This window comes from Kitasatospora sp. NPDC090308 (assembly GCF_044769485.1).
GTDB lineage: Bacteria > Actinomycetota > Actinomycetes > Streptomycetales > Streptomycetaceae > Kitasatospora > Kitasatospora fiedleri.
Genome location: NZ_JBIVXY010000009.1, coordinates 212,607 through 268,486 on the forward strand (window position 1 = coordinate 212,607; position 55,880 = coordinate 268,486).

The following is a 55,880-nucleotide window of genomic DNA, read 5'->3' on the forward strand; positions in this document are numbered from 1 at the left end:
CGCTGGCCGACTTCGCGGTCCGCGAGCTGGCCGCCGGCCGGGAGCTGCTGCCGAACGCGCCGCTGTACCTGCGGCGGCCGGACGCCCAGGTCCCCGCCGGGTACAAGGCGGTGCTTCCGGCGTGAGGCGCGTGCGCCGCCCGGAGGGCCACGGCTCGCCGTCCGCGGACCCGGCCGGCCGTGCCCTACCGCTCCGCGCGGTTCGCCGCGCTCTCGCCGGGGCGGTCGGCCGGCGTGGCTAGGTACGCGCTGCGGCCGATGCGGTGGTGGGACATCGAGCCCGTCATGGTGCTGGAGCACCGGCTGTTCCCCGAGGACGCCTGGTCGCGCGGGATGTACTGGTCGGAGCTGGCGGAGGCGTTCCCCGGCGGGAGCCGGCACTACGTGGTGGCCGTCGACGGCGGCGGCGCGCCGGTCGGCTACGCCGGGCTGATGGCGGTCGGCCCGGACAGCGACGTGCAGACCATCGCGGTGGACTCCGAGCACCAGGGGGCGGGGCTCGGGGCACTGCTGCTGGCGGAGCTGGTCGAGGAGTCGGTCCGGCGCGGCTGCGCCGAACTGCTGCTGGAGGTGCGGGTGGACAACCTGCGCGCGCAGCGGCTGTACGAGCGGTTCGGGTTCGAGCCGGTCGGCATCCGGCGGGGCTACTACCAGCCGGCCAACGTGGACGCACTGGTGATGCGTCTGGACCACCTGGCAAGCGACGCAAGTGAAGCAAGCGATCTGAAGGATCATCACAATGGCTGACGAACCCCTCGTCCTCGGCATCGAGACCTCCTGCGACGAGACCGGCGTCGGCATCGTCCGCGGCACCACCCTGCTGGCCGACGCGGTCGCCTCCAGCGTCAACGACCACGCCCGGTACGGCGGCGTCGTCCCGGAGATCGCCAGCCGGGCGCACCTGGAGGCGATGGTGCCGACCATCCGGCGGGCGCTGGACACCGCCGGGGTGAAGGCGAGCGACCTGGACGGCATCGCCGTCACCGCCGGGCCGGGCCTGGCGGGCGCGCTGCTGGTCGGCGTGAGCGCGGCCAAGGCGTACGCGTGGGCGCTGGACAAGCCGCTGTACGGCGTCAACCACCTGGCCTCGCACATCTGCGTGGACCAGCTGGAGCACGGCCGGCTGCCGGAGCCGACGATGGCGCTGCTGGTCTCCGGCGGGCACTCCTCGCTGCTGCTCAGCGGCGACATCACCTCCGACGTGCGGCCGCTGGGCGCGACCATCGACGACGCGGCCGGCGAGGCGTTCGACAAGGTGGCGCGGGTGCTCGGGCTGGGCTTCCCGGGCGGGCCGGTGGTGGACCGGATGGCCCGGGAGGGCGACGGCGCGGCGATCGCCTTCCCGCGCGGGCTGAACAACGCGGGCGACCCCGCGTACGACTTCTCGTTCTCCGGGCTGAAGACCGCCGTGGCGCGCTGGGTGGAGGCCCGGCGGCGGGCCGGCGAGCCGGTGCCGGTGGCGGACGTCGCGGCGTCCTTCCAGGAGGCGGTGACCGACGTGCTGACCCGCAAGGCGGTCCGGGCCTGCAAGGACAACGACGTCGACCACCTGATGATCGGCGGCGGCGTGGCCGCCAACTCCCGGCTGCGCGAGATGGCGCAGCAGCGCTGCGACCGGGCGGGCATCGTGCTGCGGGTGCCGCGGCCGGGCCTGTGCACCGACAACGGCGCGATGGTGGCGGCGCTCGGCGCCGAGATGGTGCGGCGCAATCGCACCCCGTCCTCCTTCGACCTGTCGGCGGACTCCTCGCTGCCGGTCACCGAGACGCACGTGCCGGGCGAGCACGGCGGCTTCCACGCGCACGCGCACGAGGCCCTGAAGTGACCCTGGCGGCCATGTGGGAGGCCCGGGCGGCGGCCGGCCGGGGGGCCGAACTGCACGCCTGGGCCCGGGAGTCCGCGCTGCCCGCGGTGCGCGGCGCGGCCGGCCTGGAGCGGGTCGAGCTGTTCACCGCGCCGGGCGAGCGGGTGCTGCTGATCGCGCTGTGGGCGGGCGAGCCGCGGCCGGTGCCGGAACCGCCCGCGCACCTGCTGGCCCGCCCGGTGCACCGCTGGACCTTCACCCGCACGGACGCGGGGTAGCAACCGGGCAGCCAAATCCGATCGTCCTATGATCGACACGCGTGTCGAGGACGAGCGGGGGACAACCGGTGAAGCAGCGGGTACGGGTCGGGTACGGGGCGGGCGCCCTGGCGGTACTGCTGGCGGCGAGCGGGTGCGGCAGCGGCTCCGGGGCGGCCGACCGGCCCCCCGTCCCGGCCGCGCCGGTCGCCGCCCCCGGCACCCCGGCCCCCTCCGGCACCGGCACCCCGTCGGCCCCCGCGCAGGACGCGGTGCCCGAGGCCGCCTGGGCCAAGTGGGGCCTCAAGCCGATGCCCAAGGCGCCCGCGCCGCCCGCCGACCGGCCGATCAAGCTCACCGGGTCCGGCCAGGTGCCGGTGTTCAGCGAAGTCCCGACCACCGACAAGGTCGTCTTCATCACCCTCGACGACGGGGCCGAGAAGGACCCGAAGTTCGTCGAGATGCTCACCGAACTCAAGGTCCCGGTCACGATGTTCCTGACCAAGGACATCGTCAAGAACGACTACGCCTACTTCAAACCGCTCCAGGCGCTCGGCAACAGCATCCAGAACCACACCGTCAGCCACCCGGTGATGAGCAAGCTCGGCCCCGCCCAGCAGAAGGCCCAGGTCTGCGACGACCAGGCCGCCCTCACCGAGCAGTACGGCACCGCCCCCTACCTGTTCCGCCCGCCCTACGGCGACGGCGCGAACACCCCCGCCCTGAACACCGCCGTCCAGGAGTGCGGGCCGCGCGCCGTCGTGCTCTGGCGGGAGTCCATGCAGATCCACGACATGCAGTACCAGGCCGCCGACAAGAAGCTCCGCAACGGCGACATCATCCTGGCCCACTTCCGCGGCCCGTCCGAGCTCAAGGGCGAGACCATGACCGGGATGTTCGGCGAACTGCTCGCCCGGATCCAGGAGCAGGGCTTCGCGGTCGCCCGCCTCGACGACTACCTGGCCGGGCCCACCGGCTGACCCAGCATCATCACCGGCCCGCCCGCCGTCCGGGCCACGATCACCGTCACCGCGTTCGGCCCGGCCGGCCTCACCTGCCGCCGCAGCTCCTCCGGCACCACCGACGCCCCGCGCTTCTTGATCACCACGGTGCCGATCCGGCGCTCCCGCACCAGCGCCCGCAGCCGCTTGACCTGGAACGGCAGCACGTCGGTCAGCTCGTACGCCTGCGCGTACGGCGTCGGGCGCAGCTCGTCCGAGGTGACGTACGCGATCATCGGGTCGATCAGCCGGCCGCCCGTCAGCTCCGCCACCTCCGCGACCATCCGGCCCCGGATCACCGCCCCGTCCGGCTCGTACAGGTAGCGCCCCACCGGGCCCACCGGCGGGTCCGGCAGCGCGCCGCCGGACAGCGAGTGCGGGCCCGGCAGCAGCGTCGCCCGGTACGGCTCGGCGGCGGCCGTGCCGAACCACAGCACCGCCTCCTTGACCTCGCCGCGGTCCGACACCCACTCCGCCTCGGCGCCCGCCGGGACCAGCTCGTGCGGGATGCCCGGCGCCACCTTCAACGCCCCGAACGGGGTGCGCCGGGCCGCCTCCACCGCCCAGGACAGCGGCGGCGAGTACGCCTCCGGGTCGAACACCCGGCCCTTCGAGGTGCGCCGCGCCGGGTCGGTGAACACCGCGTCGAAGCCCGCGGTGTCGACGTCCGCGACGTCCGCGCGGCGCACCTCGACCAGCTCCGCCACGCCCAGCGCCGCCGCGTTCGCCCGCGCCACCTCGCAGGTCAGCTCGTCCCGGTCCACCGCCAGCACCGCGATCCCGGCCCGGGCCAGCGCGATCGCGTCCCCGCCGATCCCGCAGCACAGGTCGGCCAGCCGCCGCACCCCCAGCGCCGCGAACCGCCCCGCCCGCCACTCGGCCACCGACCGCCTGGTCGCCTGCTCCACCCCGTGCCGGGTGAAGTACATCGACGCCGCGTCCGCCCCGAACTTCGCCTCCGCCCGCTGCCGCAACCGGGCCTGCTCGAACGCCGCCCGCACCAGCTCCGCCGGGTACTCCCGCCGCATCCTGGTCGCCAGCGCCAGCTCCCCGGCCGCCGTGAACCCCCGCAACTCGGCCAGCAGCGCCTGCCCCTGCTCGGTCAGCAGCGCCCGGAACGACTCGATCTCCACCGCACCATTGTCGCGGCTCCGGTCAGCGCGCCGGCACCGCGAGCACGGCCGCCGCCAGCGCGGGCCCGGCCAGCCCCACCGCCAGCGGCGCGATCCGGTAGCCCCGCCGGGCGGTCACCACCACCGACGCCACCGGCACCCCCAGCCCCAGCGCCGTCACCGCGCCGCACAGCAGCACCGCCAGGCCCGCCCCGCCCCCGCGCTCCCCGGCCCCGGCCAGCGCGAACACCAGCACCATGACCGCGTAGGGCACCGCGCACAGCAGCGGCACCGCCAGCGCCAGCAACCACACCGCGTGCCACACGTCCCGCCCCGTGGAGGGGCGCTCCTTCGTCATGTCCCGATCGTCGCAAGGGGATTCGCGCGCCGCCTGAGTACCCGTACTCGGAACCGACCGGGTCGAACGGAAACTCGGACGCGACTTCGTTGGCACTCTGGTTGACTGAGTGCTAACGGCGTCCTAAGGTCATACCTGGCACTCCCCCCAGGGAGAGTGCTAACGCGATGAAGCGTGTCCGACCCCCGCGACGGCGGCCGCGCGCAATCGCCACCTACCTGTTAGACAACCCCGTAATCTCCGAAGGGGAGCTCGGACGTGACCACCAGCAGCAAGGTTGCCATCAAGCCGCTCGAGGACCGCATCGTGGTCCAGCCGCTCGACGCCGAGACCACCACCGCCTCCGGCCTGGTGATCCCGGACACCGCCAAGGAGAAGCCCCAGGAGGGCGTCGTCCTGGCCGTCGGCCCGGGCCGCTTCGAGGACGGTCAGCGTCTGCCGCTCGACGTCGCCGTCGGTGACATCGTCCTGTACTCGAAGTACGGCGGCACCGAGGTGAAGTACCAGGGCGAGGAGTACCTCGTCCTCTCGGCCCGCGACGTCCTCGCGATCATCGAGAAGTAAAGACGTCCGACAACTAGACGTCCCAGCCCGCCCCGGATCCGTGTCGCACTGACAGGGGCCCGGGGCGCGGTTGTTGCTCCACGTACGCAGACCTACCCCTGAGGAAACGGGATCATGGCGAAGACCCTGCAGTTCGACGAGGACGCCCGCCGCTCGCTGGAGCGCGGCGTCAACAAGCTGGCCGACACCGTCAAGGTGACCATCGGCCCCAAGGGCCGCAACGTCGTCATCGACAAGAAGTTCGGCGCCCCCACCATCACCAACGACGGTGTGACCATCGCCCGCGAGGTCGAGCTCGACGACCCGTACGAGAACCTCGGCGCGCAGCTGGTCAAGGAGGTCGCCACCAAGACCAACGACGTCGCGGGCGACGGCACCACCACCGCCACCGTGCTCGCCCAGGCCCTGGTCAACGAGGGCCTGCGCAACGTCGCCGCCGGCGCCGGCCCGGCCGCCCTGAAGAAGGGCATCGACAAGGCCGTCGCCGCCGTCTCCGAGCACCTGCTCTCGGTGGCCCGCGAGATCGAGGGCAAGGACGACATCGCCGCCGTCGCCTCCCTCTCCGCCCAGGACACCCAGGTCGGCGAGCTGATCGCCGAGGCGATCGACAAGGTCGGCAAGGACGGTGTGATCACCGTCGAGGAGTCCAACACCTTCGGCGTCGAGCTCGAGTTCACCGAGGGCATGCAGTTCGACAAGGGCTACCTGTCCCCGTACTTCGTCACCGACGCGGAGCGCCAGGAAGCCGTCCTGGAGGACCCGTACGTCCTGATCAACCAGGGCAAGATCTCCTCCATCCAGGAGCTCCTGCCGCTGCTGGAGAAGGTCCTGCAGGCCGGCGGCTCCCGCCCGCTGCTGATCATCGCCGAGGACGTCGACGGCGAGGCGCTCTCCACCCTGGTGGTCAACAAGATCCGCGGCACCTTCAACGCGGTCGCGGTCAAGGCCCCCGGCTTCGGCGACCGCCGCAAGGCCATCCTCGGCGACATCGCCACCCTCACCGGCGGCCAGGTCGTCTCCGAGGAGGTCGGCCTCAAGCTCGACCAGGTCGGCCTGGAGGTGCTCGGCAGCGCCCGCCGGATCACCGTCACCAAGGACGAGACCATCGTCGTCGACGGCGCCGGCGACTCCGCCGAGGTCGCGGGCCGGGTCGCCCAGATCAAGGCCGAGATCGCCAACACCGACTCCGACTGGGACCGCGAGAAGCTCCAGGAGCGCCTCGCCAAGCTGGCCGGCGGCGTCTGCGTGATCAAGGTCGGCGCGGCCACCGAGGTCGAGCTCAAGGAGCGCAAGCACCGCCTGGAGGACGCCATCTCCGCGACCCGCGCCGCGGTCGAGGAGGGCATCGTGGCCGGCGGTGGCGCCTCGCTGGTGCACGCCGCGAAGGTCCTGGAGGACGGCCTCGGCCTGACCGGCGACGAGGCCACCGGTGTCGCCGTGGTCCGCAAGGCGCTCGCCGAGCCGCTGCGCTGGATCGCCCAGAACGCCGGCCTGGAGGGCTACGTCATCACCTCCAAGGTCGCCGACCTGGAGCCCGGCCAGGGCTACAACGCCGCCACCGGCGAGTACGGCGACCTGGTCAAGGCCGGCGTCATCGACCCGGTCAAGGTCACCCGCTCCGCCCTGGAGAACGCCGCTTCCATCGCCTCCCTGCTGCTCACCACCGAGACCCTCGTGGTGGAGAAGAAGGAAGAGGAAGAGGGCGCCGGCCACGGCCACTCGCACGGCGGCCACGGCCACAGCCACTGAAGCACCGAGCGCTAGCCGCTGAGGCGGCGCAGCGAAAGCAGGGGCGCGAGGAACTGCGCGACCGGCCCCGCACCCCCGTGGTGCGCGGCCCGGACCGCCGGGACCTCGCGCCCCTGCTTTCGCGTTCCCGGCGCACTTCGCGCCTCCCCTACAGTTGACGGCGTGATCGAAGCCCGCCACCTCCGCGTCCTGCACGCCGTCGCCCGGACCGGGTCGTTCTCCGCCGCCGCGCGGGAGCTGGGGTGCACGCAGCCCGCGGTGAGCCAGCAGATGAAGGCGCTGGAGAAGGCGGTGGACACCCCGCTGGTGGTGCGGTCGGGGCGGGAGATGCAGCTGAGCGAGGCCGGGCGGGTGCTGCTGCGGCACGCGGACGGCATCCTCGCGGGGCTCTCGGCCGCCGAGGAGGAGGTCGCGGCGATCGCCGGGCTGCGGGCGGGGCGGGTGCGGCTGGTCTCGTTCCCGACGGCCAGTTCGACCCTGGTGCCGCGGTCGGTGGCCCAGGTGCGGGCGGCCCACCCGGGGGTGCGGGTCTCGCTGGTGGAGGCGGAGCCGACCCAGGCGCTGGCGATGCTGCGCGGCGGCGAGTGCGAGGTCGCGCTGGCCTTCCGCTACCCGGACTCGCAGGGCGGGCTGAGCCTGCCGTCCCCGCACGCGACGCTGCGCGAGGCGCGGGCCGAGGCGGCGCTGGAGGCGGCGGCGACGGCGGCCGCGAACGACTGGTCCGAGCTGGTGGTGCGCCCGCTGCTGGACGATCCGCTGGTGGGCCTCGTCCCGGCGGGCCACCCGCTGGGGGGCCGGGGCGAGGGCGACCCGGTGGACCTGGCGGAGCTGGCGGCCGAGCAGTGGATCGCGGGCTGCCCGCAGTGCCGGGGCCACCTGGTGGAGCTGTGCGCGGACGCGGGCTTCGCGCCGGCCATCGAGTTCGCCACGGACGACTACCCGGCGGTGGTGGGCCTGGTCGGCGCGGGCCTGGGGGTGGCGGTGCTGCCGGGGCTGGCGCTGGAGTCGGTGCGGCACCCGGGGGTGGCGGCCGTGCCGGTGCGGGTGGCCTCGGGCGAGCCGGCCCGGCGCGAGGTGGTGGCGCTGACCCTGCCGGACCTGGCGGAGGTCCCGGCGGTGGCGCTGATGCTGGACCAGCTCGCGGCGTCGGCCGCGGCCCGCTGAGCGCGGCGCCGACCGGGGACGGGCGGGCGACGCGTCCGGGTGGCGCGGCCGGGGACGCGGGCCGCGGCGGCGGGGACGGCCGCTGCGGTGCGGGGGACCGGCGGGAGCGGCGGCGGATCAGCGCCGGACGGTCTGCGGCATCGCCAGCGGGACCTCGGCCAGCCGGTTGCGGGAGCGGCCGAGCAGCTCCTCGCGTTCGTCCTCGGTCATGCCGCCCCAGACCCCGTAGGGCTCGCGGACGGCGAGGGCGTGGGCCGCGCACTTGACGCGCACCGGGCAGCGCATGCAGACCTCCTTGGCGCTCGTCTCGCGGGAGGTCCGGGCCGCGCCGCGTTCGCCCTCGGGGTGGAAGAACAGTGAGCTGTCGACGCCGCGGCAGGCGGCGGAGAGCTGCCAGTCCCAGAGGTCTGCGTTGGGGCCGGGGAGGCGGGAGAAATCTGCCATGGCTCATTCCCTTCATGGCTCGGGACCCGGCGGCCGGCCGCGACTGTCGCGGCGAGGCGGCACCGGGCCGGTACGGACACCTGGAAATATGACTTACGCCCACTACACCGACAAGTCACCCACAGTCCGACGAATCAGTCAATGACCTGACAGAAGCTATAAAAACGGACAAAAGGGGCAAGAGGTTTGAACCCGGATGCTGCGTCGATCGGGTGTCCCGCCGGGCGCGGACCGCCTCCGGAGGGCGCGCGCGGCGCGGGCACCGCGCGCGAGCTGCACAAAAGTGCGGCGTGTGCACCGCGAGGTGGCTCTTGCGTGATGGGTTGGCCACGTACAGTGGTGGAGATGGACGTGAAGCCGTAACTCATTCGAGTGACGGTCGTTGGATGTGCGGAGGCGGTCAGAGGGCGCAGGACATCGGGACCGGTCGCGCAGCGAGGCGATCGGAACGGGTCCGTCCCGGGGCCGTGTCGGAGAGGTTCGTACCAGCCAGGAGGCTCAACGTGACGCGGATCTGCTGCGGAGGACGACGGTCATGACATCCGTACTCGTCTGCGACGATTCCCCGCTCGCCCGGGAGGCGCTTCGCCGCGCGGTGGCGACCGTGCCCGGCGTGGACCGGGTGACCACTGCGACGAACGGTGAGGAGGTCCTCCGCCGCTGGGTGGCCGACCGTTCCGATCTCGTTCTGATGGACGTCCGGATGCCCGGCCTCGGCGGGGTGGAGACGGTCCGCCGGCTGCTGTCGGCCGACCCGGGCGCCCGGATCATCATGCTCACCGTCGCCGAGGACCTGGACGGCGTGGCCCTCGCGGTCGCCGCCGGGGCCCGCGGCTACCTGCACAAGGACGCCTCGCGCGCCGAGCTGCGGGCCACCGTCACCCAGGCGCTGGCCGACCCGACCTGGCGCCTGGCGCCGCGCCGGCTCCGCAGCCCGGACATGGGCGCCGCGCCGACCCTGACGGCCCGTGAGATCCAGGTGCTGGAGGGGATGAGCCACGGCCGCTCCAACGCCGAGATCGGCCGCGAGCTGTTCCTGTCCGAGGACACCGTGAAGACGCACGCCAGGCGGCTGTTCAAGAAGTTGGGCGCCTCGGACCGCGCGCACGCGGTGGCGCTGGGCTTCCGTTGGGGCCTGGTCCGCTGAGCGGACGCGCGAACTGCGCTCGCTCGGACGTGTGACGTTGTGGTCCCGAGGCTGCACCATGGAGTAGTGGAGCACCTCGGGGACCAGCGGACAGGCAGGGGAGGCGGCACGGTGCACGCGGCGACGGATAACGTTCCGATGCACAAGTCCGGACGCGGTGCCGCGTTTTCCGGCCCGACCAGGCACCATGGACCGATGCGTGACGACGAGGAGGCCGCCGGGCCCGACCCGGTGCAGCCCGCCCCCGGGGGTGCGGCTGCCGATCCGTCGTCGGCACCGGGCGGTCCGTTGACCGGACCCGACGGCCCGTCGGGAGCGGCGGCCCGCCCGCCCGTGCTCGGCGCGGGGACGTCGCCCGAGGTGGCCGAACTGGTCGCGGCGGCGGTCCGCGGCGACGGCCCGGCGATCGAGGCGCTGCTCGGCTACGTGCTCCCGCTGGCCCTGCGCTACTGCCGCGGCCGGCTGGTCCGGCTGCCCGGCGGGGCCCGGCACCACGTGGACGACGTGGCCCAGGAGGTGTGCGTCGCGGTGCTCTGCGCGCTGCCCCGCTACCGGGACACCGGGCGCCCGTTCGAGGCCTTCGTGTACGGGATCGCCGCGCACAAGATCGCCGACCTCCAGCGGGCCGCGATGCGCGGGCCCGGCTCGACGGTGATCCCGCCGGACGACCTGCCGGAGACGCCGGACGACTCGCTCGGCCCCGAGGAGCGGGCGCTGCTCTCCAGCGACGCCGAGTGGATCAAGGAGCTGCTGTCCTACCTGCCGGCCCGCCAGCGCGAGCTGGTGCTGCTGCGGGTGGCGGACGGGCTGTCGGCGGAGGAGACCGGCGAGGTGCTCGGGATGTCCCCGGGCGCGGTGCGGGTGGCCCAGCACCGGGCGCTGTCCCGGCTGCGGGCGCTGGCGGAGGAGAGCGGCTGAACCCCGGCCGGTCCTTCCGGTCCTCCCCCCCCGGCCCGTCGGCCGGTGTGCCCGTCCGTGCTGCTGGACGCGCGTGGACCGCGCGGAATGAAGCGCGGCCGGGCGGGCGTTGTCAAGAGGGCGCGACGACCTACCCCGCGTCACCAGTACCATGGGGTATCGGCGCCTGGTCGGGTCGCCAAAGTTTCTCCGGTGCGCGCGGGGTCCCTTCGGAGGTTCCTCCAGCGCGCCGGGCGTCTTGGCGGCCGGTGACAGCCGGGCGCCCGTGCGCAGAACGACGGCCCGCCACGGAAGGTTCCCCATGTCTTACAACGCCGCCGGCGTACCCGAGAAGTTCGCGATGCTCGGACTCACGTACGACGACGTCCTGCTGCTGCCCGGGGCCTCCGAGGTGCTGCCCAACCAGGTGGACACCTCCTCGCGGATCTCCCGGAACGTGCGGGTCAACATCCCGCTGCTGTCCGCGGCGATGGACAAGGTCACCGAGTCCCGGATGGCGATCGCGATGGCCCGCCAGGGCGGCGTCGGCGTCCTGCACCGCAACCTCTCGATCGAGGACCAGGTCAACCAGGTCGACCTGGTGAAGCGGTCCGAGTCCGGCATGGTCACCGACCCGATCACGGTCGGCCCGGAGGCGACGCTGGCCGAGGCGGACGCGCTGTGCGCCCGGTTCCGGATCTCCGGCGTGCCGGTGGCCACGGCCGAGGGCAAGCTGCTGGGCATCGTCACCAACCGCGACATGGCCTTCGAGACCGACCGCAGCCGCAAGGTCGCCGACATCATGACGCCGATGCCGCTGATCACCGGCAAGGTCGGCATCTCCGGCGAGGACGCGGTCGGGCTGCTGCGCCGCCACAAGATCGAGAAGCTGCCGCTGGTCGACGACGAGGGCCGGATCAAGGGCCTGATCACCGTCAAGGACTTCGTCAAGGCCGAGAAGTACCCGAACGCCGCCAAGGACGCCGAGGGCCGGCTGCTGGTGGGCGCCGCCGTCGGCGCCTCCGCCGAGGCCTTCGACCGCGCCCAGGCGCTGGTCGGCGCGGGCGTGGACTTCCTGGTCGTCGACACCTCGCACGGGCACTCGCACAACGCGCTGTCCTGGATCTCCAAGATCAAGTCCGCCGTGCCGGTGGACGTGGTCGGCGGCAACGTCGCCACCCGGGACGGCGCGCAGGCGCTGCTGGACGCCGGCGTGGACGGCGTGAAGGTCGGCGTCGGCCCCGGCTCGATCTGCACCACCCGCGTGGTCGCCGGCGTCGGCGTCCCGCAGGTCACCGCGATCTACGAGGCCGCGCAGGCCTGCCAGGACGCGGGCGTCCCGATCATCGGCGACGGCGGCCTCCAGTACTCCGGCGACATCGGCAAGGCGCTGTGCGCCGGCGCCGACACCGTGATGCTCGGCTCGCTGCTGGCCGGCTGCGAGGAGTCGCCCGGCGAGCTGCTCTTCATCAACGGCAAGCAGTTCAAGTCGTACCGCGGCATGGGCTCGCTGGGCGCGATGCAGACCCGCGGCCAGGCGAAGTCCTTCTCCAAGGACCGCTACTTCCAGGCCGAGGTCTCCTCGGACGAGAAGCTGATCGCCGAGGGCATCGAGGGCCAGGTGCCCTACCGCGGCCCGCTCTCCGCGGTGCTGTTCCAGCTGATCGGCGGCCTGCGGCAGACCATGGGGTACGTGGGCGCGGCGAGCATCGAGGAGATGCAGACCAAGGGCCGGTTCGTCCGGATCACCTCGGCGGGCCTCAAGGAGAGCCACCCGCACGACATCCAGATGACCGTCGAGGCGCCGAACTACAACGCGCGCTGAGACGCCTCCGCCGTACGGGACCCGCCCGGGCCGCAGCTGACGCGGCCCGGGCGGGTCCCCGCCGTCCGGGGGAGCGGGTGCGCCCCTGGCGGGGCCGGTGGGGAGGGTGCGGGATACTTGGGGGCGTGGCCGGGGGGACCCGGTCGGGAGATGGAAAGCAGCAGAAGGGCTCGAAGTGACTGAGATCGAGATCGGGCGAGGCAAGCGCGGCCGCCGGGCGTACTCCTTCGACGACATCGCCGTCGTCCCCAGCCGCCGTACGCGTGACCCGAAGGAGGTCTCGATCGCTTGGCAGATCGACGCCTACCGTTTCGAACTGCCGTTCCTGGCCGCGCCGATGGACAGCGTGGTGTCGCCGGAGCAGGCGATCGCGATCGGGCAGCTGGGCGGCCTGGGCGTGCTGAACCTGGAGGGGCTGTGGACGCGGTACGAGGACCCGCGCCCGCTGCTGGCGGAGATCGCCGCCATCCCCGACGAGGCGGTGGCGACCCGGCGCCTGCAGGAGGTGTACGCGGAGCCGATCAAGGCCGAGCTGATCAAGGAGCGGATCAAGGAGGTCCGTGACTCGGGCGTGGTGACCGCCGCGGCGCTCTCGCCGCAGCGCACCGCCGAGTTCTCCAAGGCCGTGGTGGACGCCGGGGTCGACGTGTTCGTGATCCGCGGCACCACGGTGTCGGCCGAGCACGTCTCGGGCGCGGCCGAGCCGCTCAACCTCAAGCAGTTCATCTACGAGCTCGACGTCCCGGTGATCGTCGGCGGCTGCGCCACCTACACCGCCGCGCTGCACCTGATGCGGACCGGCGCGGCCGGCGTGCTGGTCGGCTTCGGCGGCGGCGCCGCGCACACCACCCGGGGCGTGCTGGGCATCCAGGTGCCGATGGCCACCGCCGTCGCCGACGTCGCGGCCGCCCGCCGCGACTACATGGACGAGTCCGGCGGCCGGTACGTGCACGTGATCGCGGACGGCGGCGTCGGCTACAGCGGCGACATCCCCAAGGCCGTGGCCTGCGGCGCGGACGCGGTGATGATCGGCGCCGCGCTGGCCCGCGCCACCGACGCCCCCGGCCAGGGCTACCACTGGGGCATGGAGGCCGTCCACGAGGAGCTGCCGCGCGGCAAGCGGGTGCACCTGGGCACCGTCGGCACCACCGAGCAGATCCTGACCGGTCCGTCGCACACCCCCGACGGCACCATGAACCTGTTCGGCGCGCTGCGCCGGGCGATGGCCACCACCGGCTACACCGAGCTCAAGGAGTTCCAGCGGGTCGAGGTCACGGTCAACCCCGCCCGGTGACACCCCGCTGACGGACCGTCAGCAGACCGGAGGGCCCCCGCCGCAACCGGCGGGGGCCCTCCGCCGTCCTTACGCCACGGGCGCGCCGGGACGGCCGCCGGGGGCCGGGCGCGGGGGCGGGTGGCCGGGCCGGGGCCGGACAGGGGATGATGGGGGCTCCGGCCTGCGACCGCCGCCCTCGGCGGTCCGACACGCCGTCAGGTCACGGCCGGGGCACCCGCCGAGGGCCGCGACACCATGGGGAGAGCGCACCGATGACGCAGCCGCAGGAACCGACCGGCCGACTGCTGGCGGACCGCTACCGGCTCGGCGAGGTGCTCGGGCGCGGCGGCATGGGCACCGTCTGGCGGGCCGAGGACGAGATGCTGGGCCGGATCGTCGCGGTCAAGGAACTCCGGATGACCGGCACCGTCGACGAGATCGAGAAGCACCGGCTGGTCGTCCGCACCCTGCGCGAGGCCAAGGCCACCGCCCGGATCCGGCACACCTCGGCCGTCACCGTCTTCGACGTGGTCGAGGAGGACGACCGGCCGTGGATCGTGATGGAACTCGTCGCCGGCCGCTCGCTGGCCGACGTGGTCGCCGAGGACGGCCCGCTCGCCCCCGAACGGGCCGCGAGGATCGCGCTCGACCTGCTCGGGGTGCTGGGCGCCGCGCACCGCCAGGGCATCCTGCACCGGGACGTGAAGCCGTCCAACGTGCTGATCGGCGAGGACGGGCGCACCGTGCTCACCGACTTCGGCATCGCCAGCGTCGAGGGCGACACCTCCATCACCTCCACCGGCATGCTGGTCGGCGCCCCCTCCTACATCGCCCCCGAGCGGGCCCGCGGCAAGCTGCCCGGTCCGCCCTCCGACCTGTGGTCGCTGGGCGGCACGCTGTACGCGATGGTCGAGGGCGTCCCGCCGTACGACCGGGGCGACGCGCTGGCCACCCTCACCGCCGTGATGACCGAGCCGCTGCCCGAGCCGCGCAACGCCGGGCCGCTGCGGGGCGTCATCGAGGGGCTGCTGGAGAAGGACCCGGCCCGGCGGATGGACGCCGACACCGCCCGGCCGCTGCTCGAACTGATCGCCGCCGGGAAGCCGCTGCCCGAGGCCGAGACGGTGGCCGTCCCGGCGCCCCCGGCCCCCGATCCGTCCGCGGCTCCCTCCTCGTCCCCGGCCGGGTCCGGGTCCGGGTCCGGGCCGACGACGGCGACGGCGACGGCGACGGAACCGCTCCGGACGGGCGGGGCGCCGCCCGCGGGCGGGCCGTTCGGCTCGCGGCGGCGGGCGCTGCTGGCCGGGGCGGCGGTGGTCGCCGCGCTCGCGCTGATCGCGGCGCTGGTGGTGTTCTGGCCCCGGGGCGACGGGGACGGCGGGAGGGACGGCGCCGTCGCCGCCACCGCCGCGGACGGGGCCGCGGCGTCCGCGAGCCCGTCGGCGGCGGCGAGCCCGTCGGCCTCCGCGCAGGCCGCGGACCCGAGCTCCGCGCCGCCCGCCGCGGAGCCGTCGCCGCTGCCGTCGGCCGGGCAGATACCCGCCGGGTACCGGGTGTACAAGGACCCGTCCGGGTTCAGCATCGCGCTGCCCGAGTGGATGGCCGACCAGGGGCCGGACTACCGGGCCACCAGCCGCCGCTTCGAGGGCCGCGGGCTGCGACTGGTCGTCGACTGGCAGAGCCCCGCCGGGGCGAGCGCGCTGAAGGACTGGCAGGAGTCCGACCGCAACGCGAAGATGACCGACTACCGCCGGGTCAGGGTGGAGGCCGTCGCCTACCGGGACTGGACCAACGCTGCCGACTGGGAGTGGACGTACACCGGCAAGTCCGGCACCCTGCTGCACTCGCTCAACCGCGGCTTCGTCACCGGCAACGGCAAGTACGGCTACGCGATCTACTGGACCATGCCCGAGGAGGACTGGTCGGCCCCGGACGGCTCGCTGGCCCGGCGGATCTCCTTCGAGAGCTTCCAGCCCGCGCCGTAGCCGGCGCGGTGGCCGACGCCGCGGCGCGCGGCGCGCCCGGCGGGGGCGGGGTGTTCCGGGCGGGCCGGGGCCGCGGCGGGGGCGGCTCCGGGTGGGCTGACCGGGGGTGCGGCGGTGCGGGGGCGGCTCCCGGCGGGGGCGGAAAGCGCGCACCGGGCGGTGGCGGGGGCGGAGGGGAGCCGTACGCTGGCGGGACGACGGCGTGAGGAACAGACATGCGAGCGGCCCCGGGGCAACTGGTGGCCGGGCGGTACCGGGTGACGGACCGTCCGGAGGGTGAGGTCGGTGTTCTCGCGGTGGACGTCCACAGCGGGGCGCGGGTGCGGCTGTTCGGGCTGGAGCTGCCCGAACTGCTGGTGCCGGGGCACCCGGTGGGGGCGCCCGCCCCGTCGTACGGGCCGCGGCTGACCGCTCGGGTCGCGCAGGTCTCGGCGGCGGCGACGGCGCACCCGCGGCTGCTGCGGGGGCTCGCGGCGGGCCCCGAGGACGAGGTGCTGTGGGTCGCCGAGGAGGCGGTGCCCGGGGTGCCGCTGGAGCGGCTGGCGGGCAACGGCCCGGTCTCGCCGTACCGGGTGGCCGAGATCGGCGCGGACCTGGCGGGCGCGCTGCGGTCCGTGCACGAGGCCGGGCTGACGCACGGGAACCTGACGCTGCGCACGGTGCTGGTCTGCGAGGACGGCGCGGCGATGCTGGGCGGGCTGCTGCTGGGCGCCGCCGAGGAGGAGCTGTGCGCGGCGCTGGGCGGCGAGGTGCCGCGCCGGGTGTACGAGACCCGGGCGCTGATGCTCGGACCGCTCGCCGAGCGCTGGGCGATCGACGCGGGCGCCCCCGCCGACACCTGGGCGCTGGGCGTGCTGCTGTACCGGCTGCTGACCGGCCACGGCCCGTACCCGGAGGACGACCTGCCGACGCTGCTGGCGGCCGTCCGGGACGGGCGGCACCACCCGGCGGACGGCTGCGGGCCGCTGCGGCCGCTGGTCGAGCGGCTGCTGCGGCCGGACGCCGCGGCCCGGCCGGACGCGGTCGCCGTGCAGCGGGAGTTGCGCGAGCTCCTGTCGTTCGCGCCCGAACCGGGCCGGGACGGCCCGCCCGACCCGCTGCTGCCAGTGCCCCGGCCGGAGGCCGGTCCGCTGGTGCCGCACCCGCGCGGGCGGCGCCCGGCGCGGTCGACGGACCGTCAGGGCCCGGCGCGTCCGCCGCGGGTGCCGCCGAAGCTGCTCGGGCCGCTGGTGCTGGGCGGCGTGCTGGTGCTGCTGTGCGCGGCGGTCGCGGTGATCGTCGCGGTCGCGGGCTGAGAGCGGGCGGTCACCGTGCGATTCCGAGCCCGGGCCGCGATTCCCGGGGCGCGCCGGGCAGCCTAGGCTTGCCTTCGAACCGCCGGTGCGAGCCGGCACACGGTCTGCCAGGACCCCGTCCGACCGGCGGTGGGGGGAATCGAAGGGGGGGACGGTCATGGGCGCACAGGACCAGTCGACGGGCCGTCTGCTGGCCGGGCGTTACGCGCTCGGCGAGCGTCTGGGGCGCGGCGGGATGGGGACCGTCTGGCGCGCCAGGGACGAGAGGCTGGACCGGGAGGTGGCCGTCAAGGAGCTGACGGTCAGCCACCTCTCGGAGGAGGACCTGGAGATCCTCCAGTCCCGGATGAAGCGCGAGGCCCGGGCCGCCGCCCGGATCAAGCACCCGGGCGTGATCACCATCCACGACGTGCTGGAGCAGGACGGCCGGCCGTGGATCGTCATGGAGCTGGTGGACGGCCGCGCGCTGTCCGACGTGATCAGCCAGGACGGCGCCCTGACGCCCCGGGAGGCCGCCACCGTCGGCCTCCAGGTGCTGGCCGCCCTGCACCGCGGCCACCAGCTGGGGGTGCTGCACCGCGACGTCAAGCCCGCCAACGTGCTGCTGGAGCACGGCACCGGGCGGGCCGTGCTGCTCGACTTCGGCATCGCCAAGTTCGAGGGCGCGATGGACATCACCCGTCCGGGCGACCTGGTCGGCTCGCCCGACTACCTGGCCCCGGAGCGCGCCCAGGGCCAGCGCCCCGGCCCGGCCTCCGACCTGTGGGCGCTGGGCGCGACGCTGTACCACGCGGTGGAGGGCGAGTCCCCGTTCCGCCGGGACAACCCGCTCAGCACGCTCACCGCGGTGGTCGACGAGCCGCTGCCCGAACCGCGCCGGGCCGCCGGGCTCGGGCCGGTGCTGGCCGCGCTGATGGCCAAGGACCCGGCCGAGCGGCCCGGCGCCGACGAGATCGGCCGGATGCTGCGCGAGGTCGCCGACGGGCACACCGTCAGCCTCCGGGTCCCCGACCAGCCCGGGGCGTCGCGGCTGCCCACCCAGGTGGTCCCGGTCGTCGACCGGACCGCGCAGGCCGCCCCCGACCCGGCGGACGGGGCGTCCGGGGCGGGCACCGGGGCGGGCCGGACCGCGGCCCAGCCGCCCGTCCCGGACCCGGCCGCCGCTCCGGCCCAGGCGCCGGCCCCCGCCCCGGCGCCCCGGCGGCGCGGGCGGGCGCTGCTGTGGACGCTGGTCGGCGTGCTGCTGCTGGCCGGGGCCGGCGGTGGCGCGTACTACGTCCACCAGCACCGGCAGGGGACGGTCGCGGCGCCCGACCCGACCCCGTCCGGCGACAACCCGCTGACCGGCGAGAGCCCGCTGCCCAGCGGCGCGCCCGCGCCCCCCGGGTACGTCTGGAAGGACGACCCGGCCGGGTTCCGCTTCCTGCTGCCCACCAACGGGACCTGGGAGCGCAGCGAGCACGACGGCGGGCAGATCTACTACACGCCCGACAACCAGGAGCACTTCCTGCTGTTCGCGGTGTCGGTCGGCCAGGCCCTCGCCCCGAAGGACCACTTCCTGGAGATGGAGGGCTCGCTCGCCAAGAGCCTCAAGGACTACCAGCGCACCACCCTCGACACCGTCAAGATCAAGGGCCAGGAGGCGGCGGTGTGGGAGTTCGCCTTCGGCGCGAAGGACGCCCGCCGGCACGCCAAGGAGGTCGAGTTCCGGCGCGCGGACGGGACGGCGTTCATGGTGTACGTGTCGGGGCCGGAGAAGGACTGGCGCGACAGCCTGCGGCAGTTCACCACCGTGCTGAACAACTTCACGCCGACCATCTGACCGGAATCCGACACGCCGCCTTTTGGTGTTACCGGCGGGTACACAAGACGGGTTCCAGGGCCTAGGCTGCCCGCATGACGGAGAGCACGATCCAGGGCCGGCGCAACCCCGCGGCGAAGGGTGCGGCGCGCGGCGTCGCATCGGCGGTGCCGGCCGCGCTGGTGGCGCGGCTGGCCAAGGGCGTGACGGCGTCCGGCGGGAAGACCGCCGAGACGCTCGCGCCGCTGACCGGCGAGGCGCTGGCCGCGCTGCCGGTCTCCTCGGAGGCGGACGTCGAGCGGGCGTTCGACCAGGCCAGGCGGGCCCAGCCCGCCTGGGCCGCGCTGTCGGTGCGGCACCGGTCGGGCGTCCTGCTCCGCTTCCACGACCTGCTGCTCAAGCGGCAGGACGAGGTGCTGGACCTCGTCCAGGCGGAGACCGGCAAGGCCCGGCTGCACGCCTTCGAGGAGGTGATGGCCGTCGCCTCGGCGGCCCGGCACTACGGCCGCGCCGCCCGCTCCTACCTGCGCGACCGCCGCCGCGGCGGCGCCGTGCCCGGCCTGACCAGCGCCGTGGAGGCCCGCCGCCCCAAGGGCGTGGTCGGCCAGATCTCGCCGTGGAACTACCCGCTGGAGCTGTCGGTCGGCGACGCGCTGCCCGCCCTGGTCGCCGGCAACGCGGTGGTCAACAAGCCGGACACCCAGACCGCGCTGACCGCCCTGTGGGCCCGCGAGCTGTTCGTCGAGGCCGGACTGCCCCCGCAGGTCTGGCAGATCGTGCTCGGCGACGGCCCCGTGGTCGGCCCGCAGGTGGTCGAGCGCGCCGACTACGTCGCCTTCACCGGCTCCACCCGCACCGGCCGCGACGTCGCCCGGCGGGCCGCCGAGCGGCTGGTCGGCGCCTCGCTGGAACTCGGCGGCAAGAACGCCATGCTGGTGCTCGCCGACGCCGACCTGGACCGGGCCGCCGCCGGCGCCGTCCGGGCCTGCTTCTCCTCGGCCGGACAGCTGTGCATCTCCATCGAACGGCTCTTCGTGCACCGCTCGGTCGCCGACGCCTTCCTGGCGAAGTTCGCCGAGAGGACCGCCGCGCTGCGGCTGGGCGGCGGCCTCGCCTACGGCGCCGACATGGGCTCGCTGGTCTCCGCCCGCCAGCTGGAGACCGTCACCCGGCACGTCGAGGAGGCCGTCAAGGCCGGCGCGGAGGTGCTGGCCGGCGGGCAGGCCCGGCCCGACCTGGGCCCGCTGTTCTACGAGCCCACCATCCTGGACGGCGTCACCCCCGAGATGGCGGTCTGCGCCGAGGAGACCTTCGGCCCGGTCGTCTCGGTCTACCGCTTCGACACCGAGGACGAGGCCGTCGCCGCCGCCAACGCCACCCCCTACGGCCTCAACTCCAGCGTCTGGACCAGGGACACCGGCCGCGGCCGCCGGGTCGCCGCCCGGCTGCGCACCGGCACCGTCAACGTCAACGAGGCGTACGCCGCCGCGTACGGCTCGGTGGCCTCGCCGATGGGCGGCATGGGCGACTCCGGACTGGGCCGGCGGCACGGCGCCGAGGGCATCCTGCGCTACACCGAGGCGCAGACCGTCGCCGTGCAGCGACTGCTGCCGATCGGCCCGTCGCTGGGCATGGACGACCGGAAGTTCGCCGAGTTCTTCACCACCGGCCTGAAGGTCATGAAGGCCCTCCGGCTGAAGTAGCAATCCGAGGAGGAGGCAGCAGTGTCCTACGACTACGACGTCGTGGTGGTCGGTTCGGGCTTCGGCGGTTCGGTCGCGGCACTGCGGCTGACCGAGAAGGGCTACAAGGTCGCCGTCCTGGAGGCCGGGCGCAGGTTCCGCCGCGAGGAACTGCCCAGCACCTCCTGGAACCTGCGCGACTACCTGTGGGCACCCGCCCTCGGCCGCTACGGCATCCAGCGCATCCACCTGCTGCGCAACGTGCTGATCCTGGCCGGGGCGGGCGTCGGCGGCGGCTCGCTGAACTACGCCAACACCCTGTACGTCCCGCCGAAGGCGTTCTTCGAGGACCGGCAGTGGCGGCACATCACCGACTGGCAGGCCGAGCTCGCCCCGTTCTACGACCAGGCGCAGCGGATGCTCGGCGTCCGGCTCAACCCGACGATGACCCCCTCCGACGTGCACCTGAAGGCCGCCGCCGAGGCGATGGGCTGCGGCGACACCTTCCACCTGGCGCCCGTCGGGGTGTTCTTCGGCGACGGGCAGGACGGCACCGGCGAGGCCGAGGCCGCCCCCGGCGGCGAGGTCGACGACCCGTACTTCGGCGGCGCCGGGCCCAGGCGCAGGGCGTGCACCGAGTGCGGGGAGTGCATGACCGGCTGCCGGCACGGCGCCAAGAACACCCTCACCGAGAACTACCTGTACCTGGCCGAACGGGCCGGCGCCGAGATCCTGCCGATGACCACCGTCCGGCGGCTGCGCCCGCACGGCGAGGGCTACGCGGTCGACGTGCTGCCCACCGACGCCCGCACCCGGCGGGCCCGGAAGGCCGGGGCGCGCACCGTCACCGCCGAGCGGGTCGTGGTCGCGGCCGGCACCTACGGCACCCAGACCCTGCTGCACCGGATGCGCGAGGGCGGCCTGCTGCCCCGGATCTCCGCCCGGCTCGGCCACCTCACCCGCACCAACTCCGAGGCCCTGGTGGGCGCGCAGACCTCCACCCGGCGCTACGGGGAGCGCCCCGACTTCACCCGCGGCGTGGCCATCACCTCCTCGGTGCACCCCGACGCCAACACCCACATCGAGCCGGTCCGCTACGGGCGGGGCTCCAACGCGATGGGCGCGCTCTCCGTCCAGCAGGTCAGCGGCGCCGGGCGCGGGCCGCGCTGGCTGCGCTACCTGGGCGCCGCCGCCCGGCACCCGTGGATCTTCGCCCAGTCGATGAACCAGCACCGCTGGTCGGAGAAGACCATCATCGGCCTGGTCATGCAGTCCCTGGACAACTCGCTGACGGTCTCCCTGAAGAACGGCAGACTGACCTCCCGCCAGGGCCACGGCGCCCCCAACCCGAGCTGGATCCCGGCCGCCGAGGAGGGCGCCCGGGCGCTGGCCGCCTCCATCAACGGCTTCCCCGGCTCCACCGCCGGCGAGATCTTCGACATCCCGCTGACCGCGCACTTCCTCGGCGGCTGCCCGATCGGCGACAGCGCCGACACCGGCGTCGTCGACCCCTACCACCGGCTGTACGGGCACCCCGGGATCAGCGTGGTCGACGGCTCCGCGGTCTCCGCCAACCTGGGCGTCAACCCCTCGCTGACCATCACCGCGCAGGCCGAGCGCGCCATGTCGATGTGGCCCAACCGCGGCGAGGCCGACCCGCGCCCCGAGCCGGGCGCCGCCTACCGCCCCGTCCCGCCGGTCGAACCGCGCCGACCCGCCGTCCCGGCCGGGGCGTTCGGCGCGCTGCGCCTGCCGCTGCTGCCCGTCCCGAAGGTGCCCGCCCGGGCCCCGGAAGGAGATTGACATCCCTTTACCCACGGTGGGATAAACGGGCCCTCGACGTACGAACCGCCCGGGGGGACCCACCATGCCCATCTGCCTGTCCTGCGGCGCGGCCTCGGTCGGCGCCGCGGCGACCTGCGCCAACTGCGGGGGGCAGCTCGCCGCGCCCGCGATCGGCGAGGTCGTCGAGGACACCGGCACCGGCCCGGCCGGCCCCTCCCCGTGGGGCGCCGGCCGGGTGCACCACGGCCGGGACCTGCCGCTGCCCTCCCGCGGCTGGCTCACCGCCGGCCGGGTGCTGCTCGCGCCGACCGGGCTGCTGGTGCTGGCCGCCGTGATCGGCGCGGGCAGCGGGGACGGCGACGGCTCGCCGCTGTTCGAGAGCTCCTGGTCGGCCGAGGGCTTCCAGGCCTGGCTGGCCCTGGTCCTCACCGCGTTCGGCGCGCCGGTGCGGCTGGTCATGAGCGCCACCGGCCCGCGGGCCGACGGCCCGGCGTCCAGCCTGTCCAGCTCCAGCCACCTGGTGATGTACCTGGTCACGCTGGGGTGGCTGCTGGCGCTCTGGCTCGGCCTGCGGGTCTCCGCCCGGGCCCGCCGCCGGGACGGCGCCGCCGAGCCGACCGGGCCCGCCGCCGGGCTCCAGGCGCTGCGCACCGGCGTGCTGTCCGCGCTCGTCGCGCTGCTGCTGGGCTGGCTGGCCGGGTACGACACGGACGCCGCCGCCACCCCGTCGCTGCGGATCGAGACCGGACCGGAGCTGCTGCCGCTCACCGCCTCCGCGGGCCTGGCCGCGGCCGTCCTGGTGCTGGCCGTGGACGGCGCGGCGGCGCTGCGGGCCGAGGCCGCCCGGCGCGGCTGGCTGGGCAGCCTGCTGCTCGCCTGGCAGCACGCCTTCCGGGTGCTGGGCGGCCTGCTGGCGCTGCTCACCGCGGTCGCCCTGGTGGCGCAGCTGGTCTCCGACGACGTGTTCCCGGACAGCGCCTCGCTGGGGCTGGTCACCAACAACGGCCTGCTGCTGTTCGGCGTCGGCGGCGGCGCGACCCTGCTGACGGCCGACTCCTCCGGGCTCGGCCACCGGACGACGTCGCTGTTCGACCCGGACGGCCACGGCGGCGGCTGGTGGTTCGCGGTGCTCCTGCCGCTGGCCGCCGCGCTGGCGCTCGGCTGGTCCGCGCACCGGGGCCGGCTGGCCCAGCGCGACCGGGCCGTGCTGGCGGGTCTGTACGCGGTGCTCACCGGCGCGCTGCTGCTCGGCACCTCGATCTGGAGCACCCTGGGCGGGAAGCGCGACGAGGTCGCCGGGATCGTCCTCGACAGCCGGGACACCCTCGGCTGGTCGCTGCCCTCGGTGCTGGTCTCCGCCCTCGCCTGGGGCGCGGTCGGCGCGCTGCTGGTGCCCGCGGTGCTCGACGCGGTGCGCCGCACCCCCGCGCCGCTCGTCCCGGCCCCGCCGCACCCGGCGGCCGGGCCGACCGTGCCGCCGGTGCCCGCCGGGCCGCCGGTACTCCCGGTGCTGCCCGCGCAGGCGGGTGCCGACCGGTTCGGCGCGGTGCCGCACGGGTCGGTCGAGCTGGTGTCCGACGAGCTGCCGGCCCCCGCCGCGCCGGCCCCCGCACCCACCGCCGCCGGGTCCGACCCGCACGCCGACCCGCACGCCGCGTACCGGCGCCCGGACACCGCCCGCTGAGACCGAGACCGAGGCCGAGACCGAGGCCGACGCCGGGCCCGAGGCCGAGGCCGGGCCCGGGTCCGGCTCCGGACAGGCCAAAGGGCCCCGCGGGGGAACGGGGCCCTTTGTCGCAGCACTCGGCGTCAGGGCCGCGCCGGTGCTGGGTCGACGGCGCCGGGGGAGGAGCGCCGTCTCGGAAGGATGGTCACGGACACGCGCCGGGGCCGGATGGGCCTCACGGAGCGTGAGAGGGGAGCCGTCCGGGGGACGGGCTCTCCACGGCCGGGGATGTACGGTGAGCCCCCGCCTCCCAGCAATCGTCGTGGACGAGTGCCTTGCCGTGCAACCGATTCGACGTAACTGGCGGGGTGGACGGAACAGGACACGGCGCACGGCGGCGCCGGGCCCGACCGCCCGGAGTGATCACTGTGCGTGAGGAGCGCTTGCGGGGCGTACCGGGGCGTACGCCGGGGCGGGCGGCTGACTGAGGTGTGGCGGTCGGCACCGGTACCGGCCGCCACACCCCGGGTCCGCCCGGTCGCGGACGGGTTCGCTGTCCCCTGCTGACCCGACCGCGGCACCGGGGCGCGGTCCCACGGCGGGCCCGTGCCCGCCACGCGCACCCGGTGGACCGGAGATGATCCACGCGTGGTTCCGCCGCACGGTGCCGCCCGCACCTGGAGGGCGCCGACGTCTCGTGCGGTCTCCCGGTGCAACGATTCGCCCGCCCGCCCGGTCACGGGCGGGCGGGCGGGCAGTCGGGTGAAAGCGTCCCGGTAGACTCGGTGGTGACACCCCCTTGTACCGCCGCCGGAAGGCCGTCTGTGTCCGCTGATTCCCCCGTCCAGTCCGCACCCGAGAACGACACCGTCCTGGTCGTCGACTTCGGTGCCCAGTACGCCCAGCTCATCGCCCGTCGGGTGCGTGAGGCGCGGGTCTACAGCGAGATCGTGCCGAGCACCATGCCGGTCGCCGAGATGCTCGCCAGGAACCCGAAGGCGATCATCCTCTCCGGCGGTCCGTCGTCGGTCTACGAGGAGGGCGCCCCGCAGCTCGACCGCGCGCTCTTCGAGGCCGGGGTGCCGGTCTTCGGCATGTGCTACGGCTTCCAGCTGATGGCCAAGACGCTCGGCGGCACCGTCGACAACAGCGGCGCCCGCGAGTACGGCCGCACCCCGCTGACCGTCTCCCGCCCCGGCTCCACGCTGTTCGAGGGCACCCCCGCGCAGCAGTCGGTGTGGATGTCGCACGGCGACGCCTGCTCGGCCGCGCCCGAGGGCTTCACCGTCACCGCCTCCACCGACGTGGTGCCGGTCGCCGCCTTCGAGAACGACGACCTCAAGCTGTACGGCGTGCAGTACCACCCCGAGGTGATGCACTCCGAGCACGGCCAGCAGGTGCTGGAGCACTTCCTGTACCGCGGCGCGGGCATCGCCCCGAACTGGACCACCACCAACGTGGTCGAGGAGCAGGTCGCGCTGATCCGCGAGCAGGTCGGCGACAAGCGCGCCATCTGCGGCCTGTCCGGCGGCGTGGACTCCGCGGTCGCCGCCGCCCTGGTGCAGCGCGCCATCGGCGACCGGCTGACCTGCGTGTACGTCGACCACGGCCTGATGCGCAAGGGCGAGACCGAGCAGGTCGAGAAGGACTTCGTCGCGGCCACCGGCGTCAAGCTGGTCGTGGTCGACGCCGAGGAGCGCTTCCTGACCGCGCTGGCGGGCGTCTCCGACCCCGAGCAGAAGCGCAAGATCATCGGCCGCGAGTTCATCCGGGTCTTCGAGCAGGCCCAGGCCGACATCATCGCCGACGAGGGCCCGGCCGTGGAGTTCCTGGTCCAGGGCACCCTGTACCCGGACGTGGTGGAGTCCGGCGGCGGCACCGGCACCGCCAACATCAAGTCCCACCACAACGTCGGCGGCCTCCCCGAGGACCTCGAGTTCCAGCTCGTCGAGCCGCTGCGCAAGCTGTTCAAGGACGAGGTCCGGATGGTCGGCCAGGAGCTCGGCCTGCCCGCCGAGATCGTCCAGCGCCAGCCGTTCCCCGGCCCCGGCCTGGGCATCCGGATCGTCGGCGAGGTCACCCGGGAGCGCCTGGACCTGCTCCGCGACGCCGACGCCATCGCCCGCGAGGAGCTCACCCTGGCCGGCCTGGACGCCGCGATCTGGCAGTGCCCGGTCGTCCTGCTGGCCGACGTCCGCTCGGTCGGCGTCCAGGGCGACGGCCGCACCTACGGCCACCCGATCGTGCTGCGCCCGGTCTCCTCCGAGGACGCCATGACCGCGGACTGGTCCCGCCTGCCCTACGAGGTGCTGGCGAAGATCTCCACCCGGATCACCAACGAGGTCAAGGACGTGAACCGGGTCGTCCTGGACGTCACCTCCAAGCCGCCGGGCACCATCGAGTGGGAGTGATCCCACCGGCAACCGTGTGACCGCGCCGCCGCTCCCCGCGCCAGGGGAGTGGCGGCGCGGCCGTGTGCGGGGGGCAGCGGGCACAATCGGACCCGACACCTGTCGGCGGGCGGCGGGCGGCGAGCGAGAGGGCGGCGGCGATGGCGACCGGGACGGGCGGCACGGCGGGCACCAGGATCACCGAGTGGAAGGCACGGGGCTCGCGCTTCGCGCTGCTGCCGCTGCGGCTGTTCCTGGGGGTGACCTTCGTCTACGCGGCCTTCGACAAGCTCTCCGACGCGCACTACCTGGCCGGCGCCGGCGACCCGGCCTCCTTCTACGCCCAGACCCGGGCGGCCGAGGGGAGCAGCCCGATCGGCTGGGCGCTGGGCCCCGCGCTGCACGCGCCGACCCTGTTCGGCCTGCTGATCGCCTTCGGCGAGCTGGCCGTCGGCCTGGGCACCCTGTTCGGCCTGTGGGGCCGGGTCGCCGCGCTCGGCGGCGCGCTGCTGTCCGCCACGCTCTGGCTGACCGTCAGCTTCCACACCACCCCCTACTACCTGGGCAACGACCTGGCCTACCTGCTGGCCTGGACGCCGCTGCTGCTGGCCGGCACCCCCCACCTGTCGGTCGACGGCTACCTGGCCGACCGGGCCGCCCGCGACCGGGCCCGCGGCCTCGCCGAGGACGCGGTGCGCCGCCGCGCCCTGCTGGACGGCGGCATCGCGGCCGTCGCGCTCGGCGGCGCCGGGCTGCTCTCCGGCTCGCTCACCGCCGGTTTCGGCCGGGACGAGACCCCCGCCGCGGCGAGCGCCGGCGCCACCAGCCCCGTCCCGCAGGCCGGGCCCGCGGTGCCCGCCGCGCAGGTCCCGGTCGGCGGCTCCGCCACCGTCAAGGACCCGGCCAGCGGCGACGCCGTCTACGTCGTCCAGCCCGCCGCCGGGCGGTACGCCGGCCTGTCCTCGGTGTGCACCCACTCCGGCTGCACGGTCAACCCGCCCAAGGACGGCAAGCTGTACTGCCCCTGCCACGGCTCCACCTTCGACGCCGCCACCGGCGCGGTGATCACCGGCCCGGCCGTGAAGCCGCTGCCCGGGTACACCGTCACCAGGAACGGCGACCAGCTGGAGCTGGGCCCGCAGCAGTCCTGACCTACTCCAGGGTGCGGTCGTCGTCGCGGGCGCCGCCCCGGCCGTGCCGGGAGGCGGCCACCAGGGCGCCGGCCAGGCCGCCCGCGCCGAGCACGATGCACGCCAGCGGCAGCACGAAGCGGCCGTTCACCTCGCGCCCGTTCAGCGAGGCCACCAGGTAGAGCACCGCCAGCGCGGTGAACAGCCCGCCCGCGACCAGCGCGTACAGGTCGAACCGGTGCTTCCTCATCACCGCACCACCTCGATGTCGCCGGCGCCCACCGTCACCGTCAGCTCCAGTGCCCCCCTGGACGGCTGTCCGTCCGGGACCTCGATCACCACGTCCTCGTGGGTGAACGGGCCGTCGAAGCTCTGCCCGTCCGGCAGCCGGACGTCGCCCACGCCGTCGCGCAGCTTCAGCCGCAGCTCCACCCCGGCGGGCACGGTCACCCGGGCGCTGCCCGCGCCGACCCGCAGCTCGGTGGCGAGGGTGCCGCCCCGGGGGTCGAGCGCCGACAGGTCGAGCCGGGCGTGGCCGGCCCCCAGCGTGTAGCGCGCGGGCAGGTCGGCCGCGGTGGCCGTCCAGGCGCGGTCGCCGGTGGAGTCCGCGACCGTCGCCGAGGTGCCGGCCGCCAGGACCAGGCCCGCGGTCAGCAGCAGCGACAGGAAGGTCAGCCCGCGGGTGCGCCCCCAGCGGGCGCTGAGCAGCATGGCCAGGCCCAGCGGCAGCAGCGCCACCGCCAGCACCGTCGACCAGCGGTGCGCGCCGTGGTCGTCGGCCGCCACCGCCCAGGACGCGCCGACCGCCACCAGCACCGCCGACGCCCCCAGCACCGGGGTGCCGCGCTCGGCCCGGCGGCGGGCCCGCCACTCGTGGTGCGCCCGGTGCCGCTCCCTCGCCTGCCGGTGCGCCTCGTGGCGCCGGCCGGCCCGCTCCTCGAAGTCGGCCGTCCGGCGGTCCGTCCGGTCCCGGTGCGCGTCCTCGCGCGGCTCCTTGCGCAGCGGGTCGCCCTCCGGCAGGTCGGTGCGCTGCCACCACGGCCGGGCGGGCGTCCCGTACGGCGGGGTGGCCCCGCCGTACGGGTCGCGCTCCGGGTGCCGCGGGTCCCACAGGTAGCCGGACGGGCCGACCGGCGGGGTGTCCCCGTACTCCGCGCCGCCCGCCCCGTGGTGCTCCGCGTGCCGGGCCCGGAGCCGCTCCTGGAGCTCCGCGCCGCGGACCTTCCACTCGGCCCGCAGGTCCCGGCCGACCGACTCGCTCCAGGTCTTCCAGTCGGCGAACGGGCCGGAGTCCTCCAGCCGGTCCCGCGGGCCGGTGCTCCCGGCCGGGGCCGGGCCGTCGCCGCCGCCCTCGAAGCGCCGCCGCCGCTCCGGGTCGTAGCGCAGCGCCAGGAAGACCAGCGCGGCGAGCAGCAGCAGCGGGAAGAGCTGGCCGCCGTCGCCCATCGAGGAGAAGAACACCCCGGTGCCGATCACCGTCACCAGCACCGCGCCCACCGACTGGCCGTCGACCCGGCCGGTCAGCACCCGCTGCAGCTCGGTGCGGCCGCCCTCGCCGTCCGCGGCCTCCCGCGGCACCACCAGCCAGGCCAGGCCGTACAGGAACAGCCCGAGCCCGCCGGTCAGGCCGAGCACCGCGATCACCACCCGGAACACCACCGGGTCGATGTCCAGGTAGCGGCCGAGGCCGCCGCACACCCCCGCCACCACCCGGTGCCGGGAGGAGCGGGTGAGTGCCGGCCGGCCCTCGGCGGGGGCGGCCGGCGGTTCCTCCGGGATCTGGTCGTCCGTCATGTCCCCATCCTCCCGGGCCGCCGGGCCCCGCCCAACCGTCCGGGGCCCGGGGCCGACCCTGAACTGTCCCTGAGGGCCGCCTAGGGGCCGGACCCTGATGCGCCGCCGCACCGGCACCTGCCACCATCGGTGCCGTGGCCGTACCCGAGACCAGAAGCCCCGAGCCCGCGCCGACCGATCCGCCGGCCGGCCCGCCGCCCTACCGGCGGCTGTACCGCAGCCCGCACGGCCGGATCCTCGGCGGCGTCTGCCAGGGCCTGGCGGTCCACCTCGGCGTGCCCGTCACCTGGGTGCGGCTGGCGTTCATCGTGCTGTTCTTCTCCGAGGGCATCGGCGCCCTGCTGTACGCCGCGTTCTGGGTGGTGGTGCCGCTGGGCATCAACCAGGCCGCCCCCGGCGCCGACCGCCCGGCCCGCCGCCCCGGCGACGGCGCCCCCGGCCGCCTGGGCCGGCTGCGCGAACTGCTGGAGCGCACCTTCCACGGCGACGACCTGCACGGCACGGACGCCGCCGCGGACGCCGCGGACGCCACCGCGCCCGCGGTCGGGGGCCGCGGCCGGGCCGGCAGCCTGGGCCAGCTGTTCGCGCTGGTCGCCCTGGTGATCGGCGTGATGGCGCTGCTGTCCGCGCTCGGCGTCCAGACCGCCAAGCCGTACGTGTGGCCGCTGCTCGCGGTCGGCATCGGCGTCGCCCTGGTGTGGCGGCAGGCCGACGACTCGCGCTGGCAGAGCTGGTTCGGCCTGGAGCCGGGCAGCCGCAAGGGCGCCTACCTGCGGGTGCTGGCCGGGGTGCTGCTGGTGGTGGCCGGCATCATCGGCTACTTCGTCACCCAGGGCGTGGACTCGCCGGTCGCCCTGGTCGTCGAGTCCTCGCTGGCCGTGGTGGCCGGGGTGCTGGTGCTCGGCGGCCCGTCCATGCTGCGGATGTGGCAGGACCTCGGCGCCGAGCGCACCGCCCGCATCCGGGCCCAGGAGCGGGCCGAGATCGCCGCGCACGTCCACGACTCGGTGCTGCACACCCTGACCCTGATCCAGCGCCGGGCCGAGGACCCCAAGGAGGTGCTGCGGCTGGCCCGCGCCCAGGAACGCGAACTGCGCCTGTGGCTGTACCGCCCGGAGGCCGCCGCCGAGGCCGCCCCCGACACCCTGGCCGAGCACCTGCGCGAGATCGTCGCCGAGGTCGAGGACCGGCACGGCGTTCCCCTGGAGCTGGTCTGCGTCGGCGACTGCCCGATGGACGAGCGGGTCGCCTCGCAGATGCAGGCCGCCAGGGAAGCCATGGTGAACGCCGCCAAGTACGGTGGCGGTGGACCGGTCCAGGTCTACGCGGAGGTGGAGGGGAGGACGGTGTCGGTGTTCGTCCGCGACCACGGCCCCGGCTTCGACCCCGACGACCTCCCCGAGGACCGCATGGGCGTACGCGAATCGATCATCGGCCGGATGCGGCGCAACGGGGGCACCGCGCGGGTGCGGCCCGCGCCGGACGGCGGGACCGAGGTCGAGCTGGAGATGGAGAGGGCGGCAGATGACTGACGCAGCGTCAGGGGCGGCGGCGGCCGGGAGGCGGGCCCGGGTGGTCCTGGTCGACGACCACCGGATGTTCCGCACCGGGGTGCGCGCCGAGATCGGGCGCACCGACGAGACCGGCATCGACGTGGTCGGCGAGGCCGACGACGTGGAGTCCGCGGTCCGGGTGGTCGCCGAGACCCGGCCCGACGTGGTGCTGCTGGACGTCCACCTGCCCGGCGGCGGCGGCGTCGAGGTGCTGCGCCGCTCGGCCGGCGTCGAGGGGGTGCGCTTCCTCGCGCTGTCCGTCTCGGACGCCGCCGAGGACGTGATCGGGGTGATCCGCGGCGGCGCCCGCGGCTACGTCACCAAGACCATCACCGGCACCGACCTGGTCAACGCGGTCTTCCGGATCGCCGACGGCGACGCGGTGTTCTCGCCCCGGCTGGCCGGCTTCGTGCTCGACGCGTTCGCCGCCACCGACACCCCGCCGGTCGACGAGGACCTCGACCGGCTCACCCAGCGCGAGCGCGAGGTGCTGCGGCTGATCGCCCGCGGCTACGCGTACAAGGAGATCGCCAAGCAGTTGTTCATCTCGGTCAAGACGGTGGAGAGCCACGTCTCCGCGGTGCTGCGCAAGCTCCAGCTCTCCAACCGGCACGAACTGACCCGCTGGGCCACGGCGCGCCGCCTGGTCTGACCCCGCCCGGGCGGCCCGCCCCCGCGGCCGGGCCGCCCGCCGGAGCGGTGGTGCCGCCGTGCCCGGACAGGTGACGATGTGTTTGGATAGGGCCCGTGCCGACCCTCCGCTCGTGTCGCCCCCGGGTGCGACGACCGCGCCCCGTCACCCCCCCGGCCCGCCCGGCCGGTCACCGCCCCGGGCGCGCCGCATGAGCGTCGGCGCGGTCCCCGGCCCCGCGTCCGGCCCGGACACCGTCGAGGCCCCGCAGGCCCCGCCGCGGCCCGCCCGGTGGAACGCCCGGTGGGGCACCGGGCGGAGCGCACCGGCCTGGACCCGCCGCCTGCTGTGGGTGTGGCCCGCCGTGCTGACCCTGGCGGCCTGCCTGTACGGGGCCGGCGGCCCGCTGCTCTGGGACGACGAGCTGGCCACCTGGAACGCGGCGAGCCGCTCGCCGCACGAGATCTTCCACCTGCTGGACCACCTGGACGCCGTGATCGGCGCCTACTACCTGCTGATCCACTTCTGGACCGAGCTGGTCGGGCACTCGGTCGTCGCGCTCCGGACGCCCTCCGCGCTGGCGATGGCCGGCGCCGCCGCCTTCGTCACCCTGATCGGCCGCAAGCTCTTCACGCCCGCCGCCGGACTGGTCGCGGGCACCCTGTTCGCGCTGGTCCCGTCGGTGTCCCGGTACGGGCAGGAGGTCCGCGGCTACGCCTTCGTGGTGTTCTTCGCCGCGCTGGCCACCCTGCTGCTGCTGCGCGCCCTGGACCGGCCCTCCGCCCTGCGCTGGGTGCCGTACGCGCTCGCGCTGGCCGGCGCCGGGCTGTTCCACATCATCGCGCTGGTCCTGATCGTCCCGCACGCCCTGGTCGCGGCCGGACGCTGGTGGACCGGGCGGGCGCGCGGCGTGCTGGTCGGCTTCCCGCTCGCCGCGCTCGGCGCCGTGCTGCCGCTGCTCCCGCTGATCGCCCTCGGCCGGCACCAGGTGGACCGGCAGCTCAGCTGGCTGGCCAAGCCCACCATCCCGTACGTCGCCCAGACCATGTGGCGCAGCCTGTACGGCTCGGCCTGGGTCAGCCTGCTGGTGCTGGCCTGCGCGGCCCTGCCGCTGGCCTGGCCGCGCGGCCGCCGCCCTGCGGCGGAGACCGGCCTGGTCGCGGCGCTGCCGATCCCGCTGCTCTGGTTCGCCTCGCAGGGGCACACCTCGTACTTCCTCGACCGCTACCTGCTCTTCACGCTGCCCGCCTGGGCCGTGCTGGCCGGCGCCGGCCTGGCCGCGCTGCGCCCCCGGGTGCTCGTCGCGGCCGGCCTGGCCGCCGTCCTGGTGCTCGGCGCGCACGACCAGCGGGTGGTGCGCCAGCGGTACTCGCACACCGGCTGGGACGCCGCGGCCGCCGCGAAGGTCATCGCCGACGGCTACCGGCCCGGCGACGCCGTCGCGCCGCAGCGCTACGGGAACGCGGTCTTCACGGCCGTGCCCGTCGCGCTGGAGCTCTACCTGCCGGAGCGGGTCCGGCTCGACGACGTCTTCGTGGCGAAGAGCGCGGTCGAACTGGGCGAGCTCTACCCGCAGCTGTGCGGCGACCCGGCGGCCTGCCTCGGGGACGTCCGGCGGGTCTGGGTGGTCACCGTGGTCGACGACCGCGAACTCGCCCCCGACGGCACCCCCGTCGTGCACGACGACCCGTTCGAGGGCTTCGACCCCGGCCAGGCCGAGGCGCTGCGGGCCGCCTTCCCGAAGAGCACCGTCACCCACCGGCACGGCGTGCTGGTCACCCTGATGGAGCGCTGACCCCGCCGCTCGCTGCCCGCCGCTCGCTGCCCGCCGCTCGCTGCCCGCCGCCCGCCGGGGCCCCGCCCCGGCGAGCCTGCGCGGCCCGCCGCACCCCGCTGCATAGCGTGGGCGCCGTGCCAGCCGCCCCCCGAGACCGCGCCCGTCCGGCGCCCGCCGGAGGGGACGGGCCGTGGCCCGCGTCCTGACCCGGGCCGCCCCCGACGCGCCCGTCCGGGCCCGGCCGCGCCGGTCGGCCCCCCGGCCCGCCGTCCGGACCGCCCTGCTCGGCTACCTCGCCGTCCGGGCGGTCGGCGCGCTGCTGCTGGTCCACCAGGGCGGGGCCGCCGGGGCCGCGCACCGGCTGAGCGGCATGTGGGACGCCCGCTGGTACCGGCAGATCGCCCTGCACGGCTACGCGGGCACCGCGCCCGTCCACGGCCCGCACGGCCTCTACGAGCCGTACGCGTTCTTCCCCGCCTACCCGCTGCTGGTGCGGGCCGCCGCGCTGCTGCTGCCGCTCGGCGCGGCGGCCCTCGCGGTGGCCTGGGCGGCGTCGCTGGCCGCGGCCTGGGGGATCTTCGCGGTCGCCGCCCGGCTGTCCGGGGACCGGGCCGGGGTGGTCGCCGCCGTGCTGTGGGGCGTCCTGCCGTCCGCGGTGGTGGAGGGCGCCGCGTACTCGGAGGCGCTGTTCACCGCCTTCGCCGCCTGGGCCGTGCACGCGGCGTTGCGCCGCCGCTGGGTGGCGGCCGGGCTGCTGTGCGCCGCCGCCGGGCTGACCCGCCCCACCGGGCTGGCGCTCGCCCTGGCGGTCGCCGCCGCCGCGCTGCTGGAGCTGGCGCCGCGCCGGGCCGGTCCGGGCGGGCCGGGGGCGGGCCCGCCCGGGGCGGCGCCGGTCCGCCGGGTCGATCCGCGGGCGCTGGCCGGGGCGCTGCTGGCGCCGCTGGGCTGCGCGGGCTTCATCGCCTGGGTCGGGTGGCGCAAGGGCCGCTGGGACGGCTACTTCCGGGTCCAGGACGCCTGGCAGACCCGGTTCGACTTCGGCCGCTCCACCCTGGTCTCGCTCCGCCGCCTGCTGGCCGCCCCCGAGCCGGTCTGGCTGGCCGACGTGGTCGCCGCGGGCACCCTGCTGGCGGCCGTGGTGCTGCTGGTGCTCTCGGCGCTGCGCCGCCAGCCGCCGGTGCTGCTGCTGTACAGCGCGGCGGTGCTGGCCCTGGCGCTCGGCGACGCCGCCTACTTCGCCTCCCGGGCGCGCTTCCTGCTGCCGGCCTTCGGGCTGCTGCTCCCGCTCGCCGCCGCGCTGGCCCGCACCCGCGGCCGGGCGGTGCCGGCCGTGCTGCTCGGCGCGGCGGCGCTGGTCTCCGCGGCGTACGGGGGCTACGCGGTCTTCATCTACCCGGACGCCCCGTAGCGCGCCCGTGGCGCCCCCGTGGTGTCCCGTGGTGTCCCGTGGCGCCCCCGGTCGCTTCCGTGGTGCCCCGTGGTGTGCCGGGCGGCTCCAACCCGCCGCGCCGGTGCGGGTGTTCGGGCCCGCGCGGCGGGAGCGGGCGGGGATGTCGGCGGCGGGCCATAGACTCGAAGGGCCATGAGTAGCCTCTTCGATGACCTCCCGCTCCCCGGCTTCGAGCGTCCCGCCGTCGGGTCGAGCCCCCGCCCCGCAGCCCAGCAGTGGTCGGAGGAGGAGGCCCCGCCGCCCGCCGACGAACCGTACGACGACGTCCCGTACGACCCCGGGTACGGCGAGGGCGGCTTCCCCGAGGAGGACATCCCGGACGGGCTGTTCGCCACCGACCACGCCGCCGAGGCCGAGCGCGACGCCTGGCACCGCAACGGCGCCGCCCGCACCGTCGTCGACCCGGCGCAGCTGCTGGAGGGCATGAACGACCCGCAGCGCGAGGCCGTGCTGCACGCCGGCTCGCCGCTGCTGATCGTGGCCGGCGCCGGCTCCGGCAAGACCCGGGTGCTCACCCACCGGATCGCCCACCTGCTGGCCGCGCGCGGCGTGCAGCCCGGCGAGATCCTGGCGATCACCTTCACCAACAAGGCCGCCGGCGAGATGCGCGAGCGGGTCGAGGCGCTGGTCGGCCCGCGCGCCAAGGCGATGTGGGTCTCCACCTTCCACAGCGCGTGCGTGCGCATCCTGCGCCGCGAGGCCAAGCAGCTGGGCATGAACTCCAGCTTCTCGATCTACGACTCGGCGGACTCCCAGCGCCTGATGTCCCTGGTCTGCCGGGACCTCGACCTCGACCCCAAGCAGTTCCCGCCGAAGTCCTTCACCGCCAAGGTCAGCAACCTCAAGAACGAGCTGATCGACGAGGAGACGTACGCCGACCAGGCGGCCAACCCGATGGAGAAGAAGCTCGCCGAGGCGTACTTCCTCTACCAGCGGCGGCTGCGCGAGGCCAACGCCCTCGACTTCGACGACATCATCATGACCACCGTGCACCTGCTCCAGGCGTTCCCCGACGTCGCCGAGCACTACCGGCGCCGGTTCCGGCACATCCTGGTCGACGAGTACCAGGACACCAACCACGCCCAGTACACGCTGGTGCGCGAGCTCTCCGGCGGCTCCGCCACCCACGCCCCCCGGATGACCGCGGACGGCGACTTCGTCAACCCGGCCGAGGCCCACCTCGCCCAGGTCCCGCCCGCCGAGCTGTGCGTCGTCGGCGACGCCGACCAGTCGATCTACGCCTTCCGCGGCGCGACCATCCGCAACATCCTCCAGTTCGAGGAGGACTACCCGAACGCGACGACGATCCTGCTGGAGCAGAACTACCGCTCCACCCAGACCATCCTCACCGCCGCCAACTCGGTCATCGAACGGAACACCAACCGCCGCAAGAAGAACCTCTGGACGGCCGGCGACCAGGGCGAGCAGGTCGTCGGCTACGTCGCCGACGACGAGCACGGCGAGGCCCAGTTCATCGCCGAGGAGATCGACCGCCTCACCGACGCCGGCGACGCCCGCCCCGGCGACGTGGCGATCTTCTACCGCACCAACGCCCAGTCCCGGGTCTTCGAGGAGGTGTTCATCCGGGTCGGCTTGCCCTACAAGGTGGTCGGCGGCGTGCGCTTCTACGAGCGCAAGGAGGTCAAGGACGTCCTGGCCTACCTGCGGGTGCTCTCCAACCCCGAGGACACCGTCCCGCTGCGCCGCATCCTGAACGTCCCCAAGCGCGGCATCGGCGAGCGCGCCGAGGCGATGATCGACGCGCTCGCCTCCCGGGAGCGGATCTCCTTCGCCGCCGCGCTGCGCCGGGTCGACGAGGCGTACGGCATGGCGGCGCGCTCCGCCAACGCGGTGAAGAAGTTCAACGAGCTGCTGGCCGGCCTGCGCCAGGTGGTCGAGTCCGGGGCCGGGCCGGCCGCCGTGCTGGAGGCCGTCCTGGAGGAGACCGGGTACCTCGCCGAACTCCAGTCCTCCACCGACCCGCAGGACGAGACCCGGGTGGAGAACCTCCAGGAGCTCGCCGCGGTCGCCCTCGAGTACGAGAAGGACCCGGGGGAGCGCCCCGAGGGCGACGAGGGGCCGCCGGTCGGCTCGCTCGCCGACTTCCTGGAGCGGGTCGCGCTGGTCGCCGACTCCGACCAGATCCCGGACGAGGAGGACGGCGCGGGCGTCATCACGATGATGACCCTGCACACCGCCAAGGGCCTGGAGTTCCCCGTCGTCTTCCTCACCGGCATGGAGGACGGGATCTTCCCGCACATGCGGGCCCTCAACCAGGTCAAGGAGCTGGAGGAGGAGCGCCGCCTCGCCTACGTCGGCCTCACCCGGGCCCGGCAGCGGCTCTACCTGACCCGGTCGGTGCTGCGCAGCGCCTGGGGGCAGCCCTCCTACAACCCGGCCTCGCGCTTCCTGGAGGAGATCCCGGAGAAGCTGATCCAGTGGAAGCGCACCGGCGCGGCCGCGGTGCCGCCCTCGCGCGGCTACTCCACGGGCTCCTCGGGCGCGGGCTCCTCGCGGGGTTCCGGCTCCTCGGCCGCCGCCTCGCCGAAGGCCGGCTGGGGCAGGTCCGCCCGGACGGTCACCGACCGGGAGGTGGTGGCGCTCGCCGTCGGCGACCGGGTCAGCCACGACAGCTTCGGCCTGGGCACCGTCGTCGCCACCCAGGGCGTCGGCGACAAGGCCCGCGCCACGGTCGACTTCGGCTCCGCCGGGCGCAAGGAACTGCTCCTGCGCTACGCCCCCGTCGAGAAGCTCTGAGCGGGGTCGGCCCCGCACGCTGTGATTTTGCCCTCCTCTCGGCAGGCAGGGAAGGACGGCGGCCCCGCCGGGCCGCTACCCTCCCCTCAGAATCTGTTAGAAGTGGTTAACACCGAGCCCGCGACCAGGCCGGCCGGGTGGTGGACAACGTGGTCCAGGAGGCAGTCATGGTGGTGTCGGGGCCGATCCGAGTCGTGGTGGCCAAGCCCGGGCTCGACGGGCACGACCGGGGAGCCAAGGTCATCGCGCGGGCCCTGCGCGACGCCGGCATGGAGGTCATCTACACCGGCCTCCACCAGACCCCCGAGCAGATCGTCGACACGGCGATCCAGGAGGACGCGGACGGCATCGGCCTGTCCATCCTCTCCGGCGCGCACATGACCCTCTGCGCCAAGGTGATCGCCCTGCTCAAGGAGCGCGACGCCGCCGACATCAAGGTCTTCTGCGGCGGGATCATCCCCGACGCGGACATCACCGAGCTCAAGGCGCTCGGTGTCGCCGACATCTTCACCCCGGGCACCCCCACCCAGGACGTGGTCAGCTGGGTGGAGTCCAACCTGCGCTCCGCGTAGCCGGAGCGGGCACACCGGGGGCCGGGAGCGGTACGCGCTCCCGGCCCCCGGTGCGTCGCCGCCGGGCCTACTCCAGCTCGGCCAGCATGGCCTGGCGGAAGCGGAGGGTGCCGGCGAGCCGGGTGAAGGTGTCGGCCCAGGCGGTGTCGGGGGAGGTGTCGGCGACCAGCGCCTCGACGGCGGGGGCGGTCTCGGGGGCGAGGGCGCGTTCGGTCATGCCCAGGACGCCGCTGTGGCTCCACGGGTAGGAGCCGAGTTCGGCGGCCCGCTTGAGCGCGGCGACGACGGCGGTGGAGAGCGGGGGCGTCCACGGGGTGGCGCAGGCGCCGAGGAGCTGGAAGGCGTCGCCGAGCCCGTGGGTCTGGACGAACGCGGCCGTCCAGGCGGCGCGTTCGGCGGGCGGGAGGACGGCCAGCAGCTTGGCGGGGGCGCCCGGCGCGCGGGTGTCGCGGCCGGGGCGGGGCGGGGCGCCGAGCAGGGCGCGGGCCCAGGCGGCGTCCTGCTGGCGGACGGCGGCCCGGGCCCACGCCTCGCGCAGGTCCTCGGCCCACTCGGCGCCGCCGCCGTCGGGGGAGTCGACGGTGGGCAGGGCGAGCAGCTGCTCGGGGGAGCGGCCGGTCCCGTCCGTCCACAGGGCCAGCGGCGCCCCCGCGACGACCTCGCCGAACCACCAGGCGCGCTCGCCGCGCCCGGTCGGGGACTTCACGGGTATGCCGTCGCGCTGCATGGCGGCGTCGCAGGCGGCGGGCGGGGTGACGTGCAGCCGGTCGCCGTCGTGGCGGACCGCGGCCCGGGCCCGGGCGGCCATCCGGGCGGCCAGCGCGGAGCCGGGGAGGGTGGAGAGCAGCTCCGCGGCGGTGGCCCGGACGTTCTTGGAGCGGTCGGAGAGCGCGGCCTCCAGGAACCCCTCGTCGGCGGCGGACAGGCCGTCCTGGAGGGCGTCCAGGAAGAGCACCCGGTCCTCGGCGCGCTCGGTGCCCCAGGTGGAGGCGAGCAGGGCGAGCCCGGCGGCCGGGTCGGTGCGGCGCAGCCGGGTGAGGTGGGTGACGCGCTCCGCGAACAGCCCTTCCTGCCAGAGGAGTTCGCCGGGCTGGTCGAGGGCGTCCTGGTCGCCGGCGGTGCGGGTGACGTACTTCCAGTCGGGGTTGTGCGGGGCGAGCCAGCGGCCGAGCGGGCCGGCCAGCGTGACGGCGTCGGAGCGGAGTTCGGAGCGGGCCCGGGCGGTGTCCAGCAGGGCCGGGACGAGGGCGGGCGGCAGCCGGTAGCCGCGGGCGCGGGCGGCGGCCAGCCACTGCGGGAGGAGTTCGGCGAGGTTGGCGGTGGTGCCGTGGCCGCTGCGGGTGCCGAGCAGCACGGCCAGCCGGCGGGCGGCGGCCCCGGGCAGCGCGGGCCGGGGGTCGGCCGGGGCGGGCGCGGGGGGCTCGACGGCGGGGGCGGGCAGCGCGCCGGCCCGGCGGCGGACGGCGGCGACGGCGGCCAGGTCGAGCAGCGCGCCCGCCGGGTCGGCGCGGTCCACGGCGGCGGCCAGCGGGGTGCGGGCCTCGGGCAGCGGGCGGCGGTCGGTGCCGAGCAGAGCGGCGCTCTCCAGCTCGGCCCAGTCGTCGGTGGTGGCGGGGGCGGACGCGGTCATGCCCGGTCTCCGTTCGGCCGGCGGGTGGTGGTGCGGTGGCGGCGGCCCCAGCCGCTGGCGAGGGCGGCGCGGCGGGCGGCGTGGTGCAGGGCGATGCGTCGGACGGCGGTGCGCTGCCGGATGCGGGTCATGGTTTCCTCCGGTCGACGGTGCGTCAGGGGGCGCCGGGGAGCGTCCCGTTCCGTCTGGTGGTGCGGTGCGGCGGGTGCGGCGGGTGCGGCGGGAGCGGCGGGAGCGGCGGGAGCGGCGAGAGGGGCCAAGGGGGTGAAAAGGGGCGAAAGCGGCGGCGCGCGGGCGGGCGGACCCGGCGGGGACCGGGCCGCGGCGCAGGCCGGTCGGGCGGTGCCGGTCAGCCGAGCGGGACCGGCCGGTGGTCGGCGTCCCAGGCGGTGACCGGGGCGAAGCCGTGGTGGCCGCACTCGCCGAACAGGGTGACGGGGTGGCCGGCGGAGACCGCGGCCAGCCGCCACAGGGCCGGTTCGGGCAGGGCGCCGCGGCGCACCGGCAGGGTGTGGACGCCGTCGGTGAGCTGCCAGCCGTCCGGGGTGCGGACCGGGACCACGTCGGTCAGGACGGCCGGCCAGCTGTCCAGCCACGGGTCCTCGGCGACGGCCGCGCCGTACTCGGCGAGCGCCCCGGCGAGGGGGAGCCCGGCGGGCGCGGCGGCCGGGGCGGGCTCGGGGCCGCCGTAGCGGGTGCCGAGGACGGCCCGCAGCGGGCGGGCGCCCGGGTGGTAGGCCAGGTCGGCCTCCAGCACCCGGCCGGTGGGCAGCGCCAGGTCGGGGGCCTGGCCGGGGCGGCCGAAGGCGAGCAGCAGGGCGGGCCGGCCGGTCTTCGCGCCGCGCAGCCACACCCGGCGGGTGGTCAGGCGGTCGTCGGCGGTGTCCCGGCTGCCCAGGACGTGCCAGCGGTCCCGGACGGTCGGCCCGGCGAGCAGCTCGGCGGTGTCGGTGGTGAAGCCGACCCGGGCCCGGACGGTCGCCGCGAGCGGCTCCGGCAGGGTGTCGATCCGGCCGTAGGCGCCGGCCAGCAGGTGCAGCATCGCGTACTCCTCCAGCAGTTCGTCCGACGGGGCCTCGGCCAGCGCCCGCACCTTGGACGCCAGGCCGGGCGCCTGGGCGTCGACCATCCGCGCGGCGACCTCCTCCCAGGCACCGGCCGGCGGCGGGTCGGCCAGGCCGCGGCGGACGCCGTCGGCCAGCCGCAGCCGCAGCTCGCGGGCGCCGCCCGCGACCCGGGCCGACCGCTTCTCGGCCCGCCGGCGGGCGGCCTCCGGGTCCGCTTCGGCGGCCTTGGCGGCCTTGGCCTGCTGCTTGGCGGCCCGGTCGGCGGCGGCCTGGCCGCGGCCGTTCAGCCACTCCTCGACCCAGTCCGGCGGGGCGGCCCCGTCGGCGACCGCCTCCGGGCCGGCGGCCCACAGCAGGAGCAGCCCGAGGGCGTGCTTGCACGGGAACTTCCGGCTCGGGCAACTGCACTTGTACGCGGGCGTCCCGAGCTCCACCGCCGTCCGGTAGGGCGTGCTGCCGCTGCCCTTGCACAGGCCCCACAGCGCGCCCCGCCCGGTGCCGGTGGCCGACCACGGGGCGGGCCCGGAGAGCTTGCCCGCGGCCTTCAGGGAGGCCGGGTCGGGCGCCAGCGAAAGGACGTGTTCGGTGCTCCAGCGTTCCTCCATGCCGATGACGCTAGGAGGCGGCACTGACAGTCGAGGGGCCGTCAGGCCGGGGCCAGCGGGCAGCCGGTGCCGACCCGCTCGGCGAGGTCCGCGCGCAGCGCCGCGAGCTCCGCGGTGCGGGCGTCGATCAGCGCGATCTTCTCCCGGAACAGCTCGGACAGCCGCTCGGCGGCGTCCGGCGCGGCGCTCAACTCGGCGCCGGTGCGGGCGATCTCGGCCAGCGAGAAGCCCAGCGCCTGCGCGGTGCGGACGTAGCGCAGCCAGGGCACCGACTCGGGCGGGAAGTCGCGGTAGCCGTTGGGCAGCCGGTGGGCGACCAGCAGCCCGGTGCGCTCGTAGAAGCGCAGGGCGTCCCGGCTCAGCCCGGACCGTTCGGCGAGTTCCCCGATCCGCATGACCCCGCTCCCGTCGGCGACTTGACCCTGGACAGTACTCCACCGTCCAGCATGGGGCCGTCCCCGTACGAGACGGCACAGGAGCCCGACATGACGCACCGCTACGCCCGCCTGGTCCGCGCCAGCGCCTGGTACGACCTGCTGGTCACCGCCCCGTTCGCCACCCCCTGGACGTACGCCCTCGCGCACCGGGCGCTGTCCGCGGCGGGCGGCGCGCTGGGGCTGGGCCGACTGCCGCCGTCGGAGCCGGTGCAGACGCTGTTCGCCAACCTGATGGGGTCGGTGGTGCTGGTCTGGGCGCTGCTGCGGCTGCTGCGCCCGCGGCCGGAGCACGGGTTGTTCGACGGCGCGGCCCGGGTGCTGTTCGCCTGCTGGCAGGGCTGGGCGCTGGGGCAGGGCGCGACCGGGCTGCTGTGGGGCTTCCTGGTGGTGGAGGCGGCGTTCGGCGCGGCCCAGCTGTGGCCCTGGCGGCGGGCGGCCGGCCGGGCCGCGCCGCCGGCCGGCTGAGGGCGGGCCGGTTGTCAGTGGCGGGGGGCAGAGTGGAACTCGCACGGGGCGAACGGGAGTTCTTCCGCCCAGGTCAGCGCCGTGCGGTCGATTCCCCGCGCCCTTCCCGCGCAGTGTCCTGACGTCCCGTGAGATCGGAGCAGTCGATGACCACCGAGACGACCAGCGAGGTCCTGCGGCAGCACGCCGAGGACGCGTTCGCCGAGGAGCTGGCCGCCCTCGCCCGGCACGACGACCGGACCAGGCCGGAGCGCTGGCGGCTCTCGCCGTGGGCGGTCGCCACCTACCTGCTGGGCGGCGAGCTCGCCGACGGCACGGTGATCACGCCGAAGTACATCGGCCCGCGCCGGGTGGTCGAGGTCGCCGTGACGACGCTGGCCACCGACCGGGCGCTGCTGCTGCTCGGCGTGCCCGGCACCGCCAAGACCTGGGTCTCCGAGCACCTCGCCGCCGCGATCTCCGGCGACTCCACGCTGCTCGTCCAGGGCACCGCCGGCACCCCCGAGGAGGCCGTCCGCTACGGCTGGAACTACGCCCAGCTCCTCGCCCACGGCCCGAGCGAGGACGCGCTCGTCCCGTCCCCGCTGATGCGCGCGATGCGCGACGGGCGGATCGCCCGGGTCGAGGAGCTGACCCGCATCCCGGCCGACGTGCAGGACAGCCTGATCACCATCCTGTCCGAGAAGACCCTCCCCGTACCGGAGTTGGGCTCCGAGGTGCAGGCGGTGCGCGGCTTCAACGTGATCGCCACCGCCAACGACCGCGACCGCGGCGTCAACGAGCTGTCCTCCGCGCTGCGCCGCCGCTTCAACACCGTGGTGCTGCCGCTGCCCGCCACCCTGGAGGAGGAGGTGGAGATCGTCACCCGCCGGGTCGGCCAGCTCGGCCGCTCGCTCGACCTGCCCGAACTGCCGGGCGGCGCGGCGGAGATCCGCCGGGTGGTCACCGTCTTCCGCGAGCTGCGCTCCGGCCTGACGGCCGACGGCCGGACGAAGGTGAAGACCCCCAGCGGCACGCTCTCCACCGCCGAGGCGATCTCGGTGGTCACCAACGGCCTCGCGCTGGCCACCCACTTCGGCGACGGCGTGCTGCGCGCGGGCGACGTCGCGGACGGCATCGTCGGCGCGGTGGTCCGCGACCCGGTCGCCGACCGGCAGGTGTGGCGCGAGTACGTGGAGGGCGTGGTCCGCGACCGCGACGGCTGGAAGGACTTCTACCGGGCCGCCCGGGAGGTCTCGGCGTGAACGCCCAGGTGACGCTGCTCGGGGTGCGCCACCACGGCCCCGGCTCGGCCCGCGCGGTGGCCGCCGCGCTGGCCGCCCTGCGGCCCGACGCGGTGCTGATCGAGGGCCCGCCGGAGGCCGACGAGCTGGTCGCGGCCGCCGCCGAGAAGGAGATGGTGCCGCCGGTCGCGCTGCTCGCGCACGTCGCCGACGACCCGGCGCGGGCCGCGTTCTGGCCGTTCGCCGCGTTCTCGCCCGAGTGGGTGGCGCTGCGGTACGCGCTGGACGCCGGGGTGCCGGTCCGGTTCATCGACCTGCCCGCCGCGCAGAGCCTCGCGCTCGGCCCGCGCGGCGCCGACGGCGAGGCGGCCGGCCCGTTCGGCGACGGCGACAGCGACGGCGTCAGTGCCGGTGACCGCGACGGCGTCAGTGACGGTGACCGCGACCGCGAAGGCGACGAAACCGTTACCGGGAACGGCGACACCTCCGGCGGTGACGGCGCGTCAGAGGAGGGGGAGGGGTCGGGAGTGCCGGGGGGCACTTCCCGGCCCGCGCCCGTCGACCCGATCGCCGAACTCGCCGCCGCCGCCGGCCACCCCGACCCGGAGTCCTGGTGGGAGGACGTGGTCGAGCACCGCACCCCCGACGGCGACCCGCTGGCCCCGTTCGCCGCCCTCGCCGAGGCGATGGCCGCCCTGCGCGAGCACCACCCGGCCGAGCGGCGCGACCTGGTCCGCGAGGCCGCCATGCGCCAGCAGCTCCGGGCCGCCCGCCGGGCCGGGCACCGGCGCATCGCGGTGGTCTGCGGCGCCTGGCACGTCCCCGCGCTCGCCACGCTGCCGACCGTCGCGCACGACCGGGCGCTGCTCGCCGAGCTCCCCAAGAAGCTCAGGACCGAGCTGACCTGGGTGCCGTGGACGCACCGCCGGCTGTCCCAGCACACCGGCTACGGCGCGGGCATCGACTCGCCCGGCTGGTACCACCACCTGTTCACCGCCCCCGAGCAGCCGGTCGCCCGCTGGATGACCAGGGTCGCCGAACTGCTCCGGGCCGAGGACCACCCGGTCTCCTCCGCGCACGTCATCGAGGCGATCCGGCTCGCCGAGACGCTCGCCGCGGTGCGCGGCCGCCCGCTGCCTGGCCTCACCGAGACCCTGGACGCGGTGCGCGCCGTGATGTGCGACGGCTCGGACGTCGCGCTCGCCCTGGTCCGCGAGCGCCTGGTGGTCGGCGACGCGCTCGGCGAGGTTCCCGACGGGGTGCCCGCCGTCCCGCTCCAGCGCGACCTGACCCGCCTCCAGCGCACCCTGCGGCTCAAGCCCGAGGCCGCCGCCCGCGAACTCGTCCTCGACCTGCGCAAGGACCTCGACGTCGAGCGCTCCCGGCTGCTGCACCGGCTGCGGCTGCTCGGCCTGCACTGGGGCCGCCCGTCCCGGGACAGCGTCCACTCGACCGGCACCTTCCGGGAGACCTGGCAGCTGTGCTGGGAGCCCGAGTTCTCGGTCCGCCTGGTCGAGGCCGGCCAGTGGGGCACCACCGTGCGCTCCGCCGCCACCCACCGGGCCGTCGCCGACGCCGCGACGGCCGAGCTCACCGCCCTCACCGCGCTCGCCGAACAGTGCCTGCTGGCCGACCTGCCCGACGCGCTGCCCGAGGTGATGCGGCTGCTCGCCGACCGCGCCGCGCTCGACACCGACGCCGGGCACCTCGCCGCCGCGCTCCCCGCCCTGGTGCGCACCCTGCGCTACGGCGACGTCCGCGCCACCGACACCAGCGCCCTCACCGCCGTCGCCCACGGCCTCGCCGAACGGCTCAGCCTCGCCCTGCCCGCCGCCTGCACCGGCCTCGACGCGGACGGCGCCAACGCCCGCCGCGCCGAACTCGACGCCGTCCACCAGGCGATCGCCCTGCTCGGCGGCGCCACCGCCGGACGCTGGGCCGCCACCCTGGCCGCGCTCGCCGCCCGCGAACCGCACGGCGGCCCCGCCACCGGCGTCCCCGGCCTGCTGCGCGGCCGCGCGGTGCGGCTGCTGCTGGACGACGGCCGGCTCGACGCGGAGGAGGCCGGGCGGCGGCTCGGTCTGGTGCTCTCCACCGCCTCCGACCCGGCCGACGCCGGCGGCTGGGTCGAGGGCTTCGTCTCCGGCGGCGGCGCGCTGCTGCTGCACGACCCGACACTGCTCGGCCTGCTCGACACCTGGCTGTGCGGGGTCTCCCCGGACGCCTTCACCGACCTGCTGCCGGTGCTGCGCCGCACCTTCTCCTCGCTGGAGACGGGCGTGCGCCACACCATCGGCTCCCGGGTCGCGGCCGGCCCGCTCACGGCTCCCGCGGCGGGCTCCGCCCCGGACGCCCCGCTCGACGAGGAGCGCGCCGAGGCGGCCACGGAGGTGCTGGCGCTGCTGCTGGGCGTGCGGGTGCCGCAGCCGCGCATCCCCCGGCAGGTGGACCGCCGCGCGGGGTGAGACGCCCTACGGACCGGGGCGGCCCGCAGGACGCGCTGCGGTGCTGCCCCGGCCCTTCCCGTTCCCGTTCCCGTTCCCCTTCCGCTTCGCGCAGTTCCCCGCGCCCCTGACGGGGCGCGGGGGTTAAGGAGTGAATTCACATGACTGTCCGTCAGGACGACGAGCGGATGCGGCGCTGGCGGCTGGTGCTGGGCGGCGACGCGGACGGCACCGGGGTGCGGCTGACCGGGCGGGACGCGGCGATGGACGGGGCGCTGGGGGCGCTGTACCGGGAGGACGGGAAGCGGTCGGCTGGGCTCGGCGGGTCGGCGCCGAAGGTGGCGCGCTGGCTGGGCGACATCCGGGAGTACTTCCCGACCAGCGTGGTGCGGCTGATGCAGCAGGACGCGATCTCCCGCCTCGGCCTGGACCGGCTGCTGCTGGAGCCGGAGATGCTGGCCGCCGTCGAGCCGGACGTGCACCTGGTGGGGACGCTGCTGTCGCTCAAGCACGCGCTGCCGGAGACCACCCGGGAGACCGCCCGAACGGTGGTCGGCAAGGTGGTCGCCGAGCTGGAGCGCCGGCTCGCCGACAGGACCCGCTCGACGGTCGGCGGCGCGCTGGACCGCAGCGCCCGGGTGAACCGCCCCCGGCACCGGGACATCGACTGGGACCGGACCATCCGGGCCAACCTGTCGAAGTACCTGCCGGAGTACCGCACGATCGTCCCGGAGCGGCTGGTCGGCTACGCGCGGGCCCAGCGGGCGGTGAAGAAGGACGTGATCCTCTGCATCGACCAGTCCGGTTCGATGGCGCCGTCGGTGGTGCACTCGGCGGTGTTCGGCGCGGTGCTGGCGTCGATGCCGAGCCTGGACACCCGGCTGGTGGTGTTCGACACCTCGGTGGTCGACCTGACCGAGCAGCTCAGCGACCCGGTGGACGTGCTGTTCGCGACCCAGTTGGGCGGCGGCACCGACATCAACCGGGCGCTGGCCTACTGCCAGTCGAAGATCAGCCGGCCGTCGGAGACGGTCGTGGTGCTGATCAGCGACCTGTACGAGGGCGGCATCCGGGACGAGATGCTGAAGCGGGTCGCCGCGATGAAGGCGTCGGGGGTGCAGTTCATCGCGCTGCTGGCGCTGTCCGACGAGGGCGCCCCGGCCTACGACCACGCGCACGCGCAGGCGCTGGCCGAGCTGGGCGCCCCGGCGTTCGCCTGCACGCCGGACGCGTTCCCGGACATCATGGCGGCGGCGATCGAGAAGCGTCCGCTGCCGGTGCCCGACCGGGGGTGAGCAGTGCCCCGGCGGGCCGGTCCAGGGGTCCGGCGCCCACCCGTCCGGGTGAAGCGGTGGTGGGCCCCGCCATGGCGCGCCCCCGCTGCTGAGCGGCCCGGTCCGGGTCTGCTGTGACGGTTCTCACCAAGGCGGACCCGGCCCCGGGCGAAACAGGCCGGTCGTCCGGGGATAACCTGCCATGCGGACGTGACGCGCGTGTTGATTGACGATGCGCCCGGCAACTGCGTGGGCCGCAAGGCCGTACATCTGCGTACCCGCTCAGTGTCGACGACCCGCAGCGAAGATCCTGCCGTGGCACGCTCGTAGAGACACATTCCGCGACCACGAACAAGGACAAACACGTGGACCTGTTCGAGTACCAGGCGAGGGACCTCTTCGCCAAGCACGGTGTACCCGTGCTTGACGGCGATGTCATCGAGACCGCCGCAGACGCTGCCGCCATCGCGGAGCGCTTCGGCGGCCGAGCCGTCGTCAAGGCTCAGGTGAAGGTGGGCGGCCGAGGCAAGGCCGGTGGCGTGAAGCTCGCGTCCGACCCGCAGGACGCCGTTGCCAAGGCCGAGGCGATCCTCGGCATGGACATCAAGGGCCACACCGTCCACAAGGTGATGCTGGCCCAGACCGCGGACATCAAGGAGGAGTACTACGTCTCCTTCCTGCTCGACCGCACCAACCGCACCTTCCTGGCCATGGCCAGCGTCGAGGGCGGCGTGGAGATCGAGGTCGTCGCCGAGGAGAACCCCGACGCGCTGGCCAAGATCCCGGTCGACGCCAACGAGGGTGTGACCGCGGAGAAGGCCGCCGAGATCGTCGCCGCGGCGAAGTTCCCGGCCGAGATCGCCGACCAGGTCGCCGACGTCCTGCAGAAGCTCTGGGTCGTCTTCATCAAGGAGGACGCCCTCCTGGTCGAGGTCAACCCGCTGATCAAGTCCGGCGAGGGCAAGATCATCGCGCTGGACGGCAAGGTCTCCCTGGACGAGAACGCCGAGTTCCGCCAGCCCGAGCACGAAGCGCTCGAGGACAAGGCCGCCGCCAACCCGCTCGAGGCGGCGGCGAAGGCCAAGGGCCTGAACTACGTCAAGCTCGACGGCCAGGTCGGCATCATCGGCAACGGCGCGGGCCTCGTCATGAGCACCCTGGACGTCGTCGCGTACGCCGGTGAGAACCACGGCGGCGTGAAGCCGGCCAACTTCCTCGACATCGGCGGCGGCGCCTCCGCCGAGGTGATGGCGAACGGCCTGGAGATCATCCTGGGCGACACCGACGTCAAGTCGGTCTTCGTCAACGTCTTCGGCGGCATCACCGCCTGCGACGCGGTCGCCAACGGCATCGTGCAGGCCCTCGCGCTCCTGGAGAGCAAGGGCGAGGCCGTCACCAAGCCGCTCGTCGTCCGCCTGGACGGCAACAACGCGGAGCTCGGCCGCCAGATCCTGACCGACGCCAACCACCCGCTGGTGCAGCAGGTGGACACCATGGACGGCGCCGCTGACCGCGCCGCCGAGCTGGCCAACAAGTAAGGAAGGGGACTTCACACCATGGCTATCTTCCTTACCAAGGACAGCAAGGTCATCGTCCAGGGTATGACCGGCTCCGAGGGCATGAAGCACACCCGCCGCATGCTCGCCTCCGGCACCCAGATCGTCGGCGGCGTGAACCCGCGCAAGGCCGGCACCACCGTGGACGTGGACGGCACCGAGGTGCCCGTGTTCGGCACCGTGGCCGAGGCGATCGAGAAGACCGGTGCCGACGTCACCGTCATCTTCGTCCCGCCGGCGTTCACCAAGTCCGCCGTGGTCGAGGCGATCGACGCCGAGATCCCGCTCGCCGTGGTCATCACCGAGGGCGTGCCGGTGCACGACACCGCCTCGTTCTGGGCCCACGCCGGCGCCAAGGGCAACAAGACCCGCATCATCGGCCCGAACTGCCCCGGCCTGATCAGCCCCGGACAGTCCAACGCGGGCATCATCCCGGCCGACATCACCGGCCCGGGCAAGATCGGTCTGGTGTCGAAGTCCGGCACCCTGACCTACCAGCTGATGTACGAGCTCCGTGACATCGGCTTCTCCTCCGCGGTGGGCATCGGTGGCGACCCGGTCATCGGCACCACCCACATCGACGCCCTCAAGGCGTTCCAGGAGGACCCGGAGACCGAGCTCATCGTCATGATCGGCGAGATCGGCGGCGACGCCGAGGAGCGGGCCGCGGCCTACATCGCCGAGCACGTCACCAAGCCGGTCGTCGGCTACGTCGCGGGCTTCACCGCGCCCGAGGGCAAGACCATGGGCCACGCCGGCGCCATCGTCTCCGGCTCCTCCGGCACCGCCCAGGCGAAGAAGGAGGCCCTGGAGGCCGCCGGCGTCAAGGTCGGCAAGACGCCGTCCGAGACCGCCCGCCTGGCCCGCGAGCTGATCGCCGCCGCGCAGTAGCAGCAGGCAGCAGGCAGCAAGCCGTACCGCCAGTACGCCGCAGGCGCCGCGCACCGTTCCGACGGTGGGCGGCGCCTGCGGCGTTCGCGGGGCGGGGCGGGGCGGGACGGCGGATCAGGCCGGGCGCGGGACGCAGTGCCCCGCCGGGCCGCCGCACGGGTCCGCCAGCGGCGGCGGCAGCGGGTGGTGCTCCGGCGCGGGCGGGGCGAACGGCGGGCGGTGGGCCGCGAACGGGCCGGGCGGCAGCGCGTCCAGGGCCGGCAGGTCCGCGCCGGCCGGGGCCAGCGGCGGCGGCAGCGCACCCGCCGGGCCCACCAGGCGGGCCGGCACCCCCGGCGTCGGCCCGCACCACGGCGTCCGCAGGCCCGGCGCGCGGTCCGGGGCCGCCGGACCGGCGCTGCCCGAACCGGCCGACGTGCAGGCCGTCTCCCGCGGCGGCTCCGGGCGCGCCAGCTCCGACGGGCCCACCCCCAGCAGGGTCGCCGCCATCACCGCGCCCACCGCGACCGTCAGCGCCGCCGCCGCGCCCGTCACCAGGCCGGTGCGCAGCCGGCTGTCCGCCACCAGCAGCGCGGTGGACGGCAGCCGCGGACCCGGGCAGCCGTGCACCGCCGCCCGGTGCAGCAGTTCGGCCAGCCGCTCCGCGAACTCCGGGTCCTCCGGGTCCGCGCCGACCAGCGCCGGCACCTCCCGGGCCAGCGCGGCCCGCGCCGAACGGACCCGGCCCTCGGCCGCCGCCGTGCTCGACTCCACCTCCAGCGCGACCCGCTCCACCGGCAGGCCCAGCGTGTCGTGCAGCACCAGCGCCCGCCGCCGCGGACGCGACAGCCGCAGCAGCGCCTTCACCAGCGCCCGGTCACGGTGGGTCAGCTTCTGCGGCGGCTCGGGCGGCTCCGCCCCGCCGTCCGCCCCGTCGACCGCGATCCGCCGCCGCGGCCACCGCAGCAGGTGCGCCCGCCGCGGGCCGCCCCGGTGCCACGGCGACAGCGCCAGGTCGAACGCCGCCCCGCGCACCCACCCCTCCGGGTCCGGCCCCGCCGCCACCTCCGCCCACCGGCGGGCGGCCGCGCCCAGCGCCAGGTGCGCGCAGTGCACGGCGCGGTGGCGGTGGCCGGTCAGCAGGAAGGTCTGCTGGACCAGCCGGGTGTGGACCAGGGCGGCGAACTCCTCGAAGGAGGCCGGGCGGGCGTCTTCGGCGGCGGGGGCGGGGGCACTCGCGGGTGCCTCCGGCTGCGGGGGGCCGACGAACTCGGCGGGGGCGGGGGCGGGGGCGGGGTCGGGGTCGGGCGCAGGCGCGGGATCGGTCGGGTCCGGGGCCGGAGCCGGTGCCTGCGGTGCCTGCGGCGTCTCCGGTGCCTGCGGGGTCAGGGTGGCGAGCAGGGCGAGCGCCTCCTCGCGGTCGCGGACGCCGAGCTTGCGGATCGCCCGGTTGAGGTGGTGGCGGGCGGTGGCGGGGGCAACGCCCAGCTGCCGGGCCATCGCGCGCAGGTCGTCGCCGGCGGTCAGCCGGGCCAGGGCCTGGGCCTCGCGCGGGGCGAGGCGGCGCAGCAGGAGTTCGACGTCCTCGCGGGCCCGGGGCGAGGTTCCGGTGGTCGGCTCGGGCTCGGCGGTCGAGGGCGAGGTCACCGGTCTCCTCCGTGGCATCCGGGGCAGGGCCGTGCCGGAAAAAGGCACATGTACTGATAATCCGGGACACGGCGAAGGTTCGCCCGTTGACACCCCTCAACGGGTGGTCTTGGCAGCATGAGGGCCATGACGCAGCTGATGGGCCGTCCGATCCTGGGCCTGCCGAGCGACTTGAACAGCCGCTCCACCCTCACCGACCTGCTCACCGGCGTCCGCACCGCGCTGCTCACCCTCTCCGTGGTCGCCGTCCCGGTGTTCGGGCTGTGGGTGCTGGCCCCGTACGGCGACGACACGGCGCAGGACGCGGGCCGGGCCGCGTGCGGTCTCTGGCTGCTCGGCCACGGCGCGCCCCTCGGCCGCGGCCCCCGGGCCGTCCCGGTGACCGTCGCGCCGCTGCTGCTCACCGCCGTCACCGCGGTGCTGCTCTCCCGGGCCGGACGCCGCCAGGCCCGGCGCGCCCGGGGGCGCGGATGGGCCCGCTGGCGCTCCCCGCTCGCGGTGTACGCCGGGTACCTGCTGGTCGCGGCCTTCGCCGTCGCCCAGTGCGCCGACCCGCAGGCCCTGCTGCGCTCCCGGGCGGTCGCTGACCTCGCCGCCGTCGCCCTGCTCGCCGCCGCCGCGCTCGGCCACGGCCTGTGGTCCGGGCTGGGCCGACCTGCCGCGCTGCCCCGGCTCCCGCTGCCGCCCGCGTTCTGGCCGGACGGCGCCGGGGCGGCCGTCGGACGGGCGCTGGCCGGCTGGCTGCTCGCGCTCACCGCCGGGGGCGGGGTCCTGTTCGCCGTCGCCGTCCTGCTCGGCTCCGCCGGACCGGACGCGCAGCGGCTCGGCGGCGGGGCGGCCGACTGGCTCGGCCTGCTGCTGGCCTGCCTGCTACTGGTCCCCAACGGGCTCATCTGGTCCGCGAGTTACGCCCTCGGGGTCGGCTTCGCGGTCGGCGCCGACAGCCACGCCGGACCGTTCGGCACCCGGCTCGGCCCCGCCCCCGACTTCCCGCTGCTCACCCTGCTCCCCACCGACCGCGGCCCCGACTGGCACCTGCTCGTCGGCCTCGCCCCCCTCGCCGCCGCGACCACCGCCGCCCTGCTGCTCGGCCGCGCCGCCACCCGCTGGACCCTCACCCAGACCGCGACCACCGCCACCGCGACCGCCCTCGCCGCCACCCCGCCCGGCCTGCTCGCCGCCCACCTCGGCGGCGGCGCGCTCGGCCCCGGCCGGATGTCCGCACTCGGCCCGGTGCCCTGGCAGTTCGCCCTCGCCCAGACCGGCTGGCTGCTCGCCGCCACCCTCCCGGGAGCACTGCTGTGGCGCTGGTGGCTCGCCCGCGACCACGATCACGACGGCGGCGGCGGCGACGGCGTGGGGCCGGTGGTCCGGGCCCGGGTCGGCGCGTACCGCCTGGTGTGCCGCCTGGCTGCGTGAACGGACGGGTGACCGCTGCCGTCCACGCGACGAGGCGGCACACCAGCCCGCCTGCCCGTCCGCCGGGCCTGCTCGTCGCCTTACCTCGGCGGCGGCGCGCTCGGTCCCGGTCGGATGTCCGCACTCGGCCCGGTGCCCTGGCGGTTCGTCTTCGCCCGGACCGGCTGGGTTGTTCGCCGTGCCCCTTCCGGGAGCGCTGCTGTGGCGCTGGTGGCTTGGCCACGACCGCGACCGCGAAGACGGCGTGGGGCCGGTCGATGCGTACCGCCTGGTGTGCCGCCTCGCCGCGTGAACGGACGGGTGACCGCTGCCGTCCGCACGACGAGGCAGCCCGCCAGCCCGCCAGCCCGCCAGCGCGCCCGCTCGTCCGCCCCCTCACGCGTCCTTGTGCCGCAGGGTGCGCAGCCCGCCCAGGGCCGCTGCTGCGGTCCAGGCGGTCATCAGGAGCAGGCCGGTGGTGTGGCCGTAGTGGACGCCGGGGGTGTCGGCGAGGCGGAGGGCGTACTGGCCGGCCCGGTCGGGGAGGAACTGGGCGGCTTCGCGGATGCCGGGGACGGCGGCCAGGGCGGTGGTGCCGAGGAAGACCGCGGGGGTGAGCAGGCCGAGGGCCGCGGTCTGGTTGCGCAGCACGGTGGTGAGGGCCAGGCACAGGACGAGCAGCAGCGGGTGGTAGAGCACTCCCGCGGCGAGGGCCCGGGCGGTGCCGGGGGCGGAGAGGTCCAGGCCCACGGTGGCGGCGGTGGCGGCCAGTTGGCCGCCGACGGTGGCCAGGCCGACGGCCAGGCCCAGGCCGGTGCCGAGCAGCAGCTTGGCGCGGTAGAACCGTAGCCGGTCCGGGACGGCGGCGAGCGAGGTGGAGAGCGTCCCGGAGGCGTACTCCTGGCCGATCAGCAGGACGCCCAGGCAGGCGACCGCGACCTGGCCGAAGTTCAGCCCGTAGTACAGGCCCTCCATCGGGTCGTCCCGCAGCGAACCGTCGGAGTGCCCGTACGCGGCCTGGACGGCCGCGGTGATCCCGGCGCCGAGCGCCACCGCGAGGAGCGGGGCCGCCCACAGCGAGCGCAGGGTGGCGAACTTCGCCCATTCGGCGCGCAGCGGGTACGTGCGGGCGCTCATGCCGTCACCGCCCGGTACTCGACGGCGTCCGCGGTCATCCGCATGAAAGCCTCCTCCAGGGAGTCGTGGGTGACGGTCAGTTCGATCAGGGCCACCCGGTGCTCGGCGGCCAGCGCGCCCAGCCGCCCGGGGTCGGCGTCGGGGACGTCGAACGCCCCGCCGCCGCCGGGCACCGGCACCGCGTCCGGGTGGGCGGTGGACAGCAGCGCGGCCAGGGCGGCCGGTTCGACGGCCCGGACCCGGACCCGGCGGCGGCCGTGGCGCTCCAGGAACCCGGTGGTGGAGGTGTCCGCGAGCAGCCGGCCCCGGCCGATCACCACCAGGTGGTCGGCGGTCACCGCCATCTCGGCCATCAGGTGCGAGGAGACCAGCACCGCCCGGCCCTCGCCCGCGAGTCGGCGCAGCAGCTCCCGGATCCACCGGATGCCCTCCGCGTCCAGGCCGTTCACCGGCTCGTCCAGCAGCAGCGCCGCCGGGTCGCCGAGCAGGGCCGCCGCGACGCCCAGGCGCTGGCGCATGCCCAGCGAGAAGGTCCTGATCCGGCGGTCGGCGACCTCGGCCAGGCCCACCAGGGCCAGCACCTCGCCGACCCGCCGGGACGGCAGGGCGTGCGAGGCGGCGATCCACCGCAGGTGCCCGGCGGCGGTGCGGCCCGGGTGCAGGGCCTGCGCGTCCAGCAGCGCCCCCACCCGGCAGAGCGGGCGCTCCAGCGCGGCGTACGGCCGCCCGTCCACCAGCGCCGCCCCGGCGGTCGGCCGGTCCAGCCCCAGCACCATCCGCAGCGTGGTCGACTTGCCCGCCCCGTTCGGCCCTAGGAACCCGGTCACCCGCCCCGGCTCGACCCGGAACGCGAGGCCGTCGACCACCCGCCGCCCGTCGTACGCCTTGGTCAGGTCGCGGATCTCGATCACGGCAACTCCCTTCGTCCGGCTGCTGATCCGAGTCAACCGCCCGGCCCGGGGCCACCGGATCCCGCCCGCGAGTGGCCCTTCTCCCTCCCGGGAGGGAGGACACCGCCGGGGACCGCGGTGCCCGGGGCGTTTCGGACGCGTGCGCGAAAGGGCCTCGTTCGGGTGAAAGGGGGAAACGTTTCCGCTCCGCGCGGATTTCCGCCGATACGATTCCGCCGGGCGGGCCGGTCCGCGCTCTTCGTGGAGTGCGGTTCGTGCGGTCCGTGCGGCGTCGGGAAAAGGCGGTCCGGCGGAAAAGGCGGTCCGGCAATTTCCGCGCCCGGACGGCTCCACCGAAAACCGCAACGGGAAAGCCCCCGACGACCGACTCGCGGCCGCCGGTCCCGCCGGAATTCCCGGGAGGATCTCCCGGGGGCCGCGCCGGAATCCGCGGCCCCTCCGAAGGGAACCCGCCATCACGACCACGCGCGACGCCGAACGCTACGGGGACGACCTCTTCGCGGCCTCCCGCGGCGACGAGCGCGAACGGCTGGAAGGGCTGGCCGCCGCCTTCGACCCGGCCAGTCGGCAGGACCTGCTCGCGCTGGGGCTCGACGCCCGGTGGACCTGCCTGGACGCCGGAGCGGGCGCGGGCACCCTGAGCGGCTGGCTGGCGTCCGTCGCCGGGTCCGCCCGGCAGGTCACGGCCGTCGACCGCGACACCCGTCTCCTCGACCACCTCGCGGATGCCGGGGTGCGGGTCGTCCGGGCCGACCTGAGCGATCCGGCCTTCGACCCGGGCCGGTTCGATCTCGTGCACGCCCGGTTCCTGCTGATGCACCTCAGGGACCGGAGGGAGGTGCTGCGCCGCCTGGCCTTCTGGCTCAAGCCCGGCGGAGTGCTGGTGGTCTCCGACTCCCTCGCGGTCGGCGGCGAGACCTCGCCGCACGAGGCGTACCGGCGCACGGTCGCCGCCTACTGGCGGATGCTCGCCGAGACGATCGGCAGCGACCGGCACTGCGCCGCGCAGTACCCCCGGATGCTGGCGGGGCTCGGCCTGCGGGACGTCGGCCTGCGCCTGCACGCGCCGCTGGCCGGCCACCACCCCGGGTTCACCCGCTTCCTGGCCCTGTCGCTGGGGCAGAGCCGGGACCGGCTGCTGGCGGCCGGGCTGCCCTCGGACGTCTACCGGGAGGCGCTCCGGCACCTGGCGGACCCGTCGGCCCGGGAGCTGTTCTTCGCCATGGCCACCTGCTGGGGCCGCGCCCCGGCCGCCCCCTAGTAGTGCTTCGTTAGGTTCTGGTTCTGCGTCTGGTTCTTGTGCGGGGTAGGGGGCGGTTGCAGGTGGCGCAGGTGCCGGTCCAGCCCTTGA

46 protein-coding genes (1 of these 46 only partly in view) are annotated in these 55,880 nt (G+C 75.5%); 34 read left to right on the forward strand and 12 right to left on the reverse strand.

From position 1 onward, the window contains the following. From tsaB to ACIQVD_RS22010, 5 genes are all read left to right on the forward strand, one after another. Positions 1-125: the end of a tRNA (adenosine(37)-N6)-threonylcarbamoyltransferase complex dimerization subunit type 1 TsaB gene (gene tsaB / locus ACIQVD_RS21990; RefSeq protein ID WP_402291230.1), read on the forward strand. It extends 523 nt beyond the left edge of the window; the window shows 125 of its 648 coding nt (coding positions 524-648); its start codon lies beyond the left edge, outside the window; its stop codon occupies positions 123-125. Between the two features lie 132 nt (positions 126-257). Next, positions 258-746 carry a ribosomal protein S18-alanine N-acetyltransferase gene (rimI, locus tag ACIQVD_RS21995; protein WP_100837855.1) on the forward strand — a complete coding sequence of 163 codons (489 nt, stop codon included), beginning with the start codon at positions 258-260 and terminating at the stop codon, positions 744-746. After that, complete coding sequence (gene tsaD / locus ACIQVD_RS22000) at positions 739-1,824, forward strand: tRNA (adenosine(37)-N6)-threonylcarbamoyltransferase complex transferase subunit TsaD (RefSeq protein ID WP_402291232.1); 1,086 nt, start codon at positions 739-741, stop codon at positions 1,822-1,824. The genes rimI and tsaD overlap by 8 nt, the downstream gene beginning before the upstream one ends. 11 nt (positions 1,825-1,835) lie before the next feature. Then, entirely contained in the window at positions 1,836-2,081 is a 246-nt protein-coding gene (locus ACIQVD_RS22005) for a hypothetical protein (protein WP_400687250.1), read from the forward strand. A gap of 68 nt (positions 2,082-2,149) precedes the next feature. After that, positions 2,150-3,040 (forward strand): polysaccharide deacetylase family protein, encoded by an 891-nt coding sequence (locus tag ACIQVD_RS22010; RefSeq protein ID WP_400687248.1) that lies wholly within the window; start codon positions 2,150-2,152, stop codon positions 3,038-3,040. Here the strand turns inward: ACIQVD_RS22010 and ACIQVD_RS22015 are convergent. Then, positions 3,016-4,194 carry a methyltransferase domain-containing protein gene (locus ACIQVD_RS22015; protein ID WP_400687246.1) on the reverse strand — a complete coding sequence of 393 codons (1,179 nt, stop codon included), beginning with the start codon at positions 4,192-4,194 and terminating at the stop codon, positions 3,016-3,018. The genes ACIQVD_RS22010 and ACIQVD_RS22015 overlap by 25 nt on opposite strands. A 22-nt stretch (positions 4,195-4,216) precedes the next feature. Then, complete coding sequence (locus ACIQVD_RS22020) at positions 4,217-4,531, reverse strand: hypothetical protein (RefSeq protein ID WP_402291234.1); 315 nt, start codon at positions 4,529-4,531, stop codon at positions 4,217-4,219. A 258-nt stretch (positions 4,532-4,789) separates the two neighbouring features. Between ACIQVD_RS22020 and groES the strand changes: the two genes are divergently transcribed. From groES to ACIQVD_RS22035, 3 genes are all read left to right on the forward strand, one after another. Then, positions 4,790-5,095, forward strand: coding sequence for a co-chaperone GroES (gene groES / locus ACIQVD_RS22025; protein ID WP_014136232.1), 306 nt, complete (start codon positions 4,790-4,792; stop codon positions 5,093-5,095). 114 nt (positions 5,096-5,209) lie between these two features. After that, entirely contained in the window at positions 5,210-6,844 is a 1,635-nt protein-coding gene (gene groL / locus ACIQVD_RS22030; protein ID WP_400687242.1) for a chaperonin GroEL, read from the forward strand. Between the two features lie 162 nt (positions 6,845-7,006). After that, on the forward strand, positions 7,007-8,008 hold the full coding sequence (locus tag ACIQVD_RS22035) for a LysR family transcriptional regulator (RefSeq protein WP_400687240.1): 1,002 nt from the start codon (positions 7,007-7,009) through the stop codon (positions 8,006-8,008). A 117-nt stretch (positions 8,009-8,125) separates the two neighbouring features. Here ACIQVD_RS22035 and ACIQVD_RS22040 read toward each other — a convergent pair whose 3' ends face one another. Next, positions 8,126-8,452: a WhiB family transcriptional regulator gene (locus ACIQVD_RS22040; RefSeq protein WP_400687238.1), complete on the reverse strand. Its 327-nt coding sequence runs from the start codon at positions 8,450-8,452 to the stop codon at positions 8,126-8,128. A 535-nt stretch (positions 8,453-8,987) separates the two neighbouring features. On the opposite strand from ACIQVD_RS22040, the gene ACIQVD_RS22045 reads away from it, so the two are divergent. The 12 genes from ACIQVD_RS22045 (at position 8,988) to ACIQVD_RS22100 (ending at position 27,352) form a co-directional block, all read left to right on the forward strand. After that, a complete protein-coding gene (locus ACIQVD_RS22045) occupies positions 8,988-9,599 on the forward strand; it encodes a response regulator transcription factor (protein ID WP_014136228.1) in 612 nt (203 codons plus the stop codon). A gap of 195 nt (positions 9,600-9,794) precedes the next feature. Next, a complete protein-coding gene (shbA, locus tag ACIQVD_RS22050; RefSeq protein WP_400687236.1) occupies positions 9,795-10,517 on the forward strand; it encodes an RNA polymerase sigma factor ShbA in 723 nt (240 codons plus the stop codon). Between the two features lie 301 nt (positions 10,518-10,818). Then, positions 10,819-12,321 (forward strand): IMP dehydrogenase, encoded by a 1,503-nt coding sequence (gene guaB / locus ACIQVD_RS22055; protein WP_400687234.1) that lies wholly within the window; start codon positions 10,819-10,821, stop codon positions 12,319-12,321. Positions 12,322-12,496: 175 nt separating this feature from the next. Beyond that, entirely contained in the window at positions 12,497-13,615 is a 1,119-nt protein-coding gene (locus tag ACIQVD_RS22060) for a GuaB3 family IMP dehydrogenase-related protein (RefSeq protein ID WP_100837866.1), read from the forward strand. A 254-nt stretch (positions 13,616-13,869) separates the two neighbouring features. After that, positions 13,870-15,582 (forward strand): serine/threonine-protein kinase, encoded by a 1,713-nt coding sequence (locus tag ACIQVD_RS22065; RefSeq protein ID WP_402291238.1) that lies wholly within the window; start codon positions 13,870-13,872, stop codon positions 15,580-15,582. Positions 15,583-15,797: 215 nt separating this feature from the next. Next, entirely contained in the window at positions 15,798-16,877 is a 1,080-nt protein-coding gene (locus ACIQVD_RS22070) for a protein kinase (RefSeq protein WP_400687229.1), read from the forward strand. A 157-nt stretch (positions 16,878-17,034) separates the two neighbouring features. Continuing rightward, on the forward strand, positions 17,035-18,699 hold the full coding sequence (locus ACIQVD_RS22075; protein ID WP_402291240.1) for a serine/threonine-protein kinase: 1,665 nt from the start codon (positions 17,035-17,037) through the stop codon (positions 18,697-18,699). Positions 18,700-18,773: 74 nt separating this feature from the next. Beyond that, the gene (locus ACIQVD_RS22080; RefSeq protein ID WP_402291242.1) at positions 18,774-20,381 is read left to right on the forward strand and encodes a succinic semialdehyde dehydrogenase; all 1,608 of its coding nucleotides are present in this window, start codon (positions 18,774-18,776) and stop codon (positions 20,379-20,381) included. A 21-nt stretch (positions 20,382-20,402) separates the two neighbouring features. Beyond that, on the forward strand, positions 20,403-22,163 hold the full coding sequence (locus tag ACIQVD_RS22085; protein ID WP_400687223.1) for a GMC oxidoreductase: 1,761 nt from the start codon (positions 20,403-20,405) through the stop codon (positions 22,161-22,163). A gap of 64 nt (positions 22,164-22,227) precedes the next feature. Beyond that, positions 22,228-23,829, forward strand: a complete 1,602-nt coding sequence (locus tag ACIQVD_RS22090) for a hypothetical protein (protein ID WP_402291244.1) — start codon at positions 22,228-22,230, stop codon at positions 23,827-23,829. An 806-nt stretch (positions 23,830-24,635) separates the two neighbouring features. Next, positions 24,636-26,222 carry a glutamine-hydrolyzing GMP synthase gene (gene guaA / locus ACIQVD_RS22095; protein WP_400687219.1) on the forward strand — a complete coding sequence of 529 codons (1,587 nt, stop codon included), beginning with the start codon at positions 24,636-24,638 and terminating at the stop codon, positions 26,220-26,222. A 140-nt stretch (positions 26,223-26,362) separates the two neighbouring features. Further along, positions 26,363-27,352: a Rieske 2Fe-2S domain-containing protein gene (locus ACIQVD_RS22100; protein WP_400687217.1), complete on the forward strand. Its 990-nt coding sequence runs from the start codon at positions 26,363-26,365 to the stop codon at positions 27,350-27,352. 1 nt (position 27,353) lies between these two features. On the opposite strand, the gene ACIQVD_RS22105 is transcribed toward ACIQVD_RS22100, so the two are convergent. Beyond that, on the reverse strand, positions 27,354-27,581 hold the full coding sequence (locus ACIQVD_RS22105; protein ID WP_400687215.1) for a hypothetical protein: 228 nt from the start codon (positions 27,579-27,581) through the stop codon (positions 27,354-27,356). Beyond that, positions 27,581-29,125, reverse strand: coding sequence for a PspC domain-containing protein (locus tag ACIQVD_RS22110; RefSeq protein WP_402291247.1), 1,545 nt, complete (start codon positions 29,123-29,125; stop codon positions 27,581-27,583). The genes ACIQVD_RS22105 and ACIQVD_RS22110 overlap by 1 nt, the downstream gene beginning before the upstream one ends. A gap of 134 nt (positions 29,126-29,259) precedes the next feature. On the opposite strand from ACIQVD_RS22110, the gene ACIQVD_RS22115 reads away from it, so the two are divergent. The 6 genes from ACIQVD_RS22115 (at position 29,260) to ACIQVD_RS22140 (ending at position 37,865) form a co-directional block, all read left to right on the forward strand. Then, on the forward strand, positions 29,260-30,657 hold the full coding sequence (locus ACIQVD_RS22115) for a PspC domain-containing protein (protein ID WP_400687211.1): 1,398 nt from the start codon (positions 29,260-29,262) through the stop codon (positions 30,655-30,657). Then, the gene (locus tag ACIQVD_RS22120; protein ID WP_100837877.1) at positions 30,650-31,330 is read left to right on the forward strand and encodes a response regulator transcription factor; all 681 of its coding nucleotides are present in this window, start codon (positions 30,650-30,652) and stop codon (positions 31,328-31,330) included. The genes ACIQVD_RS22115 and ACIQVD_RS22120 overlap by 8 nt, the downstream gene beginning before the upstream one ends. A 190-nt stretch (positions 31,331-31,520) precedes the next feature. Beyond that, entirely contained in the window at positions 31,521-33,104 is a 1,584-nt protein-coding gene (locus ACIQVD_RS22125) for a glycosyltransferase family 39 protein (RefSeq protein WP_402291249.1), read from the forward strand. 172 nt (positions 33,105-33,276) lie between these two features. Continuing rightward, positions 33,277-34,494, forward strand: a complete 1,218-nt coding sequence (locus ACIQVD_RS22130) for a hypothetical protein (protein ID WP_402291251.1) — start codon at positions 33,277-33,279, stop codon at positions 34,492-34,494. 174 nt (positions 34,495-34,668) lie between these two features. After that, positions 34,669-37,293, forward strand: a complete 2,625-nt coding sequence (gene pcrA / locus ACIQVD_RS22135; RefSeq protein WP_402291253.1) for a DNA helicase PcrA — start codon at positions 34,669-34,671, stop codon at positions 37,291-37,293. 167 nt (positions 37,294-37,460) lie between these two features. Beyond that, a complete protein-coding gene (locus ACIQVD_RS22140; protein ID WP_100837881.1) occupies positions 37,461-37,865 on the forward strand; it encodes a cobalamin B12-binding domain-containing protein in 405 nt (134 codons plus the stop codon). 67 nt (positions 37,866-37,932) lie between these two features. Here the strand turns inward: ACIQVD_RS22140 and ACIQVD_RS22145 are convergent, their stop codons facing one another. From ACIQVD_RS22145 to ACIQVD_RS22160, 4 genes are all read right to left on the reverse strand, one after another. Further along, positions 37,933-39,495: a DUF5691 domain-containing protein gene (locus tag ACIQVD_RS22145; RefSeq protein WP_402291255.1), complete on the reverse strand. Its 1,563-nt coding sequence runs from the start codon at positions 39,493-39,495 to the stop codon at positions 37,933-37,935. Beyond that, the gene (locus ACIQVD_RS22150; RefSeq protein WP_255410744.1) at positions 39,492-39,626 is read right to left on the reverse strand and encodes a hypothetical protein; all 135 of its coding nucleotides are present in this window, start codon (positions 39,624-39,626) and stop codon (positions 39,492-39,494) included. Before ACIQVD_RS22150 ends, ACIQVD_RS22145 begins: the two co-directional genes overlap by 4 nt. Before the next feature lie 218 nt (positions 39,627-39,844). Further along, on the reverse strand, positions 39,845-41,167 hold the full coding sequence (locus ACIQVD_RS22155; RefSeq protein WP_400687200.1) for an SWIM zinc finger family protein: 1,323 nt from the start codon (positions 41,165-41,167) through the stop codon (positions 39,845-39,847). A 41-nt stretch (positions 41,168-41,208) separates the two neighbouring features. Further along, complete coding sequence (locus tag ACIQVD_RS22160) at positions 41,209-41,562, reverse strand: MerR family transcriptional regulator (protein WP_400687198.1); 354 nt, start codon at positions 41,560-41,562, stop codon at positions 41,209-41,211. 90 nt (positions 41,563-41,652) lie between these two features. Here ACIQVD_RS22160 and ACIQVD_RS22165 point away from each other — a divergent pair, with 90 nt between their 5' ends. From ACIQVD_RS22165 to sucD, 6 genes are all read left to right on the forward strand, one after another. Further along, positions 41,653-42,069: a hypothetical protein gene (locus ACIQVD_RS22165; protein ID WP_400687196.1), complete on the forward strand. Its 417-nt coding sequence runs from the start codon at positions 41,653-41,655 to the stop codon at positions 42,067-42,069. A 146-nt stretch (positions 42,070-42,215) separates the two neighbouring features. Beyond that, positions 42,216-43,313 carry an AAA family ATPase gene (locus ACIQVD_RS22170; RefSeq protein WP_400687194.1) on the forward strand — a complete coding sequence of 366 codons (1,098 nt, stop codon included), beginning with the start codon at positions 42,216-42,218 and terminating at the stop codon, positions 43,311-43,313. Then, positions 43,310-45,757: a DUF5682 family protein gene (locus ACIQVD_RS22175; protein ID WP_402291258.1), complete on the forward strand. Its 2,448-nt coding sequence runs from the start codon at positions 43,310-43,312 to the stop codon at positions 45,755-45,757. The genes ACIQVD_RS22170 and ACIQVD_RS22175 overlap by 4 nt, the downstream gene beginning before the upstream one ends. Before the next feature lie 140 nt (positions 45,758-45,897). Then, complete coding sequence (locus ACIQVD_RS22180; RefSeq protein ID WP_400687190.1) at positions 45,898-47,031, forward strand: VWA domain-containing protein; 1,134 nt, start codon at positions 45,898-45,900, stop codon at positions 47,029-47,031. A 344-nt stretch (positions 47,032-47,375) separates the two neighbouring features. Beyond that, positions 47,376-48,548 (forward strand): ADP-forming succinate--CoA ligase subunit beta, encoded by a 1,173-nt coding sequence (gene sucC, locus ACIQVD_RS22185; protein WP_400687188.1) that lies wholly within the window; start codon positions 47,376-47,378, stop codon positions 48,546-48,548. A gap of 18 nt (positions 48,549-48,566) precedes the next feature. Next, positions 48,567-49,457: a succinate--CoA ligase subunit alpha gene (sucD, locus tag ACIQVD_RS22190; RefSeq protein WP_100837890.1), complete on the forward strand. Its 891-nt coding sequence runs from the start codon at positions 48,567-48,569 to the stop codon at positions 49,455-49,457. Positions 49,458-49,571: 114 nt separating this feature from the next. On the opposite strand, the gene ACIQVD_RS22195 is transcribed toward sucD, so the two are convergent. Continuing rightward, positions 49,572-51,083: a LuxR C-terminal-related transcriptional regulator gene (locus ACIQVD_RS22195; protein WP_402291261.1), complete on the reverse strand. Its 1,512-nt coding sequence runs from the start codon at positions 51,081-51,083 to the stop codon at positions 49,572-49,574. A 126-nt stretch (positions 51,084-51,209) separates the two neighbouring features. Between ACIQVD_RS22195 and ACIQVD_RS22200 the strand changes: the two genes are divergently transcribed. Continuing rightward, on the forward strand, positions 51,210-52,502 hold the full coding sequence (locus ACIQVD_RS22200) for a DUF6350 family protein (RefSeq protein ID WP_402291263.1): 1,293 nt from the start codon (positions 51,210-51,212) through the stop codon (positions 52,500-52,502). 375 nt (positions 52,503-52,877) lie between these two features. Here ACIQVD_RS22200 and ACIQVD_RS22205 read toward each other — a convergent pair whose 3' ends face one another. Further along, positions 52,878-53,618, reverse strand: a complete 741-nt coding sequence (locus ACIQVD_RS22205) for a hypothetical protein (protein WP_400687181.1) — start codon at positions 53,616-53,618, stop codon at positions 52,878-52,880. After that, complete coding sequence (locus ACIQVD_RS22210) at positions 53,615-54,529, reverse strand: ATP-binding cassette domain-containing protein (RefSeq protein WP_402291265.1); 915 nt, start codon at positions 54,527-54,529, stop codon at positions 53,615-53,617. Before ACIQVD_RS22210 ends, ACIQVD_RS22205 begins: the two co-directional genes overlap by 4 nt. Before the next feature lie 583 nt (positions 54,530-55,112). On the opposite strand from ACIQVD_RS22210, the gene ACIQVD_RS22215 reads away from it, so the two are divergent. Next, on the forward strand, positions 55,113-55,790 hold the full coding sequence (locus ACIQVD_RS22215) for a methyltransferase domain-containing protein (protein ID WP_402291281.1): 678 nt from the start codon (positions 55,113-55,115) through the stop codon (positions 55,788-55,790). Positions 55,791-55,880: the final 90 nt, after the last annotated feature.

What these genes read in the sequence shown, in the direction of transcription:
- ACIQVD_RS22020 (WP_402291234.1), bottom strand. Translation starts at nt 4,531, where the DNA reads ATGACGAAGGAGCGCCCCTCCACGGGGCGGGACGTGTGGCACGCGGTG.
- ACIQVD_RS22045 (WP_014136228.1), top strand. Translation starts at nt 8,988, where the DNA reads ATGACATCCGTACTCGTCTGCGACGATTCCCCGCTCGCCCGGGAGGCG.
- ACIQVD_RS22200 (WP_402291263.1), top strand. Translation starts at nt 51,210, where the DNA reads ATGACGCAGCTGATGGGCCGTCCGATCCTGGGCCTGCCGAGCGACTTG.
- sucD (WP_100837890.1), top strand. Translation starts at nt 48,567, where the DNA reads ATGGCTATCTTCCTTACCAAGGACAGCAAGGTCATCGTCCAGGGTATG.
- tsaD (WP_402291232.1), top strand. Translation starts at nt 739, where the DNA reads ATGGCTGACGAACCCCTCGTCCTCGGCATCGAGACCTCCTGCGACGAG.
- ACIQVD_RS22040 (WP_400687238.1), bottom strand. Translation starts at nt 8,452, where the DNA reads ATGGCAGATTTCTCCCGCCTCCCCGGCCCCAACGCAGACCTCTGGGAC.
- ACIQVD_RS22105 (WP_400687215.1), bottom strand. Translation starts at nt 27,581, where the DNA reads ATGAGGAAGCACCGGTTCGACCTGTACGCGCTGGTCGCGGGCGGGCTG.
- ACIQVD_RS22170 (WP_400687194.1), top strand. Translation starts at nt 42,216, where the DNA reads ATGACCACCGAGACGACCAGCGAGGTCCTGCGGCAGCACGCCGAGGAC.
- shbA (WP_400687236.1), top strand. Translation starts at nt 9,795, where the DNA reads ATGCGTGACGACGAGGAGGCCGCCGGGCCCGACCCGGTGCAGCCCGCC.
- ACIQVD_RS22125 (WP_402291249.1), top strand. Translation starts at nt 31,521, where the DNA reads ATGAGCGTCGGCGCGGTCCCCGGCCCCGCGTCCGGCCCGGACACCGTC.
- ACIQVD_RS22110 (WP_402291247.1), bottom strand. Translation starts at nt 29,125, where the DNA reads ATGACGGACGACCAGATCCCGGAGGAACCGCCGGCCGCCCCCGCCGAG.
- pcrA (WP_402291253.1), top strand. Translation starts at nt 34,669, where the DNA reads ATGAGTAGCCTCTTCGATGACCTCCCGCTCCCCGGCTTCGAGCGTCCC.
- ACIQVD_RS22075 (WP_402291240.1), top strand. Translation starts at nt 17,035, where the DNA reads ATGGGCGCACAGGACCAGTCGACGGGCCGTCTGCTGGCCGGGCGTTAC.
- ACIQVD_RS22205 (WP_400687181.1), bottom strand. Translation starts at nt 53,618, where the DNA reads ATGAGCGCCCGCACGTACCCGCTGCGCGCCGAATGGGCGAAGTTCGCC.
- ACIQVD_RS22005 (WP_400687250.1), top strand. Translation starts at nt 1,836, where the DNA reads ATGTGGGAGGCCCGGGCGGCGGCCGGCCGGGGGGCCGAACTGCACGCC.
- ACIQVD_RS22155 (WP_400687200.1), bottom strand. Translation starts at nt 41,167, where the DNA reads ATGGAGGAACGCTGGAGCACCGAACACGTCCTTTCGCTGGCGCCCGAC.
- ACIQVD_RS22070 (WP_400687229.1), top strand. Translation starts at nt 15,798, where the DNA reads ATGCGAGCGGCCCCGGGGCAACTGGTGGCCGGGCGGTACCGGGTGACG.
- rimI (WP_100837855.1), top strand. Translation starts at nt 258, where the DNA reads ATGCGGTGGTGGGACATCGAGCCCGTCATGGTGCTGGAGCACCGGCTG.
- ACIQVD_RS22140 (WP_100837881.1), top strand. Translation starts at nt 37,461, where the DNA reads ATGGTGGTGTCGGGGCCGATCCGAGTCGTGGTGGCCAAGCCCGGGCTC.
- ACIQVD_RS22100 (WP_400687217.1), top strand. Translation starts at nt 26,363, where the DNA reads ATGGCGACCGGGACGGGCGGCACGGCGGGCACCAGGATCACCGAGTGG.
- ACIQVD_RS22080 (WP_402291242.1), top strand. Translation starts at nt 18,774, where the DNA reads ATGACGGAGAGCACGATCCAGGGCCGGCGCAACCCCGCGGCGAAGGGT.
- ACIQVD_RS22065 (WP_402291238.1), top strand. Translation starts at nt 13,870, where the DNA reads ATGACGCAGCCGCAGGAACCGACCGGCCGACTGCTGGCGGACCGCTAC.
- ACIQVD_RS22150 (WP_255410744.1), bottom strand. Translation starts at nt 39,626, where the DNA reads ATGACCCGCATCCGGCAGCGCACCGCCGTCCGACGCATCGCCCTGCAC.
- groL (WP_400687242.1), top strand. Translation starts at nt 5,210, where the DNA reads ATGGCGAAGACCCTGCAGTTCGACGAGGACGCCCGCCGCTCGCTGGAG.
- ACIQVD_RS22120 (WP_100837877.1), top strand. Translation starts at nt 30,650, where the DNA reads ATGACTGACGCAGCGTCAGGGGCGGCGGCGGCCGGGAGGCGGGCCCGG.
- guaB (WP_400687234.1), top strand. Translation starts at nt 10,819, where the DNA reads ATGTCTTACAACGCCGCCGGCGTACCCGAGAAGTTCGCGATGCTCGGA.
- ACIQVD_RS22160 (WP_400687198.1), bottom strand. Translation starts at nt 41,562, where the DNA reads ATGCGGATCGGGGAACTCGCCGAACGGTCCGGGCTGAGCCGGGACGCC.
- ACIQVD_RS22145 (WP_402291255.1), bottom strand. Translation starts at nt 39,495, where the DNA reads ATGACCGCGTCCGCCCCCGCCACCACCGACGACTGGGCCGAGCTGGAG.
- ACIQVD_RS22165 (WP_400687196.1), top strand. Translation starts at nt 41,653, where the DNA reads ATGACGCACCGCTACGCCCGCCTGGTCCGCGCCAGCGCCTGGTACGAC.
- ACIQVD_RS22180 (WP_400687190.1), top strand. Translation starts at nt 45,898, where the DNA reads ATGACTGTCCGTCAGGACGACGAGCGGATGCGGCGCTGGCGGCTGGTG.
- ACIQVD_RS22090 (WP_402291244.1), top strand. Translation starts at nt 22,228, where the DNA reads ATGCCCATCTGCCTGTCCTGCGGCGCGGCCTCGGTCGGCGCCGCGGCG.